The organism is Myroides phaeus (genome assembly GCF_900099675.1).
Classification (GTDB): domain Bacteria; phylum Bacteroidota; class Bacteroidia; order Flavobacteriales; family Flavobacteriaceae; genus Flavobacterium; species Flavobacterium phaeum.
Genome location: NZ_FNDQ01000023.1, coordinates 1 through 43572, shown reverse-complemented (window position 1 = coordinate 43572; position 43572 = coordinate 1). Strand labels below are relative to the sequence as shown.

The 43572-nt window shown below is 32.5% G+C and carries 41 protein-coding genes; 14 read left to right on the top strand and 27 right to left on the bottom strand.

The features are described from left to right. Positions 1 to 128: 128 nt before the first annotated feature. Complete coding sequence (locus BLT46_RS10890; protein ID WP_090410141.1) at positions 129 to 2324, bottom strand: RecQ family ATP-dependent DNA helicase; 2196 nt, start codon at positions 2322 to 2324, stop codon at positions 129 to 131. 89 nt (positions 2325 to 2413) lie between these two features. Between BLT46_RS10890 and BLT46_RS10885 the strand changes: the two genes are divergently transcribed. From BLT46_RS10885 to BLT46_RS10860, 6 genes are all read left to right on the top strand, one after another. Then, entirely contained in the window at positions 2414 to 3379 is a 966-nt protein-coding gene (locus tag BLT46_RS10885) for a KpsF/GutQ family sugar-phosphate isomerase (protein WP_090410139.1), read from the top strand. A gap of 1 nt (position 3380) precedes the next feature. Continuing rightward, entirely contained in the window at positions 3381 to 4229 is an 849-nt protein-coding gene (gene tatC, locus BLT46_RS10880) for a twin-arginine translocase subunit TatC (RefSeq protein WP_176770748.1), read from the top strand. Between the two features lie 5 nt (positions 4230 to 4234). Next, positions 4235 to 4975, top strand: coding sequence for an LPS export ABC transporter ATP-binding protein (gene lptB, locus BLT46_RS10875; protein WP_090410137.1), 741 nt, complete (start codon positions 4235 to 4237; stop codon positions 4973 to 4975). Between the two features lie 237 nt (positions 4976 to 5212). Further along, positions 5213 to 5998 carry a polysaccharide biosynthesis/export family protein gene (locus tag BLT46_RS10870; protein ID WP_090410134.1) on the top strand — a complete coding sequence of 262 codons (786 nt, stop codon included), beginning with the start codon at positions 5213 to 5215 and terminating at the stop codon, positions 5996 to 5998. A 4-nt stretch (positions 5999 to 6002) separates the two neighbouring features. Further along, entirely contained in the window at positions 6003 to 8411 is a 2409-nt protein-coding gene (locus BLT46_RS10865; RefSeq protein ID WP_090410132.1) for a GumC family protein, read from the top strand. A 241-nt stretch (positions 8412 to 8652) separates the two neighbouring features. Beyond that, a complete protein-coding gene (locus BLT46_RS10860; protein ID WP_090410130.1) occupies positions 8653 to 10875 on the top strand; it encodes an NADP-dependent isocitrate dehydrogenase in 2223 nt (740 codons plus the stop codon). 86 nt (positions 10876 to 10961) lie between these two features. On the opposite strand, the gene recN is transcribed toward BLT46_RS10860, so the two are convergent. The 20 genes from recN to BLT46_RS10760 all read right to left on the bottom strand — a co-directional run bounded on the left by recN (position 10962) and on the right by BLT46_RS10760 (position 29104). After that, positions 10962 to 12617: a DNA repair protein RecN gene (recN, locus tag BLT46_RS10855; protein WP_090410128.1), complete on the bottom strand. Its 1656-nt coding sequence runs from the start codon at positions 12615 to 12617 to the stop codon at positions 10962 to 10964. Between the two features lie 21 nt (positions 12618 to 12638). Next, a complete protein-coding gene (gene porD, locus BLT46_RS10850; RefSeq protein ID WP_090410126.1) occupies positions 12639 to 13523 on the bottom strand; it encodes a type IX secretion system protein PorD in 885 nt (294 codons plus the stop codon). Continuing rightward, positions 13516 to 14724 carry a bifunctional phosphopantothenoylcysteine decarboxylase/phosphopantothenate--cysteine ligase CoaBC gene (gene coaBC, locus BLT46_RS10845; protein ID WP_090410124.1) on the bottom strand — a complete coding sequence of 403 codons (1209 nt, stop codon included), beginning with the start codon at positions 14722 to 14724 and terminating at the stop codon, positions 13516 to 13518. The genes porD and coaBC overlap by 8 nt, the downstream gene beginning before the upstream one ends. 14 nt (positions 14725 to 14738) lie before the next feature. Beyond that, positions 14739 to 15056: a DNA-directed RNA polymerase subunit omega gene (locus tag BLT46_RS10840; RefSeq protein WP_090410122.1), complete on the bottom strand. Its 318-nt coding sequence runs from the start codon at positions 15054 to 15056 to the stop codon at positions 14739 to 14741. A 14-nt stretch (positions 15057 to 15070) separates the two neighbouring features. After that, positions 15071 to 15877, bottom strand: a complete 807-nt coding sequence (locus BLT46_RS10835) for an outer membrane protein assembly factor BamD (protein WP_090410120.1) — start codon at positions 15875 to 15877, stop codon at positions 15071 to 15073. 162 nt (positions 15878 to 16039) lie between these two features. Continuing rightward, the gene (locus BLT46_RS10830; RefSeq protein WP_090410118.1) at positions 16040 to 16555 is read right to left on the bottom strand and encodes a ferritin; all 516 of its coding nucleotides are present in this window, start codon (positions 16553 to 16555) and stop codon (positions 16040 to 16042) included. A 6-nt stretch (positions 16556 to 16561) separates the two neighbouring features. Then, on the bottom strand, positions 16562 to 17446 hold the full coding sequence (gene dapA, locus BLT46_RS10825; RefSeq protein ID WP_090410116.1) for a 4-hydroxy-tetrahydrodipicolinate synthase: 885 nt from the start codon (positions 17444 to 17446) through the stop codon (positions 16562 to 16564). A 16-nt stretch (positions 17447 to 17462) separates the two neighbouring features. Continuing rightward, the gene (locus tag BLT46_RS10820) at positions 17463 to 17975 is read right to left on the bottom strand and encodes a DUF6913 domain-containing protein (protein ID WP_090410114.1); all 513 of its coding nucleotides are present in this window, start codon (positions 17973 to 17975) and stop codon (positions 17463 to 17465) included. A gap of 65 nt (positions 17976 to 18040) precedes the next feature. Next, positions 18041 to 20038, bottom strand: coding sequence for an NAD-dependent DNA ligase LigA (gene ligA, locus BLT46_RS10815; protein ID WP_090410112.1), 1998 nt, complete (start codon positions 20036 to 20038; stop codon positions 18041 to 18043). Positions 20039 to 20050: 12 nt separating this feature from the next. Then, positions 20051 to 20524, bottom strand: a complete 474-nt coding sequence (locus BLT46_RS10810; RefSeq protein WP_090410110.1) for a DUF6495 family protein — start codon at positions 20522 to 20524, stop codon at positions 20051 to 20053. A gap of 177 nt (positions 20525 to 20701) precedes the next feature. After that, entirely contained in the window at positions 20702 to 21367 is a 666-nt protein-coding gene (locus BLT46_RS10805; protein WP_090410109.1) for a hypothetical protein, read from the bottom strand. Between the two features lie 86 nt (positions 21368 to 21453). Further along, on the bottom strand, positions 21454 to 21897 hold the full coding sequence (gene rplI / locus BLT46_RS10800; protein ID WP_090410107.1) for a 50S ribosomal protein L9: 444 nt from the start codon (positions 21895 to 21897) through the stop codon (positions 21454 to 21456). A 62-nt stretch (positions 21898 to 21959) separates the two neighbouring features. Next, a complete protein-coding gene (gene rpsR / locus BLT46_RS10795; protein WP_090410105.1) occupies positions 21960 to 22256 on the bottom strand; it encodes a 30S ribosomal protein S18 in 297 nt (98 codons plus the stop codon). Between the two features lie 5 nt (positions 22257 to 22261). Beyond that, positions 22262 to 22603 carry a 30S ribosomal protein S6 gene (gene rpsF / locus BLT46_RS10790; RefSeq protein WP_090410103.1) on the bottom strand — a complete coding sequence of 114 codons (342 nt, stop codon included), beginning with the start codon at positions 22601 to 22603 and terminating at the stop codon, positions 22262 to 22264. Between the two features lie 141 nt (positions 22604 to 22744). Next, on the bottom strand, positions 22745 to 23293 hold the full coding sequence (locus BLT46_RS10785; protein ID WP_090410101.1) for a DMP19 family protein: 549 nt from the start codon (positions 23291 to 23293) through the stop codon (positions 22745 to 22747). A 218-nt stretch (positions 23294 to 23511) separates the two neighbouring features. After that, complete coding sequence (priA, locus tag BLT46_RS10780) at positions 23512 to 25962, bottom strand: replication restart helicase PriA (RefSeq protein WP_090410099.1); 2451 nt, start codon at positions 25960 to 25962, stop codon at positions 23512 to 23514. Positions 25963 to 26138: 176 nt separating this feature from the next. After that, positions 26139 to 26567, bottom strand: a complete 429-nt coding sequence (locus BLT46_RS10775; RefSeq protein WP_090410097.1) for a DUF2147 domain-containing protein — start codon at positions 26565 to 26567, stop codon at positions 26139 to 26141. A gap of 15 nt (positions 26568 to 26582) precedes the next feature. Next, a complete protein-coding gene (locus tag BLT46_RS10770; RefSeq protein ID WP_090410095.1) occupies positions 26583 to 27506 on the bottom strand; it encodes a YihY/virulence factor BrkB family protein in 924 nt (307 codons plus the stop codon). A 73-nt stretch (positions 27507 to 27579) separates the two neighbouring features. Continuing rightward, a complete protein-coding gene (gene nadC, locus BLT46_RS10765) occupies positions 27580 to 28440 on the bottom strand; it encodes a carboxylating nicotinate-nucleotide diphosphorylase (protein ID WP_090410093.1) in 861 nt (286 codons plus the stop codon). Between the two features lie 88 nt (positions 28441 to 28528). Further along, positions 28529 to 29104, bottom strand: a complete 576-nt coding sequence (locus BLT46_RS10760; RefSeq protein WP_090410091.1) for a DJ-1/PfpI family protein — start codon at positions 29102 to 29104, stop codon at positions 28529 to 28531. A 141-nt stretch (positions 29105 to 29245) separates the two neighbouring features. Between BLT46_RS10760 and BLT46_RS10755 the strand changes: the two genes are divergently transcribed. The 4 genes from BLT46_RS10755 to BLT46_RS10740 all read left to right on the top strand — a co-directional run bounded on the left by BLT46_RS10755 (position 29246) and on the right by BLT46_RS10740 (position 32596). Then, positions 29246 to 29749, top strand: a complete 504-nt coding sequence (locus BLT46_RS10755) for a hypothetical protein (protein ID WP_090410087.1) — start codon at positions 29246 to 29248, stop codon at positions 29747 to 29749. A gap of 113 nt (positions 29750 to 29862) precedes the next feature. Next, positions 29863 to 30375, top strand: a complete 513-nt coding sequence (gene azu, locus BLT46_RS10750) for an azurin (protein WP_090410085.1) — start codon at positions 29863 to 29865, stop codon at positions 30373 to 30375. Between the two features lie 357 nt (positions 30376 to 30732). After that, entirely contained in the window at positions 30733 to 31431 is a 699-nt protein-coding gene (locus tag BLT46_RS10745) for a YceI family protein (RefSeq protein WP_090410083.1), read from the top strand. Between the two features lie 181 nt (positions 31432 to 31612). Further along, positions 31613 to 32596, top strand: coding sequence for a YpdA family putative bacillithiol disulfide reductase (locus tag BLT46_RS10740; protein ID WP_090410081.1), 984 nt, complete (start codon positions 31613 to 31615; stop codon positions 32594 to 32596). Here the strand turns inward: BLT46_RS10740 and BLT46_RS10735 are convergent. Beyond that, positions 32593 to 33003 (bottom strand): Fur family transcriptional regulator, encoded by a 411-nt coding sequence (locus BLT46_RS10735; protein ID WP_090410079.1) that lies wholly within the window; start codon positions 33001 to 33003, stop codon positions 32593 to 32595. The two genes, BLT46_RS10740 and BLT46_RS10735, sit on opposite strands and share 4 nt — an antisense overlap. A 199-nt stretch (positions 33004 to 33202) precedes the next feature. On the opposite strand from BLT46_RS10735, the gene BLT46_RS10730 reads away from it, so the two are divergent. The 3 genes from BLT46_RS10730 (at position 33203) to BLT46_RS10720 (ending at position 36442) form a co-directional block, all read left to right on the top strand. After that, positions 33203 to 34408 (top strand): aromatic amino acid transport family protein, encoded by a 1206-nt coding sequence (locus BLT46_RS10730; protein ID WP_090410078.1) that lies wholly within the window; start codon positions 33203 to 33205, stop codon positions 34406 to 34408. 51 nt (positions 34409 to 34459) lie between these two features. Then, entirely contained in the window at positions 34460 to 35659 is a 1200-nt protein-coding gene (locus BLT46_RS10725) for an aromatic amino acid transport family protein (protein WP_090410076.1), read from the top strand. Positions 35660 to 35785: 126 nt separating this feature from the next. After that, entirely contained in the window at positions 35786 to 36442 is a 657-nt protein-coding gene (locus tag BLT46_RS10720; RefSeq protein ID WP_090410073.1) for an NAD(P)-dependent oxidoreductase, read from the top strand. A 41-nt stretch (positions 36443 to 36483) separates the two neighbouring features. Here the strand turns inward: BLT46_RS10720 and BLT46_RS10715 are convergent, their stop codons facing one another. From BLT46_RS10715 to BLT46_RS10705, 3 genes are all read right to left on the bottom strand, one after another. Next, entirely contained in the window at positions 36484 to 37206 is a 723-nt protein-coding gene (locus BLT46_RS10715) for a tRNA threonylcarbamoyladenosine dehydratase (RefSeq protein WP_090410071.1), read from the bottom strand. A 35-nt stretch (positions 37207 to 37241) separates the two neighbouring features. Then, positions 37242 to 37877, bottom strand: a complete 636-nt coding sequence (locus BLT46_RS10710) for a TatD family hydrolase (protein ID WP_090410067.1) — start codon at positions 37875 to 37877, stop codon at positions 37242 to 37244. Between the two features lie 78 nt (positions 37878 to 37955). After that, positions 37956 to 40589, bottom strand: coding sequence for a valine--tRNA ligase (locus BLT46_RS10705; protein ID WP_090410143.1), 2634 nt, complete (start codon positions 40587 to 40589; stop codon positions 37956 to 37958). A 234-nt stretch (positions 40590 to 40823) separates the two neighbouring features. Between BLT46_RS10705 and BLT46_RS10700 the strand changes: the two genes are divergently transcribed. Next, positions 40824 to 41213 carry a DUF1573 domain-containing protein gene (locus tag BLT46_RS10700; protein WP_090410065.1) on the top strand — a complete coding sequence of 130 codons (390 nt, stop codon included), beginning with the start codon at positions 40824 to 40826 and terminating at the stop codon, positions 41211 to 41213. 167 nt (positions 41214 to 41380) lie between these two features. Here BLT46_RS10700 and BLT46_RS10695 read toward each other — a convergent pair whose 3' ends face one another. Continuing rightward, on the bottom strand, positions 41381 to 42118 hold the full coding sequence (locus BLT46_RS10695) for a tyrosine-protein phosphatase (RefSeq protein ID WP_090410063.1): 738 nt from the start codon (positions 42116 to 42118) through the stop codon (positions 41381 to 41383). Between the two features lie 24 nt (positions 42119 to 42142). After that, positions 42143 to 43267, bottom strand: coding sequence for a lipoprotein N-acyltransferase Lnb domain-containing protein (locus BLT46_RS10690; RefSeq protein ID WP_245722980.1), 1125 nt, complete (start codon positions 43265 to 43267; stop codon positions 42143 to 42145). Positions 43268 to 43572 lie beyond the last annotated feature (305 nt).

Genomic DNA, 43572 nt, shown 5'->3' with positions numbered 1-43572 from the left:
TCGCATTAATTTAAATGGAATGAGCCCGGTAGAATACCGAGCTCATTATATTAAAAAGATTGCATAACTTCGTCCAACTTTTTGGGGTCAGTCCACCACCCTTTTTTATTTCTTTGTGCAAATTTGATTTAGTTTGCTTCTTTTGTCATAAACTGAATACGCATTAATCGCAATTCTTCAGTATCATAATCGCCGTCAAACTCAGCCATTGCAGCCTTTATATTGTCAGTTTCAGATTCCATGAAATAATCATATATCTCTTCTTGTTGATCTTCATCTAATACGTCATCTATCCAATAACTGATATTCAATTTAGTTCCAGAATAAACAATCTGCTCCATTTCTTTTAATAAAGCATCCATATCTAATCCCTTAGCACTTGCAATATCATCAAGAGATAACTTTCTATCAACACTTTGAATGATGTACAACTTTAATGCAGAATTTGCACCTGTTGATTTAACTACTAAATCATCTGGTCTAATAATATCGTTTTCCTCTACATATTTTTTAATTACATCAACAAAGTCTTTTCCATATTTCTTTGCTTTTCCTTCACTAACACCGATGATATTAGCCATCTCATCAAGTGTAATAGGGTATTTTAACCCCATTTCTTCTAATGATGGGTCTTGAAAAACAACAAAAGGGGGAACACCAGCTTTCTTAGCTACTTTCTTCCTTAAATCTTTAAGAATTCCAATAAGAACAGCATCTGCAACAGAATTAGATTTAGATACATTTAAATCACCATCGGTTATTTCTCTTGAATATTCGTGATCCTCTGTCATCATAAAAGACTCTGGATTTTGAATAAAATTCAATCCCGATTCTGTCAACTTTAACACACCATAAGCTTCGATATCTTTGCGTAAAAAATCAGCAACTAAGACCTGTCTAACTAAAGCCATCCAATATTTCTCATCGTGTTCTTTACCAATACCGAAGAAATCTTGTGTATCAGTTTTATTTACTTTAAGCAACGCATTCACCTTACCTAATAAAGTAAAAATAACTTCCTTCGTTTTATAGACTTGCTTGGTATCCTTAATAACTTGAAGTAATTTTACTACTTCATCTTTTGCTTCAACTTTTTTCTTAGGATTACGAGTATTGTCGTCCATATCAGCTCCATCTCCATTCACCTCGTCAAACTCTTCTCCAAAATAGTGTAATAAGAATTTTCTTCTTGACATTGAAGTTTCTGCATAAGCTACAACCTCTTGTAACAAAGCATAACCAATCTCTTGTTCAGCAATAGGCTTACCAGCCATAAACTTCTCAAGTTTTTCAATATCCTTATAAGCATAATATGCTAAACAATATCCTTCACCTCCATCACGTCCAGCTCTACCAGTTTCTTGGTAATAACTTTCTAATGACTTCGGAATATCATGGTGAATTACATAACGTACATCTGGCTTGTCAATCCCCATACCAAAAGCAATAGTTGCTACAACTACATCTACATCTTCCATCAAAAACATATCTTGATGTTTTGCACGAGTCTTAGCATCTAATCCAGCATGATAAGGAACTGCACTAATTCCATTAACCTGAAGTACATTTGCAATTTCCTCTACTTTCTTTCTACTTAAACAGTAAATAACTCCTGATTTACCACTATGCTGTTTTATAAAACGTATAATATCTGTTTCAATATTTTTAGTTTTAGGCCTTATTTCATAGTATAGATTAGGTCTATTAAATGAAGCCTTAAAAACATTTGCATCAGGTATTTCTAAATTCTTTAAAATATCTTCTTGAACTTTTGGGGTAGCAGTGGCTGTTAACCCAATGATAGGAATATCTCCTAAATGTCTAATTATATTACGAAGGTTTCTATATTCAGGTCTAAAATCGTGACCCCATTCAGAAATACAGTGTGCTTCGTCTATAGCAACGAAAGACAGTTTCTCACCTTGTAAAAAGCTAACATACTCCTCTTTAGTCAGAGACTCTGGAGCTACATATAACAACTTAGTAACCCCCTTTTTAATATCCTCTTTTACCTGACTAATTTCAGTTTTTGTTAAAGACGAATTCAAAACGTGAGCAACTCCATATTCGGAAGACAAACTACGGATTGCATCAACTTGATTCTTCATTAACGCAATTAATGGAGAAACAACAATAGCTGTACCTTCTAATACTAAAGCCGGTAATTGATAACAAAGAGATTTCCCTCCTCCTGTAGGCATAATCACAAAAGTATTTTGTCCTGAGATAATACTTTTGACCACATCTTCCTGAAGACCTTTGAACTGTGAAAAGCCAAAAAATCTCTTTAACTCCTTGTGCAAGTCAATTTCAGTTGATTTCATTATTTTTGTATGGTATTTTACATAAATTTGCAGTACCTAAAGGTAAGCAATTTCTTTATTTCAAACCTAATATTTAACATTCGCTAATTTTGAACACAGCAATAAACATACTAAATACAGCAAAAAACACTTTACTATCTGAAAGTGAAAGTGTTAAAAACTTAATCAACTATCTAACAGAAGATTTCGAAAAAGCAGTTGAAACAATTTTTAATTGCAAAGGGAGAACAATTGTGACAGGAATAGGCAAAAGTGCACTTATTGGAGCAAAAATAGTAGCTACTTTGAATTCAACAGGAACTCCTTCAATTTATATGCATGCAGCAGAGGCAGTACACGGTGATCTTGGTCTAATTCAACCTGGGGACTGTATAATTTGCATCTCAAACAGTGGAAATAGTCCTGAGATAAAAGTATTAGCACCTCTTTTAAAAAGACACGGGAATAAACTAATTGCTATAACAGCCAATGAGAAATCTTTTTTAGCAAAAACAGCAGATTTCATATTATTATCTAAAGTAGAAAGAGAAGCTGAAATGAATAATTTAGCACCAATGAATAGTACCACTGCTCAATTAGTTTTAGGAGATGCATTAGCTGCTTGTCTAATTGAACTAAGACACTTTAATGCAGAAAATTTTGCAATGTATCACCCAGGTGGTGCGTTGGGTAAAAAATTACTACTTTTGGTGAAAAATATTCTAAAAAGCGAAAACCGCCCAATGGTATCTCCTAACTCATCTATAAAAGATGTTATCGTTGAAATATCTGAGAAACGATTAGGAGTAACAGCTGTAGTTGAAAACGATAAGTTAATTGGGATAATCACAGATGGTGACTTGCGAAGAATGCTACAAAAAAATGATAATTTATCTGGATTTACTGCTCAAGAAATTATGTCTAGTAATCCGAAATCAATTGAAAGCAATGAACACGTATCTAAAGCGTTATCAATGTTAGAAGATAACTCTATAACTCAATTGCTTGTTACAGAAAATGAAAAATACGTAGGAGTAATCCACTTACACGATATCTTAAAAGAGGGAATAGTATAATATGGCTAAATCAAATAACACTAATAAGGAAATGTCTTTCCTTAATCATTTAGAAGAACTAAGATGGTTACTTGTAAGATCAACTGGATTCATTCTTGGAGGTGGTGTGATTGCATTTATTTTTAGCGATTTTATATTTAATAAAGTAATCTTTGCTCCTAAGAGTAAGGATTTTGTTACGTACCAATTCTTTTGTAGAATTGCTCAAAAATTTAACTTAGATCAAAGTTTTTGCAGTCAAGATCTGCCTTTTGAAATACAAAATAGAACAATGGATGGTCAGTTTTCTGTTTTGATTTGGACTTGTATTTCAGCAGGATTTATAATTGCTGTTCCATTTATTCTTTGGGAAATTTGGAAATTTATTAGTCCCGCATTATATCAAAAGGAGAAAAAATACGCTAAAGTTTTTATTGTTATTTCTTCATTATTATTCTTCTTAGGGGTTGTATTCGGTTACTATGTAATTACACCGCTATCAATAAACTTCTTAGCTAATTTAGAAGTAAGTAATATTGTTAAAAATCAAATTGATATAAATTCATATATAGGTCTTGTAAAAACAACTTCCATAGCTTGTGGTTTAGTTTTTGAATTACCTATTATTATCTACTTCTTATCTGTAATGGATCTGGTTTCTCCTCAATTTTTGAGAGAATATAGAAAATATGCTATTGTATTAATCTTAATTGTAGCTGCTATTATTACACCTCCTGATGTAATAAGTCAAATTATAGTTTCTATTCCATTATTGATCTTATATGAAGTTAGTATCTATATCTCTAAATTTGTTCAAAGAGGTAAAAAATTAGATACCAATAAAAATACTAACTTGACTAAAACAGAATAATCAACATGAAATTAAGAGCTGATAATTTAATTAAAATCTACAAAAAAAGAAAAGTAGTAAAAGGGATTTCTGTTGAAGTAAATCAAGGAGAAATAGTTGGTCTACTTGGTCCTAATGGAGCGGGAAAAACAACGTCTTTTTATATGATTGTGGGTCTGGTAAAACCAAATAGTGGAAACATCTACTTAGATAATACTAATATTACAGATTTTCCGATGTATAAAAGAGCACAACATGGTATTGGATATTTAGCACAAGAAGCTTCGGTTTTTAGAAAACTAAGTATTGAAGACAACATTTTAAGTGTTTTACAGCTAACAAAATTATCTAAACAAGAGCAAATTGCTAAAATGGAATCTCTTATTGAAGAGTTCAGCTTAGAACACATTAGAACTAATAGAGGAGATTTACTATCTGGAGGGGAAAGACGTAGAACTGAGATAGCAAGAGCACTCGCAACGGATCCTAAGTTTATATTACTTGACGAACCTTTTGCAGGAGTTGACCCTGTAGCCGTGGAAGATATTCAAAGAATTGTAGCTAAACTTAAAAACAAGAATATCGGTATTTTAATTACTGACCATAATGTTCAAGAAACTTTAGCGATTACAGATAAAACATACTTAATGTTTGAAGGGGGTATTCTAAAAGCAGGAATGCCAGAAGAATTAGCAGAAGATGAAATGGTAAGAAAAGTATATTTAGGACAAAATTTTGAACTTCGTAAAAAGAAACTACATTTTTAAAACTTTTTTTACATTTTTTTCATCTATCTAAAATTGACAACAATTATATACAAGTCTTTAATTTTATATAATTATAATACAAACACAAGAGTATAAAACAGTAATATGTATGGTTTTAAAATAAAAAAAACAGATACAAACATTTTACTTTAACTAAGAAAAAGGAAGTTTTGGCAGATAATCTGCTAAAACACTTTTTTTTGACTATTTAGAAACTTTATATTTGCAAAAAAAAATATGAAAAATAAAATTGCATTGAGATTATCTTTCTTATTAGGAGCTATCTTGTTATTAACATCATGTGCTTCAAGAGAAAAACTTGTTTATTACCAAAACGTAGAAGATGTTTTACTGAAAGAAACAAGTGCTACTCATTTCGAAACTAAATTCAGACCTGACGATTTATTAATGATCATTGTTTCTGCTGAGGACGTCGAAGCAGCTGCTCCATTTAACTTAGTTAATACAATGACCACCAACCCTAATAATCCAGCTGGCTCAGGTCAAATGCAACAACAACTTTATTTAATAGATAGTAATGGTAATATTGAATTTCCTGTTTTAGGTACACTAAAAATAGCAGGAAAAACAAAGGCAGAAGCTATTGATTTATTAACAAAAGAAATCAGTCAATACATAAATAATCCTATTATTAACTTGAGAATAATGAACTATAAAGTAACAGTTCAAGGAGAAGTTAATAAACCTGGGGTTCACAATATTACAAGTGAAAGACTAACTCTTGCAGAAGCAATTGCACTTTCTGGTGATATGACTGTTTATGGAAAAAGAGATAATGTTCTTGTAATTAGAGAGATAGATGGAAAAAGAATTCCTATTCGCGTAGACATGACAAAAGCTGACTTTATGAGTTCTCCTTATTACTATCTTAACCAAAATGATATTGTTTACGTAGAACCTAATAAAACAAGAATAAACTCTTCAGTTGTTGGTCCTAACTTAAGTCTAGGTTTATCAGCTTTATCTTTATTAGTAACCATTATCGCTTTATCAATTAAATAACAGTATGGAAAACAAATTTGACAATCAAGAAAATACTAACATCAATATCAGAGAGGAGATAGATAAATTCTTAATTCACTGGAGATGGTTTGTTGTTAGCGTTTTTATTACTCTTTGTATTGCTTTCGTTTATTTGCGTTATAGCGAAAAGATTTATAAAATAAACACGACTATTATTGTAAAAGATGATAAAAGAGGTGGTGGCATTGCTTCAGAAATGGCTGCTTTTGCTGACTTGGGAATGTTTTCTGGTGGAAAAAGTAATGTTGAAAATGAAGTACAAATTTTACAATCACGTAGTTTAGCAGAAAAAACTGTTAGACGATTAGCATTAAACATAGCCTACTTAAATGAAGGAACAGTTGTTACAAGTGAAATGTATGACAATAGTCCTATTCATTTTGATTTTGTAGAACGAGTATTTGACTTCGACAATATTACTTATACTTTCTTTGTGAAAAATATCACAAATGAATCTTTTACTTTACTTGATAAAGAAAAAAACGAAATTGGTAATTATAAATATGGAGAAGTTGTACATACTATTTTAGGTAAACTGATTGTTACTAAAAATGCTCCTAAACAAACACCTACATTAAAACTATCATCTGAAGAGAATAAAGATGAAGACGATGTAAAAGATATTGTAGTACAAATTACTCCAGTTCAAAAAGTAGTTGATTACTATACAAAGCAAGTACAAATTGCACCTACAGATAAATTTTCAACTGTTTTAGACTTATCTATTTTAAACCCTACACCTGCAAAAGCAATTGATTATTTAAATAATTTAATTACTATTTATAATGATAATGCTATTGCTGACAAGCGTTTTATTTCAGAAAAAACATCTGAATTTATAGACTCACGTTTAGTTCTTATCACTGAAGAATTAGGTGATGTTGAAAAAAGTGTTGAAGGGTATAAAGCAAAAAATAGTATTACTGATATACCTACTGAATTAAAGATATACTTAGAGAATGCTAATATTTATGAAAAACAAATTATTGAAAATGAAACAGAACTAAAAGTTGTTTCTTCTTTAATTGATTTCTTAAAAAACAGCAAACCAAATGAGTTATTACCTGGAAATATCGTATCATCTGATCCAAGTTCAAATAGCTTAATCAACCAATACAATCAGCTTGTTTTAGAAAGAAATAAACTTAGTACAAGTTCTACTAAAATAAACCCTGCTTTAGTAAAATTAGAGGATCAAATTAACTCTATGAAGGCTTCTGTACACGAAAGCTTATTACGTTTACAAAGCTCATTAAAAATCACGCATAAAGAGTTAACAAGTAAAGAAAATGAACTAAGATCAAAACTTTCTCAAGTTCCAAAACAAGAAAGAGAGTTTAGAATTATTGACAGACAACAAAAAGTAAAAGAGGCTATTTATTTATATTTATTCCAAAAAAGAGAAGAAACAGCAATTGCTTTAGCGGCAACAGACTTAAACGCTAAGATCATTGATCAAGCTAAAAGCTCAGATAAGCCCGTTTCTCCTAAAAAAGCAATAATTTTATTAGCAGCTTTAATTTTAGGTGGACTAATTCCTTTTGCAATAATTTATTTACGCAATTTACTTGACACAAAAGTTAAAAATAGATTAGATATAGAAGAGAACACAATTGTTCCTTTCTTAGGTGATATACCTCACTCTGATGACAATTCAAAAATTGTTGATATAGCAAGTAGAACAAGTACAGCTGAAGCCTTACGTATCATAAGAACAAACCTTGAGTTTATGTTAAGTGGTGTAAAAGAAGGTGATGCAAAAATGATATTCTTAACATCTACTTTCCCTAAAGAAGGAAAAACTTTTACATCTGTTAATACTGCTGCAACAATTGCTTTATCAGGTAAAAGAACATTATTGATAGGTCTAGATTTACGTAATCCACGTTTAGATGATTACATAATGTTACCTACTAAAGGTGTTTCTGATTACTTGCTTAAAAAAGAAGAAAATATCAATCAGTACGTTGTAAAAATTGATGGATATGAAAATCTGTATGCTCTACCTGCGGGTACAATTCCTCCAAACCCTGCAGAATTATTAATGGGGAACAAAATAGGAGAAATGTTTGCTGAATTAAAGAAACAATATGACTATATTATTGTAGATACAGCACCAGTAAGTCTTGTAACAGATACATTATTAGTAGCAAAATATGCAGATACTTTTATTTACGTTGCTAGAGCAAATTACTTAGATAAGAGAATGCTGAAATTGCCAAATGACCTTCATAAAGAAGGTAAACTTCCTAACATGTCTATAATCTTAAATGATACAATGACAACAAAAGGTTACGGTGGTTATGGTTATGGATACGGTTATGGTTACGGTTATGGTCACGATGTTGAAACAACTCCTACACCTTGGTGGAAAAAATTATTTAAAAAGTAATATAAGAAAAGGTCACTCTAAAAAAGAGTGACCTTTTTCATTAATATGTCAAAATATTATAGCAAATACTACCAAAATAAAAATATAAAAACCTCTGATTATCAAATTGACAATTCTATTGTAATAACGATAGAAACATCAAGGATTATCGTACCTATTTAGTATATTTGCTTAAGAATTTACAAGTTTTCGACCGAAAATATTTAACGATAAAATTGTTTTCATTTAAATACTAAAAAAAATGACACAAAAATCTAAAATCCTTTATACGTTTACTGATGAAGCTCCAATGTTAGCTACGTATTCGTTCTTACCAATTGTTCAAGCTTTTGCAAAAACTGCAAATATAGATGTTGAAACACGTGACATCTCTTTAGCTGGACGTATTTTAGCAACTTTTCCTGAATTTCTAAAAGAAGACCAAAGAATTGGTGATGCTTTAGCTGAATTAGGAGAATTAGCAAAAACACCTGAAGCTAATATTATTAAACTTCCTAATATCTCTGCTTCAATTCCACAGTTAAATGCTGCAATTAAAGAATTACAAGCAAACGGATATGCTGTACCAAACTATACAGCTGAGCCTAAATCTGAAGAAGAAAAAGCTATCAAAGCAAGATTTGCAAAAATATTAGGTTCTGCAGTTAACCCAGTATTACGTGAAGGTAACTCTGATCGTAGAGCTCCAAAAGCTGTTAAAAACTACGCTAAAAAACATCCACATTCAATGGGTGCTTGGTCTGCAGACTCAAAAACAAGAGTAGCTTCTATGCCAGAAGGTGATTTTTACGGTAGTGAAAAATCAGTTACAGTAGCAAATGACTGTAAATACAAGATTGAATTCATCGCTAAAGATGGTTCTGTAAAATTATTAAAAGACTACGCTCCTTTATTAGCTGGAGAAGTTATTGATTCATCAGCTTTAAACGTAAATAAATTAAAAGCATTTGTTTCTGAAATTAAAGAAGAAGCAAAAGCAAAAGGTGTATTATTCTCTACTCACTTGAAAGCAACAATGATGAAGGTTTCTGACCCAATCATTTTTGGTGCTATTGTTGAAGTATTCTTCAAAGAGGTTTACACTAAATTCGCTGAGTTATTCGCTGAGTTGGGAATTATCCCTAATAATGGTTTAGGGGACTTATATGCTAAAATTGCAGGTAATGCACAAGAAGCTGAAGTAAAAGCTGCTATTGATGCTGCTATTGCTAACGGACCAGCTATTGCAATGGTTAATTCTGACAAAGGAATTACTAACTTACACGTACCTTCTGATGTTATTGTTGATGCTTCTATGCCTGCTATGATCCGTACTTCTGGTCAAATGTGGAACAAAGAAGGTAAGCAACAAGATACAATTGCTCTTATCCCAGACCGTTGTTATGCTGGAGTGTACGAAACTGTAATTGAAGACTGTAAAGCTAACGGAGCTTACAACCCTCAAACTATGGGGTCTGTACCAAACGTTGGTTTAATGGCTCAAAAAGCAGAAGAATACGGTTCTCATGATAAGACTTTCCAAGCTGAAGCAAACGGAATTATCAGAGTTTCTGACGAACATGGAAATATCTTCTTCGAACAAAATGTTGAAGCTGGAGATATCTTCAGAATGTGTCAAACTAAAGACGCTCCTATCCAAGACTGGGTTAAATTAGCAGTAAACCGTGCTCGTTTATCTGAAACACCAGCTATTTTCTGGTTAGACGAAAATAGAGCTCATGATAGAGAAATAATCAAAAAAGTAAATACTTACTTAAAAGATCATGACACAACAGGGTTAGATATTCAAATCTTATCTCCAATTGAAGCTACTAAAGTTTCTGTTGAAAGAATCCGTAAAGGTTTAGATACTATTTCTGTAACAGGAAACGTATTACGTGATTACTTAACTGACTTATTCCCTATTTTAGAAGTTGGTACTTCTGCTAAAATGTTATCTATCGTTCCTTTAATGAATGGTGGTGGTTTATTTGAAACTGGTGCAGGTGGTTCAGCTCCTAAACATATTGAGCAATTCATTGAAGAAGGATACTTACGTTGGGATTCATTAGGTGAGTTCTTAGCATTAGGTGCTTCTTTTGAACACTTAAGCCAAACATTAAACAATCCTAAAGCAATGGTTTTAGCTGAAACATTAGACGAAGCTACTGCTAAGTTTTTAGATAATGATAAATCTCCAGCACGTAGAGTAGGGTCTATTGACAATAGAGGTTCTCATTTCTACTTAGCTATGTATTGGGCTGAAGCTTTAGCTAATCAAGATAAAGATGCAGAATTAAAAGCTAAATTTACTCCTATTGCTAAAGCAATGGCTGAAAATGAAGCTAAAATTAATGAAGAGTTAATTGCTGCACAAGGAAAAGCACAACCTATTGGTGGTTACTACCAACCTCAAGTTGAAGCTACTTCTAAAGCAATGCGTCCAAGTAATACCTTAAACACTATCGTTGATAGTATTGCTTAATTAGCATTTGCAACATACATAAAAAGGCGACTAATAAATATTAGTCGCCTTTTCTATTTTATTAAAACACCTACTAAAAGTGCTTTCTATTTATTTAAAAGTTCTACAGCGTGATTTAATGCTGATTCTGTAATATCCTTTCCTGACAACATCTGAGCTATTTCTTTAACTCTCTCTTCATAATTAAGCAATACTAATTGAGAAGTAGTCGTGTCATTATTAGATGTCTTAAATACTTTAAAATGCTGTTTACCTTTAGCAGCAATTTGAGGTAAATGGGTTATTGCTAAAACTTGCATACTATTTCCCATTCTCTTCATAATTTCGCCCATCTTATCTGCTACCTCTCCTGACACTCCCGTATCAATCTCATCAAATATAATGGTAGGCAAATTAGAGTAACTTGCTAAAATCGCTTTAATAGCTAACATAATACGAGACAATTCTCCACCTGAAGCAACTTTTTTCAACAAGCCAAAATCCATTCCCTTATTAGCCGAAAACAATAATTGAATTTCATCTTTACCATTGTGATAATAATGGGAAGTCTCCTTAATATCAAATTTAAAATTCGCATTAGGCATTCCTACCAAATTCAATATCTCCAAAATCTGCTTTTGTAATACAGGTACAGCTTTTAATCTAGCAGTTGATAATTGTGATCCTAAATCATTTAAAACACTCTCGTATTTTAAAATACTCTTTTCTGTTTCTACAATTTTATCATCTATCCCTGTTGCTAAAAAGGCCTTATCACTTAATTCCTTTTCTATCTCTAACAATTCAGCAACAGTATTTACTTGATGCTTTTTCTGTAAAGAATACAACAATTGTAACCTTTCATTAATCAAGTTCAATTGTTCAGGATCAGCTAAAACATTTTCTAATTGACTTTCTATTTCACTTGCAATATCAGCAACCTCAATTTCCACACTCGAAACTCTATTATACAGTTCTTCAAAATCCCTTGAAAAAGAAGCTGTTTTTTGCAACAGATTACGAACATCTTTTAAACCTGAAATAATCCCTACTTGATCATCTGTTAAATGACTAATTGACTGACCAAAATTTTCACGTACAAATTCAACATTGTTTAACTTCTCATATTCTTCTTCAAGTTCCTCTTGATTGATATGGGCTAAATTAGCAGCTTCCAATTCCTCTAATAAAAAAGTATTATAATCATGCTCTTTTATCAAATCAGCTTGCTGTTTAAGTAGCTGTTTTAAACTTGATTGTAAACCTTTGTAAATTTTCAAATTACTTTGATACTTATCAAGAAGTTTAAAATTTCCTGCTACTGCATCTAAGATTTGTATTTGATAAGTTTCATCAGACAATTCATGTGTTTGATGTTGTGAATGTATATCAATTAAATAACCACTTAATTCTTGTAGAGTACCTAAGTTTACAGGAGTGTCATTAACAAAAGCTCGAGACTTTCCAGAAGGAGAGATCTCTCTTCGTATAATTGTCATTCCCTCATAATCAAGCTCCAATTGCTCAAATAATTCATGTAACTTGTAAGGCTCTACAGAGAAATACCCTTCTATAATACACTTTTCTTCCTTATCTTTTAAAGATAATAAGTCTGCTCTTTTTCCTTGTAATAAACCTAACGCCCCTAATAAAATAGACTTTCCTGCACCGGTTTCTCCAGTAATTATAGAGAACCCTTCTGAAAAATCAATATTAAGCGATTCTATTAAAGCAAAATTCTTTATGGTTAATGATGTAAGCATATATTATATAACGCTTTAAAACTATAAACTATTCCATTTAGAAGAACTCAACGGAGCTATTCTATTAAGTAATTCAACTACTCTCTTTTTATTTTTATCCGTAACACCAGAATAAATATTTACTAACTCATCACTTTTTGCATCTAAAAAAACACGTACTAAAAATGAATTTGGCTTAGACTTATGTATTTTTTCTAATTCTAACAAGGCATTAAAAATTCCTTCACGACCTTGTTCTACATTACTTGCCATAATATCCATTCCTAAACGATGATACATATACAATGCCTCCCTAAAAGGCAAGCCAGTTCCTGCAACAATATCGTTTACCAAGTAATACCTATTATTCGTTCCATCTGCTTGTTTCCACCCTCTATAACCTGATTGTTGTGCAATTGAATTTATAGACAAAGCAGTTTGGAAATAATTACTTCCACTTCCTTTTGAAAAAGTTTCACTATCTAATCCTAAAATCATATTAACATAGTATGCAATTAATGACGTTAAGTTAGAATCAAATGAATTCGTATTATAGTATAACGGTTCAAACTCAATATAATTGAATGTAATATCCTTGTCGTTAAAACTAAAAACTGTTGATGAATAAGTTGAATTATAAATAGGACGAGAAGATTGCACCTGCAGTGAACCAGAAACTGTATTATTACCGTATGTATTTACCGTTAGGAAAAAAGAACAATCTATTCTCTCTGAAGGTGCAAACTTTTTAGAAGTCCAACTCGTATTATTTATAAACTCTTTTAGAGATTTTTCTAATGTTTTGAAGTAAGCTTGATTACTATTCCCTACTTGACTGTGATTAACTGTTACATTCGCATTTAACTCTTGTCCATAGTTAATGCAAACTGTAAAAAACAAACCAACAAACCAAATAAGTTTATGCATAATGATCAATTATTTTTTGTACAATATCTATTGCTACTTCTTCTTTCAATTTTAACTCCATAGGTTCTAAGTTAAAATCCTTATCGATAAAGGTAACTTTATTTGTTGGTTTACCAAAACCTGCTCCCTTATCATTTAAAGAATTTAGTACAATTAAATCTAAATTCTTTTTTACTATTTTTTGCTTAGCATGTTCCACCTCATTCTGTGTCTCCAAAGCAAAACCAATCAAGAATTGTTTCTTTTTTATTGCCCCTAAAGAAGCAAGAATATCTGGATTCTTATCCATTTCGATAACAAACTCTTCGCTATTCTTTTTGATTTTTTGATCTGCTACATGTTTAGGTCGATAATCAGCAACTGCAGCAGCTGCAACTACAGCATCAACGGATTCAAAATAGTCATGACAAACCGTATACATCTCCTTAGCTGAAAGAATACTAATTACTTTTACTAACGGATGACAAATCTTTTGATTCGTTGGCCCAGACACTAAAACAACCTCTGCTCCTCTTTTTGCAGCTTCCATTGCAATATCAAACCCCATTTTTCCAGAAGAATGATTTCCAATAAAACGCACAGGGTCTATCGGTTCGTATGTTGGTCCTGCAGTAATTAAAATTTTCTTACCCTTTAAAGGCAACGAAGTATTAAAATAATCATCAATAAAATCAAGAATATGTTCTGGTTCAGCCATTCTTCCCTTTCCTACTAATCCACTTGCAAGTTCTCCCTCTTCTGCAGGTATAATAATATTACCATAAGACGTTAATAGATTTATATTTCTATCCGTAGATGGATGAACATACATATCTAAGTCCATCGCAGGAGCAACAAATACAGGGCATTTAGCAGATAAATAAATAGCCATTAATAGATTATCACAAATACCATTAGCCATTTTAGCTAATGTATTGGCGGTAGCAGGAGCTATGATTATAAAATCAGCCCAAAGCGCTAAATCTACGTGGTTATTCCATGTTCCTCCTTCATCACCAGCGTTGAAGAACTTAGTATATACTGGCTTTTTTGATAAAGTAGATAAAGTAAAAGGAGTCACAAATTGATGAGAAGCAGGTGTCATGATAACTTGTATCTCTGCACCTGCTTTTATAAGTAAACGTACTAAAGCTGCCGTCTTATAAGCGGCAATTCCACCAGTAATACCCAGTAATATTTTCTTTCCGCTTAACACTGACATTCGCTAAGTATTTATTATTTTACAACTTCTTTGTAAGAAACTCTGTCTTCTAACCATTCTTCAACAGCTAAAGCGTGAGCTTTAGGTAACTTTTCGTAAAACTTAGAAACCTCAATTTGTTCTTTATTTTCAAAAACTTCATCTAAACTATCATTAGTTGTAGCGAACTCCTCCAACTTGTGAACCAATTCATTCTTGATTTCCGTATTGATTTGGTTTGCTCTCTTTGCAATAATAGTAATAGCCTCATAAATATTTCCTGTAGGCTGCTCAATCTTATTTTTGTTATAAGTAATTGTGTTAACCGGAGCACTTGTTTTCTTTAAATCCATCTCTTTCGCTTAAGTTATTTTGAAAATTTTGCTAATTCTTTATTTACATTTTTAATCATGTCATCTGCTTTTTCCTTATACTTTGTCTCACCATTAAAACGTATAAGTGTTTCGTACATTGATTTTGCTGTATTTAAACGATCTTGCTCTTTTGAAGCTACACTGTTCATTGCTAATTTGTACGCAGAATCAAATTTATAGTACAAAGCATCTTCTTTAAACTTTGTACCTGGGTAATCATATATAAAATTATCTAATGCTATAATTGCTGCACCATAATTTCTTGTCCATTCTCCAATTGTATTCAACTGCTTTGCATTTTCAAAAGCCTTTTGCTCTAACTTTTGATTCATCTCGGACATAATACTGTTTGCTTCGAATACAAAGTTTGATGCAGGATACTGATCTATAAAAGACTGTAACTTCTCTATTGTTGCATAAGTAACGTGTTGATCCAATGAATAAACAGGAGATAACTGAACCCCTGATTTAATCTCTTTCAACAAAGCCTCTTCTCTTTTTTCACTTCTTGGATACACAGCAGCAAAACTTTTAAATCTTTGTCCTGCTAAAATGTAATCTTTAGTTTGATAAGTCGCTTCTGCAAAGTTGTAATACATCTCCTCTGCTTTTGGATTTGCACGATACACATTTTCCAATTGTTCATACAAACGAATAGCGCTTCTATATTTTTTCTTCTCAAAAAATTGATTAGCTACTTCTTTTTTATATTCATAATCTTCTGATTTTAATGCCTTTTGCATAGGCCCACAGCTCGCAAAAGAAAGTATTAAAATAGATACACCAATATATTTTTTCATATATGTTTTTCGTTGTTTTAAACAATAGCATTTCCAAGATAGTCCTGTCAAAGCAAATGCAAATTTAAATTAATAATTGCATTATACAAAAACCTTTTTATACTAAAAAGAAAAGATGTCAAAAAAGACATCTTTTCTCTTAATTCATTATAAATTAAACGCTTAATTTACTGGATTAGTATTTGCTTCTTGGTTAAAATTCTTGATATCATTATCAAATAAATATAACCCTCCTTTGTCATCTCCAATAAGATTAATCTTATCTAAGATTGTACGCGCTGTTGCTTCTTCTTCAATCTGCTCTGCTACATACCATTGTAAAAAATTATGTGTAGCATAATCGCGATCTTCTAAAGCAATATGCACTAATTCGTTAATACTTTTAGATACAAATACCTCGTGATCAAATAGCTGTTTAAACAATCCTTTAATAGAAGTATGGTCTAAAGTTGGTTTTGTTATAGCAGGGATAACTGCTTCTCCACCTCTTTGGTTTACATACTTAACTAATTTAAGCATATGTTGGCGTTCTTCATCTGACTGAGCAAACATAAAAGCTGCAATACCTTCAAAACCTTGAATTTCAGCCCAAGAAGCCATATCTAAATAAATTTGAGAAGAATCTCCTTCTAACTTTATCTGCTCATTTAAAGCATTTTGCAATTTTTCTGATAACATACTTTTTTATTTTACTATTTTACTATACTCTTTTTCTATTCTTGAAGCCAAATCATTATCTACATTAACCAAAGGTAGTCTTAAACAACGATCTGCAACATTAGCTAACTTCAAGATCTCTTTGATACCTCCTGGATTTCCTTGTTCAAAAATCATATCAATAATTGGCATCAATTGGTATTGAAGAGTGAAAGCTTTTTGCACTTCCCCTTTCAATCCTAAACGTATCATATCTGTAAATTGTTGTGGTAATCCTTGTCCAATTACAGAAATAACTCCAGCCCCACCAGCTAATACTAATGGTAAAGCTATTGCATCATCACCAGAAATCACTAAGAAATCTTTACGTGTTGATTGTCTAATTAATTCCATTCCTTGTACCATACTGCCTGCAGCTTCTTTAATTCCGATTATATTTTCGAAATCATTTGCTAAGCGAATTACTGTACTTGGATTCATATTACTTCCTGTTCTACCAGGTACATTATATAATATAATAGGCAATGGACTATTTAAAGCAATTTGTTTAAAGTGCTGATAAATTCCCTCTTGCGTTGGTTTATTATAATATGGAGACACTGATAATATAGCATCAAAACCCTCTAAGTTTTCCTCCGTTAATTCTTCCAATACTCCTTGAGTGCAGTTACCTCCTACACCTAACACTAAAGGCAATCTCTTGTTATTAACTTGTTTTATGGTACGCTTGACTAATTGTTTCTCTTCCTTACTCAATGTTGCTGATTCTCCTGTAGTTCCTAATACCACAAGATATTCAACTCCTCCTGAAATTGTGTATTCTACCAATCTCTGTAATGCTTCTACGTCTACAGAGAAATCGCTTTTGAATGGCGTTACTAATGCCACTCCCGTACCAATAAGTGATTGCATAGTTTTAATGTATTAATTATTTTTTAAAAACTTTAATGTATTTGAATAAGTTATCGATATAGCCCTTAACATTCAAATCAGAAACCTCTAAACAAAAATGGTTCCCCTTTGTGTTAACTGAAGAAATACCAACCTTAAATTTTGCAAGAGACTTTGCAGTCACCCACAGCAATGGCGCACTATCACTTGTGTAATAACTAATCAAAAGATCATAATCTGTTCTTATAAAATCTACCACTTCTTTTTTATCTGTACTTCCAGACATAGTGAAGTCTTTTATTTTAAAGTAATTTTCTTCTCCTTTGGATTCTTTGTTATCATTTGAATAAACAAGAAACTGTACTTGACTTTGCTTAACACCTTTCGTGTTCAAAGCCTCCAGCAATTCCGAAAGCATTGTCGAATCTGCCTTTTCAACTACAACACCTACCTTTTTAAATTCGTATTTAAAATCCGTAGGTACAGGCGTTAATTTAGCACTCTCAACACTTTTTCGTATTGCTCTTTTCTTCAAAGTGTTAAACCACATATAAGTTACAATTTTTGTAAAGTTAATCAAATCAACAATTAAGATTGCCTATTTTTAACAAGGTTTTATTGAATCAGAGCTAAAAAGTCGTCTTCTGATAAGATTACAACCCCTAATTTATTAGCTTTTTCTAATTTTGAAGGCCCCATTTTATCACCAGCTACAACATAACTTGTCTTTGATGTAATTGAACTTCCATTTTTTCCTCCGTGATCTTCGATAGCTTGTTTGATTTCATCTCGAGACATCTTAGAAAACACACCAGAAACTACCAATGTTTTCCCTTCTAACACATTAGAAACAACCGTAGACTCTTTTTCTTCTAAGACAAATTGTACTCCATAGTTCTTCAATCTACTAATAATCTCTTTATTAATTGAACTACTGAAAAAGTCGATTACACTTTGAGCAATACGCTCTCCAATCTCATCAACCATAATCAACTCCATCAAAGGAGCTTCGGCTAAAGCATCAATATTCTTATAGTGATTTGCTAATTTCTTAGCAACTGTTTCTCCAACATAACGAATTCCTAATCCATATAAAACTCGTTCAAAAGGAATTGCTTTAGAAGCTTCAATTCCCTTCAACAAATTATCAGCAGATTTCTCTGCCATTCTGTCTAAAGGTAAAATATCTTCTTTCTTTAATTCATACAAATCAGCATAATTCTCAATCAAACCACTCTTATACAATAACATTACTGTTTCTTCTCCTAAGCCATCAATATCCATTGCTTTTCGAGAAATATAGTGTTGTACTCTTCCTGCAATTTGAGGAGGACAACCATATACATTTGAACAATAATGCTGCGCTTCTCCTTCGTTTCGCTTCAGTTTTGTTCCACATTCAGGACATTCCTTGATATAAATAGTACGTTCAGAATCAGCAGGACGAGCCTCTAAATTCACACCTACTATCTTAGGAATAATCTCCCCACCTTTTTCAACATAAACTGAATCATTTACGCGAATATCAAGTTTAGCAATCTGATCTGCATTGTGTAATGACGCACGTTTAACTATTGTTCCTGCCAATTGTACAGGTTCTAAATTAGCTACTGGAGTAATTGCTCCTGTACGTCCAACTTGATACGAAATAGAGTTTAAAACAGTCTCTACTTGTTCTGCTTTAAACTTATAAGCAATTGCCCAACGAGGTGCCTTTGCTGTATAACCCAATTCTTCTTGATAATGAATTGAATTCACTTTTATAACAACCCCATCTGTCTCATATGGCAAAGTATGGCGGTGTTCATCCCAATATGAAATAAACTCCAATACTTCTTCCATATTTTTGGCTAACTTAGAAATAGTCGGAACCTTGAACCCCCAATCGCGAGCCTTATCTAAACTCTCATATTGTGTTTCTATTCCCAAATCACTTCCTATTACATAGTATAACAAACATTCTAAAGGACGTTTTGCTACTTCAGCACTATCTTGTAATTTTAAACTACCAGATGCTGTATTTCGAGGATTAGAATAAGGTGCTTCCCCTATTTCAATCAACTCTTGATTCATCTTCTCAAAGCCTGCTAAAGGCAAAACAATCTCTCCTCTTATATCAAATAATTCAGGATAATCTCCTTTTAAACGAATAGGAACCGACTTAATCGTACGAATATTACTTGTTACATCATCTCCTTGAATTCCATCTCCACGAGTAACAGCTCTTTTTAGCACACCATTTTCGTAGGTAATACTAATTGATGCACCATCATATTTTAACTCACAAGTATATTGAATTGGCACATCACCTAACATTTTCTGAACACGTTGTTCCCATTCCATCAAATCTTCTTTTGAATAAGAATTATCCAAAGAATACATACGATGACTGTGAACTACTGTTTCAAAATTTTTAGTTACAGCCCCTCCTACTCGTTGTGTTGGCGAATCAATATCAAAAAACTCTGGATGAGCCGCTTCCAACTTACCTAATTCCGCTAATTTTTGATCAAACTCAAAATCAGAAATTGTTGGATTGTCCAACACATAATAATTATAATTATGTTGATTTAGCTCTTTTCTTAAAGCTTCTATTTGCGTTTTTACTTCCATACAGTAAACAACTTATAACTTCAACATATCCTTGAATTGTGTATATAATACACCTTCACTCAAAATAGCTCCTTGCTGAATAATAGAAAACAACTCCGCATTTCTATCTTCTCCAAATTTCTTTCCTCCGTGACGAATCTCAACTGCCTCCGTAAAAACCGCATCAGACAACCATTGTAATCCTTCTTTTGTCAAGAAATCAATATCAGATTGTAAAGCTTTAATTACAATGGTATTAATCTCAGTATCGTCAAAACCAAATAAGAAAATATGACTTGGAGAATAATGCTCTAAATATTTAGCATTTGACAAAACTCCCTCCCAAATCAAATCAGAAAACACATCTAACTCTTGTTCAGCCACTTCTGGCTTCTCTGCTTTTATCTTATCCCATTCATTTTTATCTATTTGCTGTGAAGCTAAAAAATTAGTAAACTCTGGGTGTAATTCTTCAAATTGTTCTTTCGTAAGACGGCTATACTTCATTGTAATATATTTTAAAAATCAAAAATACTAAATTCTAAACGTAATTAATATCAAAATACTTATCTTATCTTTTATATCCACTAATCCTGTTGAATAACAAGCACCTGAATAATTCACATAAAAAATCTCTTTAAAGCAATTAAGCTTTAAAGAGATTTTTTTATTTATATCCACTGTTTATTTTAAAAACTGTTTTCCTTTTTCTAACAAACTTTTATCATATTTCAACTCCTGAATCTCTTCATAGATTGGGTCGTAGTATAGTTTCTTTGTCTTTATATCAAAAAACAAATGTTTAGCTCCTGCTATTCTATCAGGGTAGTCTTCATAAATAGTGATACCATAATAATTACCAAAAGCTTTACTTGCATCATTGCTAACTTGAGGAGAAACATCTAACATCATACCAACTCCCTTTCCATCATTTTTAATAACTTCTTCCTTGAACTCATCACTTAAATAATACCCCATCTCACTTGACTTGACTATATTATAAACAAAGTCATAACTGTCAAAATCCTTGCTGTAAAACAACTTATCTTCTTGCTTAGATTCTTTTAATAATTTTTCAGGCTTAACCTTAAGTGACTTAGCTGTCAATTCTAAAATATAAGGAACATCTTCATATAAATTCTTTCTCTCAACTGAAGTCGGGTCTTTCAAAAACTTACCTTCAATAGAGTTTTCATCAACTACTTCCTCTATTTTTTCAACATCTTCTCCTGGTTGTGCTACTTGCTCAATATCATCTTGAGGTTTCTCTACTTCAGTCTCTTTTTTACATTGTACTAACAATAAACACAAAGTTGAAACACAACACACTTTTAAAATACTTCGAATCATAATATATAGCAAATTGGTAAAACCTAAAGATACAAAAAAAGGCCTTCCAATGGAAGGCCTTCTATATATATATAATCAAAAAATGACTATTCTTGCTCAGCGATTACTTCGTAATCAACTTCAACGATTACATCACGGTGTAAACGAACGTTAGCAGTATATTTACCTAAACGTTTGATAACTCCTGAAGTGATGAATTTTCTGTCAATTTCTTGACCTTCTTTAGCGAATGCTTCAGCAATATTAGCGTTAGTAACAGATCCGAATAATTTTTCTCCACCTGCTTTAACAGCGATTTTAATATCTAAAGCTTTTAATGCCTCAGCAATAACTTTTGCATCTGCAATTAATTTAGCTTCTTTGTGCGCTCTTTGTTTTAAGTTCTCAGCTAATACTTTCTTTGCAGAAGGTGTAGCTAAAACTGCCATTCCTTGAGGAATTAAGTAGTTACGTCCGTATCCTGGTTTAACAGTTACTACGTCGTCTTTGAAACCTAATTTTTGAACGTCTTGTTTTAAGATAATTTCCATGTTGATGTCCTTTTTAAAGAAGTTAGGTTTCACGGTGTGAAAACCAACAACTTAATTTGTTATTATTTTAATAAATCAGCTACGTATGGCATTAAAGCTAAGTGACGAGCTCTTTTTACCGCTACAGATACTTTTCTTTGGAATTTCAAAGAAGTTCCTGTTAAACGACGAGGAAGAATTTTCCCTTGTTCGTTAACGAATTTCAATAAGAAATCAGCATCTTTATAGTCAATATATTGGATTCCAGATTTTTTGAAACGACAGTACTTTTTAGCTTTGTTTGTTTCAATGTTTAAAGGCGTTAGATATCTGATATCTCCGTCTTTTTTACCTTTTGCAGATTGTTCTATACTTGACATAACAATTAAGCTTTTTTAGATTTTAATTTCTCTCTTCTTCTTTCAGCCCAAGAAATAGCGTGTTTGTCTAAAGTTACAGTTAAGAAACGCATAACTCTTTCATCACGTCTGAATTCAGTTTCTAAGCTAAGGATAACTTCTCCTGGAGCTTTGAATTCGAATAAGTGATAAAATCCACTTTTCTTGTGTTGGATTTCATAAGCTAATTTTTTTAAGCCCCAATCCTCTTTAGATACCATCTCTCCACCGCGAGAAGTAATAAATTCTTCGAATTTAATTACTGTTTCCTTTACCTGAGTTTCAGATAAAACGGGATTCAAGATGAAAACAGTTTCATAATGATTCATAAATACAAAATTTTATTTGTTACAAAATTGGGTGCAAAAATACAACTTGTTACCTTACAATCCAAATTGATATTTAATTTATTTCAATTTAAATATAAGTCGCAAAGTGCCTCTTTTATACCTCAACTATATTTTTAAGTTCTATTCTTCTTCTCTCTGAATTTTTTTACCTAAAAGATTTTCTACATATACGTAGATATCTTCAATAGATAAAGCCGCTAAATCAACGTGACCTTTTAACCAATTAGCATTTAACTCAACAACATCTTCTTCTATATCAAAAAATTCGTCATTGTTTAACGCAATGCTTGTTTGATGTGTTGCAGAATAATCAGCTTCTACAAATCCTTCAAGCACTTCATAATCTAAGCTTTTCAAAAGAGTAACTTGTTTTTTCAAAAATGCTTGGTGCTGTTTAGCTCCCATTTTCCCAAGTCCTTCTTCAACAATATCGAAAAATTCATAATCAGCTCCTGAATTCCATACTATCTGAGAGAAGTTTCCTGTTTCATATTGATCTAAGTAATAGTCTACGTAATAACTAAGTAAAGCATCGTGATGAATATCCTCGTCAATAGAACCACCTTCATCGCGGATTAAGTTGATAACAGATATATTCGAATAAACAATATCATAATGCTCTTCACTCTTTAACGCTTCGTCAAAAACTACTATTTTTAAATTTTTCATATGTTCTTTTTTTATTTACACTCCATAGTGTAGTAAACAAAAGTACATTTTAAGTTAGTATCACAAAAGATATTCTTATTAAACTTATGTAAATTATATACTACTATTTCACTACGAACAAGTCCTTAGTAGCAATTCCTACCATAGTCTTTTTACTTTTTATATATCTTACTTAAAATTGCTGTTCAATAAAAACACAAATTCAATAACTTACAAAACTAATAAAAATCAACATTTGGTGTAACCCTCACTGAACGATAAGCGCCAATTGCTTCAAAACTCTTTAGGATACGCTTCACATTCTCCTTTGTTTTAACAAGAGGAACATTCTGCGGTATTTTAATTAGGATTACGCGTATATATTGATTGCGAATTCTATTAATAGCGGGTTCTTCAGGACCTAAAACTGGTATTCCTAATTGCTCTTTTAAATTGTTATACAACCAAAAAGAAGCCTCACGTAACTTCTCGAAATCTCGATGTTTTAAAGTCAAACGTACTAACCTATAGAATGGTGGGTATTTAAAATTATAGCGCTCATACATTTGTTCTTTATACATTCCCACATAATCATTATTCGTCACTTGTTGAATAATGTTGTGATAAGGATTAAAAGTTTGTATCACTACCTTCCCCTTTTTATCTTGTCTTCCTGCACGCCCTGCTACTTGAACCATCATTTGATAAGCGCGTTCGTGTGCTCTAAAATCGGGGTGATATAAACTATTGTCAGCATTCATAATACCGACTAAATTCACATTGCCAAAGTCAAATCCCTTGGCCAACATTTGTGTCCCCACCAATATATCTATCTGCCTATTTTCAAAGGCTTCTACAATCTTTTCATAACCGTGTTTCCCTCTTGTCGTATCTTGATCCATACGGCCAATTCGCTTATTGGGAAACAACTCTCTTAACTCCTCTTCTACTTGCTCTGTTCCAAATCCTTTAGTGTTCAAATCTACGCTGTGACAACGATAACATTGCTTTGGCATTGGAAGTGTATAACCGCAATAATGGCATCGCAATTCATTTTTAAACTTGTGATACGTTAAACTCACATCACAATGAGGACATTCAGGCACAGAACCACACGTCATACATTCTACTACTGGCGAAAAACCTCTTCTATTTTGAAACAAAATCACTTGTTCCTCCAAAGACAAAGCCATATTCATCGCTTCAATCAGATAATCAGAAAAGTGTCCTGTCATCTGTTTTCGCTTGTATTTATCTTTTACATCAACCAAAACAATTTCTGGCAGCACCACATTGGAATAACGTTTTGTCAATTGCACCAAACCATACTTGCCTTGTGTAGCATTGTAATAAGTCTCTAAACTCGGCGTTGCCGTACCTAAAATCACTTTCGCTTGATGCTGCTTAGCTAATACAATAGCAGAATCCCGTCCGTGATAACGCGGAGCAGGATCGTGTTGCTTGTAATTTCCTTCTTGCTCTTCATCTACAATAATCAACTGCAAATCTTGAAACGGCAAGAAAATAGACAAACGCGTACCAATAACAATCTTAGCTTTTTCTGATTGGTTCAACACTTGATCCCAAACCTCTAAACGTTCGTTGTGTGAATACTTCGAATTATACACCGCTACTTGGTTTCCAAAATAGTTTACTAAACGCGAAACTAACTGCGTTGTCAATCCTATTTCAGGTACTAAAAACAATATTTGCCCTTCTTGGGCTAAATATTTTTCAAGTAGTTTAATATAAACCTCTGTTTTTCCAGAAGCTGTAACCCCGTGAAGTAATACCACATCTTTCTGCTCAAAATGCTGTCCTATCTCCCAAAGTGCTTTACTCTGTTCATCACTTAACTCAATAATATCTTGTTTAGCGTCACCAAAAATAACCCGATCTTGATTCAAATAATACTCTTCAAAAACTCCCTTATCAATCAAAGCCTTGACAACAGCAGAAGAAGATTCTGACTCCTCTACCAATTGCTTAACTGTAATTGGTTTCTTAGCAACAGCATTCAACTGAAAAAACTTCAACACCATTTCGCGTTGCTTTTCTGCTCGAGATACTAATTGCATTAAATCTGATAACCCATTCTCAGCTACATAAGGTTCAGCGATTTTTACATAGCGAATTTGTTTAGGTTTATACTTTTCAACTAATTCTTCTTGTAAGAAAATCATTCCTTTTTCCAGCAGAGAATTAATCACTGGGAATACTTTTTTACGGTTTAGAATCGCAATAATTTCTTCTACTTTTAATATCGCTTGTTGTTGTAAAGCCTCAAATAACAAATATTCTGAATCATCTAAATCGTCTGGCGATACAGTGTGTTTAGGATTATACTGTATTAATGTCTCACTTTCTAAAAGTAATCTTGAAGGCATAGCACTCCTATATACCTCACCTATTGTACACAAATAGTAAGAAGCAATCCACTTCCATAAATCTATTTGCTTCTGTGTTACAACTGGAGTAATATCTATGATCTCATTTATCTCCTTGGCTACATATAATTCGGGTACTCTATTGTGCTTTTCAATCACTATAGCTGTATAAACTTTAGACTTACCAAATGGCACAGCAACTCGCATCCCTATTTGGATGAAATCATATTCGGCTTCACTGATTTGATAAGTAAAAGTTGGTTCAACTGCAACAGGAACAATAACCTCAACAAAGTAGTACATCTTCAATTTTCTTTTTAATAAAAACAAAGATAAATAGTTTTAACTCGCTTTCCTCATCAGCACACAGACTTCCTGCGATATATATTAGCAAAATTTACACTATACAAACACTCACTCCTTTTATTAAAGAAAAAAAGGCCATCTTTCGATGACCTTCTTATAATTTATTTAAAATCTTATTCTGCTTTAACCCAAGTTTGCGTTCTACCTATTAATGATAGTCCAACATAACCTCTTACGTCAAGCTTATCTTTTCCATTTAATTTTACAGTGCATTTATACTGTTTTCCAGATTCTGGATCAGTGATCTTTCCTCCTGTATATTCATCACCTTTTTTCGTTAATCCTTTAATGATTACTAACCCTTCAATTGGTTTACCTTTCTCATCTCCCTCACATTTATCACAAGTTGGATTTGGTTTAGAAGGATTCAACAGTTTTTTTACTTGTCCGTAATACTTACCGTCTTTTTCGTAAATATTGATTATCGACTTCTCTTTACCTGTATTGTCATCAATAGTCTTCCACTTTCCTACAATACTTTGTGCGTTCATTGATAAAGATACACCCAATACCATTATCAAGCAGGTTAAAAAATTCTTCATATTTCTTTGGATAGTTTAATGGTTATGTTTCAAATATACCTTTTTTTTTGACTTAAGTTTACTTATCGCTAAATTTAATTCAAAACCTAATAATAGGATCATACAGTTAATCCACAAATAAAACATAACCACCAATAAAGTACCTATTGACCCATATAATTCGTTATAACGGGCAAAACGTAAAACATATACACTAAACAAATAAGAAGTAAGTATATAGAGAACTGTTGTAAATACAGAACCTATCGAAATAAACGAAACCCGTTTTGTTTCTTTAGCACCAAATTTATACAGAATTGAAGTAGTCATTAAAACAACGAGTAATAAAAAAATACTTCTTGACCATTGTATCAATGTTGAATTTACGTCAAACTTATACATCGCTACTTCTAATACAACGTAAAAAGCTACTGAGAAAATAAGTAAAACTGCTAAGAAGACTGACAATACTAATGCAACTAAATACTGCCTAATAATATTGCGCGATATTGTAATATGGTAAGACGATTCAAACCCTCCAATTATTGCAAAGACTCCATTAGTCATTAAAAAGATAGACAGCAAGAATCCGGAAGATAATAATGAGCGATAACTATTATTCATAATGTCGTGAATAATAGACTCAATGGCTTCAAATGTATTAGGAGGAACTGAATTTTCAATAAACTGCATAAAGTCTAATTGAAAATTATCTAAGGGTATATAAGGTATAAGGTTTAATATAAATAAAGCAAAAGGAAATAAAGCCATAAAGAAACTGAAAGCAATTGAACCTGCCCGATACGAAAAGGCTCCCTTGACAATTCCTACTAAATACAATTCAATAAGATCGTATAAAGAGTAACCTTCTAAAAAAGAAAAGCGTATCTTTTTTAAAAAGCCAACCACTTTATTTAATACAGGTATTTTTTCTATTTTACTTTCAATCTCTCTCGACATCTTTTCGCTTTGCTATAAAAATACAGAATTATACTTTATCAAGAGCAATCTAACTCTCCTTTTTAACCTTGTTTTACAACACCGCTTTTAAACTTAAATCCATATTATATACTGAATGCGTTAGAGCTCCTGAAGAAACATAGTTTACTCCACATAAAGCATATTCTCTAACGGTAGTTTCGTCTATATTACCTGAAGACTCCGTCTGACACTGGTTGCCAATTAATTGTACCGCCTCTCTTGTCATATCATAATCAAAATTATCTAATAAGATACGGTGTACATTGTCACAAGCTAAGATTTGTTTTACCTCATCAATACTTCTTGCTTCAACTATAATTTTAAGGTCTTTCTTATTGTCTTTTAGATATTGATTAGTCTTCTCAATTGCTTGTTTTATTCCCCCTGCAAAGTCTATATGATTATCTTTCAACATAATCATATCGTATAACGCAAAACGGTGGTTCTCTCCTCCTGCAATTTTTACAGCCCATTTTTCAATTGCTCTAATTCCTGGTGTTGTTTTACGAGTATCTAATATCTTCGTTCCTGTACCTTCAAGTAAGTCAACAAAAACACGCGTTTTAGTTGCAATGGCACTCATACGTTGCATTGCATTTAAAACCAAGCGCTCTGCTTTTAAGATCGATTGTGATGATCCCGAAACATATAAGACAATATCTCCCACTTTTACAGAAGTACCGTCTTTCACACATTCTTCTACAATTAATAAAGGGTCAACGTAATTGAATACCATTTTAGCAAAATCAACTCCAGCAATTATACCGTCTTCTTTAACTAACAACTTTGCTTTTCCTGTTGCAGAAGCAGGAATACACGCTAATGAACTGTGATCTCCATCACCTACATCTTCTCTAATTGCATTGCGAATAATAATATCTAACTCTGCTTTAAATTGTTCTACTGAAATCATATCAAAAAAATTTGCGATGCTAAAATAAGAAATGTTTAATGAACTCTCCCTTATCTAACATCGCAAAAAATGAATAATGTTTTTTTACTTATCCGATATGTACGCCAATCATCTTGTAAAATTCTCTAAGAATAGCCGGATGTCCAGGCCAAGCTGGAGAGGTAACTAAGTTTCCGTCTACTACCGCTTTATCAGCATCTATTTCTTTGTAAACACCTCCTGCAACTGTAATATCTGGTCCAACTGCTGGGTAAGCTGTTAAGGTTCTCCCTTTTAAAACATTTGCTGGTGTCAATACTTGAATACCGTGACAAATAGCTGCTACTGGTAAGTTCTTTTCAAAAAAGTATTGCACAAACTCAATTACGCTATGGTTTAATCTGATGTATTCTGACGATCTTCCACCGCAGATATATAATCCTGCATACTCTTCAATCTTCACTTCATCAAAAGACTTGTTAATTACAAAATTATGACCTCTTGATTCAGCATACGTCTGAAAACCTACAAAGTCGTGAATAGCTGTTGCTATAACTTCGTTTTTCTTTTTCCCTGGACATACTACATCTACATTTACTCCTACTGAAAGTAGTGCTTGATAAGGTACCATTACTTCATAATCCTCTACGAAGTCTCCTGCTAACATTAAAACTGTTTTTGCCATAATTATAATTTTTAATATTATTTCTTCTAAGATAAGTCATTATTTAAAACTCCAATGTTATTAAATTGTAAAAAAAAGTAGAAGTTTACCTCATCCATTTTTACTAACTTTATTACTTTAAACACAAAACAAACATTTACTATGAAAACTAAATTCTTAGCTTTTGCCATTTGCTTATTTACGCTTGTTAGCTGTAATCAAAAAGTAACTCCTCCACAAACGGAAACAGTGGACAATTTATATTCAATCGAAGTTCCAGGTACATTAGCTGTTATGGAAGATTTATATCCGGAAGCAGATTTACAATATGGAAATACGTTTAAACAAGTATTTGTGGTTACTGCTCACGAGGCTAAAGATAAAACTGCTTCTTTTGAAGAGTTTACTCAAAAAGCATTGGCTAACTACAATAAAAGACCAAACTACGAAGTAATCAAAGAGGAAGAGGTGCGTATAAATGGTATTGCAGGTAAAATGTACGAGTTAAAAATGGCTCAAGGAACGGATCTGATGTTTATGTTGCAAGTTGTTTTAAATGGTAAAAAAGCAAATTATCAGTTCATTGGTTGGACACAAGCTAATAATCAAGCGGTAGAAACAACGAATTTCATCAATACATTGTCTACTTTTAAAGAGATTGAATAATTCTTTAAATTAAACTGTAATTAATTGACCATGCCCACTAATTGTCGTACCTTTATTGTACTCTTTTAAACAAGAGTAATTATCATTTACACAAATTATTTAATAAAGTTATCATGAAAAGATTAAACACTATTTTGGCATTAGCAATTACAAGTACAATGTTATTTTCTTGTGGAGAAAAAAAAGCTGATAACACTACAACTGCTCCTGAAACTACTACTGAGGCACCAGCTGAAGCAGAAGAAGTTCAAGGTGTACAAATTACAATTACAGCTGATGATGCTATGAAATTCAGCCAAAATGAAATCCGTGTTCCTGTTGGAGAAAAAGTTACCTTAACTTTAAAACACATTGGAAAAATGGACAAAGCTATTATGGGACACAACTGGGTACTATTAAAACCAGGTACTGAATTAGCAGCATTTGCTGAAGAAGCTGCTAAAGCTACTGAAACAGATTATATCCCTGCTGAAGGAAAAGAAAACATTGTTGCTCACACTAAAACATTAGGTGGTGGACAATCTGATACAATTGAATTCACAATTACTGAAGCTGGTACTTATGATTTCTTATGTTCATTCCCTGCTCACTTCGCTTTGATGCAAGGAAAATTAATTGCTGAATAGTCAATCTCTATACAAAGCATATATGAAACAGGTTACTTCGGTAACCTGTTTTTTTTTGTTTTATTACGTCAAAAAGTACTATTTCATATAACAATCTCTATTCTCTACTACTTGTCATTAGTCTAAATAAGCTTTTTACACATCGCTAATTTATGGTCAAGAACACTAAGCATATCACATTTAAATAAGCCAAAAAACATCAAAATCTCACTTATCTACTTTTTTCATAATCAATCTCATTTAACCATCTTTATTAATATAAATGGAAACACTTCATTTTAAGAAGCTTATTTTTCTGATACATTGTTTCTTATCTGTAAGAATTGTACATTTGAACTAATTAAAATAAGCATTAAAATGAAAAAAATCGTATTATCATTAGCTGTTATAGCTACAATGACTCTTGCGTCTTGTGGTAACAAAAACGCAGATAAAGTAACAACTACTACTGAACAAGAAGTTGCAACTGAAAAAGGAGAAAAATTCAACGTAAACCTTACTGATAGTTATGTAACTTGGAAAGTTGGACACAAAGGTGGATTAGACCCAAGATTTGGTAAAATCTCTCTTCAATCTGGAGATATTGCTGTTGATGCTTCTGGTTTAAACGCTGGTAACTACGTAATGGATATGAATACAATTGCTGTAGATAGAGAATCTGTAAGCAAAGATGAAGATGTTGCTAAATTAGAAGGACACTTAAAAAATGCTGACTTCTTTGACGTAGAAAAATACCCTACTGTTGCATTTGCAATCACTAAAGTAGAAGATTTTGATGCTTCTAAAAATGAAAGCAAAATTGAAGGAGCTAACAAATTAGTAAGCGGAAACTTAACTATTTTAGACAACACTGTAAACATTACTTTCCCTGCTAAAGTAACTATCGCTGATGGTAAAACTACTGTTGAAGCTAACTTCGTAGCACAACGTACTGATTGGGGTATCAAATTCGGTACTACTGATAAAACTGGTGCTGCTATTAGTCCTGCTGAATGGGGAATTAGCCAAGATATGGAAATTGGAATTCACTTAGTAGCTGATAAAGTGACTGAATAATTTTTCAATTATACAATTTTTAGATAGAGCCACTCACATCGAGTGGCTTTTTCTTTTGCTATTCTCTCATAGAATACTGACCTTGTTTTAAAAGAAATAAGTAACTTTGTAGTTATTACATAAAAGGATTAAACAATTTTATAGTTTTTTCAATAAAACTAAAAGCAATAGAAATAAGATTATGAAACATTTTGATATAGTGATAGTAGGTGGAGGTCCAATAGGGATAGCTTGCGGACTAGAAGCAAAAAAACAAGGGTTATCACACCTGATTGTTGAAAAAGGCTGTTTAGTTAATTCACTATATAATTATCCTGCTAATATGCAGTTCTTCTCTTCTTCTGAATTATTAGAATTAGATAACATTCCTTTTATTAGTATTGAAAAGAAGCCTCGTCGTAATGAAGCTTTAGAATACTACAGAAGAGTTGCTTCTTCTAATGAATTAAACCTTCACTTATTTGAACAAGTGTTAAGTGCTGACAAAAATAGCGAAGGTCAATTTGAGGTAAAAACATCAAAAGATACTTACTTAGCTTCAAACGTTATTGTAGCTACAGGTTTCTACGACTTACCTAACAAATTGAATATTCCAGGTGAAGACTTACCTAAGCTTACACATTACTATAAGGACCCTCACTTCTACGCGAATATGAATGTCGTTGTTGTTGGGGCAAGTAACTCGTCTGTTGATGCTGCATTAGAATGCTATAGAAAAGGCGCTAAGGTTACAATGGTAATTAGAGATAAAGAGATAAGTTCTCACGTAAAATACTGGGTTAAACCAGATATTGAAAATAGAATTGCAGAAGGAAGTATCAAAGCTTTATTTGAAAGCAACTTAACTTCTATTCAACCTAACTCGGTAACAGTTCAAACTCCTGAAGGAGAAGTTGAACTTGACAACGACTTCGTTTTAGCATTAACGGGGTACCGTCCGAATTTTGACTTTTTAAATCAATTGGGAGTAGAAATTGCAGATACGCAAGATAAAACTCCTATATACAATACAGAAACTATGGAAACGAATGTACCTAATTTATATTTGGCAGGTGTAGTATGTGGTGGACTAAACACGCACACTTGGTTTATAGAAAATTCTCGAATTCACGCTGTTTCTATTCTTACACACATCATCTCGAAATATCGATATCGTCGATATTAGGACTTGCATTCCTTACAAATCCCTTTGGCTACAACTTCTATATCATCTAACTGAAAATCTTGTGGTATCTCAATTTTAGGTATAGAAACTTGTGTTAGACAAATTGTCTTTTTGCATTTATTACAAACAAAATGTAAATGAGTATCGTGGTGTTTATCTTCATCACATCCCTGAGAACATAATGCATATTGAGTAACGTTATTTGTAGTAATACTGTGGAGTAATCCTTTGCTTTCAAACGTTTTTACTGTACGATAAATAGTTACTCGATCAGATTGGTCGAAACTTGCTTCGATATCTGCCAATGACACTGCTCCGTCTTGTTGTTTTAAATATTTTAAAACTAATAACCGCATTGCAGTAGGCTTTATCTTTTTTTCCACCAATATGTTTTCTAATGTATTCATACCTCACATTTTTATATAAGCAAATATAAACAATGTTTATCCGAGAATAAACCTCATCATCTTTAGGTGTAAAAACACCTATTCTTAGCCAATTCCCCCAACATTAATTAAAGAAAATAAACAACTATTAGTATTATTATAAAAAATAAAAACATATATTTATTTTTTCACAATACTATAAACTAAAACATAACAAAAAGTGAATAGTAAAATTATTGGAAGTATCCTAATCATTGCTGGTACGGCAATTGGAGGTGGAATGTTAGCAATGCCAATTATCTCGTCGGGAGTTGGCTTTCCTGGTATAACGTTAATTATGGTTTTAATATGGTTGGCTATGTGCTATACCGCAATTTTATTAGTTGAAACTTACCGATATAATAATCCTGATGACGGATTGAGCACAATGACTTACAAATATTTAGGTAAGGCAGGTTCTATTGTTACAGGTATAAGTATGCTTACGTTAATGTTTGCTTTGGTTAGTGCGTATATAGCTGGCGGTAGCGATATTTTACGACTTAACCTTAGCAAATGGTTAGATATTGAGCTAACTCCACAAGTAACAGCTTTAATCTTCACTGTCCTTTTTGGGGGTATTGTTGCCTTAGGTGCTCGTGTGGTTGATTTTGCTACGAAATGGTTATTCTTAATCAAATTAGGGTTTCTATTGATCATTGTACTAATTATGTTTGGGTATATCCAAATTGAAAACTTATTGCAATTACCAATGGAAAGAGCCTTAGTATTCTCTTCTATTCCTGTTATATTCACTTCTTTTGGTTTTCACATCGTAGTGCCAAGTTTAGTGAAATACTTAGATGGAAATCTAAAGGACTTAAAGAAAGCTTTTGTTTATGGTAGTTTATTGCCTTTGATTGTTTACATCATCTGGCAGTCGTCAATCTTAGGAAGTATAAATCCACAAGTATTCTTTGACATCATACAAGAAAACAAAGGTTTAGAAGGAATGATTAAAGCTGTTAGTACAGTTTCTCAATCAAACTGGCTACAAATACCAATTAACGTATTTACTGCAGCAGCTATATTAACCTCTTTTTTAGGTGTTGCCCTTGCCTTATTTGACTATATTAAAGATTTAGCAAAGAAAAAATCATTTTCTAAGCGCCCTTTTATAATTTATCTAATTACTTTTATTCCCCCTCTACTTTTTGCATTATACTACCCAAAAGGATTTGTTGTTGCTTTAAGTTATGCTGCAATATCAGTAGTAATTACATCGCTTTTTATACCAATTTTAATGTATATCAAAGTAAAACAAGAAAGAAAAGAGAAAATCTCTTTCTTTCAAAAGATAGCTTTCACATTAATAATGGCATTTGGAGTAGCTATTTTAATTATTCAAACATTAATGACAATGGGAAAACTCCCAATATTAGACTAATGAAAATAAAACACACAGTTCAACTCAATTTAATTTAAAAAAGAAAAAATAATGCAAAGAATTATCGGAAGTATCCTTATTGTAGCAGGGACTACAATTGGAGCAGGAATGTTAGCAATGCCAATTATATCAGCAAATGTAGGTTTTAGCTTTATGGCTTTAATCTTATTCTGTATCTGGTTTGCTATGTTTTATACTTCTATACTTCTTGTTGACGTATATAAATATAATTCGCCTAATGACGGATTAAATACTCTTACTATAAAGTATCTTGGTAAACCAGGTGCTATTGTTACAGCAATTAGTATGCTAACCTTAATGTATGCTCTAGTGAGTGCATATATCACTGGAGGGGGAGAAATACTTAGAACAAACTTAGAACTGTGGTTAGAAAGAGAAATATCTCCTCAAATTACAGCTGTATTGTTTGCTGTTATGTTTGGTGGTATTATCGCGTTTGGAACAAGAATAGTTGATATAAGTACAAAGATTGTATTTAGTATTAAACTACTTTTTTTATGTGTTGTAATCGGTTTATTACTGCCTAAAATTGAGGCAGCTCACTTAGCGTTTACACCTACAACTGCTTTGCCTGTATTAGCAACAATACCTGTTGTATTTACCAGTTTTGGTTTTTATGTTGTTATTCCGAGTTTAGTAAAATACTTAGATGGTAACTTAAAACAATTAAAATGGGTGTTCTTTATCGGAAGTATTATTCCATTGGTGTTGTACTTAATTTGGGAACTTACAATTTTAGGAAATATCGAAAGCAGTGCTTTTAATGTTATTTTACAAGAGAACTCTGGACTTGAGGGATTACTAAAAGCAATTCGAAAAATACAAGACTCAAGTGTGATTAAAGTTGCTTTCAACATATTTGCAGCTGCAGCTATTCTAACCTCTTTCTGGGGAGTAGCACTTTCTTTAAGTGATTACATCAAAGATTTAGGAAAAAATAGACCAATGGTAAACCATAGTGTATCGGCAACTTTATTGACTTTTATACCGCCTTTAATGTTTGCACTTTTCTACCCTGACGGATTTATTATTGCTTTAGGATATGCTTCGGTTTCTTTAGTAATCTTAGCCTTAGTGATGCCAATGTTAATGCTTAAAAAAGCACAGCAACAAGCAGGCGAACAACAACCAGTTTTACAAAAGATTGCTTTTGTCTTCTTATGGGGGTTATCTGCTTTGATTATTGTGCTTCAAGGATTAATGGTAGCTAAAATATTACCCGCGTATTAGTAAAATATATACACTGTGATGAACCGACTTAATCTACATTAAGAAATTTGTAGTTTAAGTCGGTTTTTTATTTATAAACCACACGATACCAATACCTTTACTATTATTAATTAAAAACAGTACAGTATGAAAAGTATCATTTTAATAGGAGCAACGGGATATGTGGGACAAGCTTTGTTAGCTGAATTCAAAGAGAGAGGTTTTCAAGTCAATGCAATTGCTCGAAATACGCAAAACATTCCGAGTACTCGATTAATTACGCCAATCGAAATGGATGTAACTAAAGATCATCAATTAGAAAATATCCTAAAAGAGGGAGATATTGTAGTTAGTGCTTTCAACGCTGGATGGACAAATCCAAACTTATATGCCGATTTTACAAAAGGTGTGAATGCTATTCACCAAGCTGTAAAAAATTCAAATGCAGAGCGATTAATCGTAATTGGAGGGGCTGGTACTTTATATGTAAAACCAAATTTACAATTAGTAGATACTCCTGAATTCCCTGCAGCTATCAAACCAGGCGCTACAGCAGTACGTGATTATTTCCAAAATACCTTATCCAAAGAAACAGCATTCAAATGGACGTACTTTAGCCCTGCTATTGAAATGAACCCAGGAAATCCCGGAGAGAGAACTGGTCATTATAGATTAGGGGTAAACAGTCCTGTATTTGATTGTGAAAGCAGAAGTAGAATCTCCGTTGAAGATGTAGCGGTAGCTATTGCAGACGAAATAACAACGCCTCAATTTATAAACAGACAATTTACGATTGGATACTAAAACAGAAAAGGAGCTCAATGAGCTCCTTTTATTTTCTATAACTATACCTCTTTTGAAATAATATAACGCACTACGTGCTCTGCTGAATGCAATCCAAATAAGGCAGGCATCCAACTATTTGTACCAAAAAACGACTTTTTAAAGTTCTTTCCGTCTGTCATTTTTAAGCTACTCTCATCTGGTTTCTCTGTTGAAAAAACTGCTTTTACGCCTGATGAAATGCCTTCTTTTTTCAAACGCTTGCGGATTTGTTTTGCTAACGGACAAACATCTGTTTTAGCTATATCTTTAATCACAATTTTATTCGCTTGCATTTTACCACCTGCTCCCATATTGCTGATTACTTTTACTTTCTTACGCTTAGCTGCTAAAATCAAATTTACTTTTGGCGTTACACTGTCAATACAATCCAACACATAGTCAAAATCTTCTGTTACGATTTCGTGTGCTCTTTCTGGAGAGATAAACTCTTCTATACGTGTTAAGTTCAATGCAGGATTAATATCCATCAATCTATCTCCTACTACTTGTACTTTTGGCATTCCTACTGTAGAGTGCAATGCTGGCAACTGTCTATTTATATTAGTAATATCAACAGTATCTCCATCTACAATTGTCATTGTTCCTACTCCTGCTCTTGCTAAAAACTCAGCAGCAAATGAACCAACTCCTCCTAATCCTACAACTAACACTTTTGCATTTTGTAGTTTTTGTAATCCTTCTTCCTTAAACAGTAATTCTGCTCTTTCTTGCCAAACCGCCATCTATTATTAACGTTTTAATCAGCTTAACGCTGTAATTATATACTAAATATCTCTCTAAAATTTGCTTCTATTTGTGCTTCAATACCTGGCGCTACTTCCATTGCTTTATGATAAACAGCTTCTATACTTACGTCTTTTACATCATCGGTTTCTAAAAACACCTTGTCTTTAGGCATTGCTTGAAATACCTCAACTAATGCAGGTTTGCTTAATAAGGCTTTGCCAAATGATAGATAAAAACCATTCTTGATTAAGCTATCTGCTACTTGTTTGTTCTTATTAAACCCGTGAACAATCATTGGTACAGAAATATGCAACTCTTTTTTTAAAGCAATAACTTCTTGATAGGCTGAAACAAGGTGCAAAATTACTGCTTTTTTGTACTTTTCTGCAAGTAGTAATTGCGCAGAAAACACTTTTATTTGCAATTCTAACGGAATTGCTATCTTTTTATCTAAACCACACTCTCCTATTGCTAAGCAGTTTGCTTGTAATAATTGTTCTTCTAAAACAGTTAATTCCTTCTGCCAACTCATTTCTTCTATGTACCACGGATGTATTCCTACAGAGTAATGAGGAACTGCAGTATTTACTTGCATAGGGTATTGATTTACTATTTCAATTCCTTCAAATAAATTAGTGGTATGATGTGTATGTAAGTTGATTTTCATTAATGCGAATATAAAAAAATGCCTCTAAAAAGAAATACTCTTTAGAGGCATAAGTTTTAAAACAACAAGTTGTTTCTATTATTTCAATCCAGCTAAGCTGTGTTCAATAGTGGCAATCTTAGCTAAAGCATCTGCTTCTTTCTTTTTCTCGTTATCAACAACTTGAGCAGGAGCACCACTAACGAATTTCTCATTAGATAATTTTCCTTGTACTGATTTCAAGAAACCTTTTAAGTATTTCAACTCTTCTTCCAATTTAGCTACTTCTTCTTCTAAATTCACACTTCCTGTAACTGGAATAAAGTACTCATTAGAATTAACACGGTAAGACAATGCACCACTTACTTGCTCTGTTACATATTCAATAACCTCAACGTTTCCTAATTTAGAAATGATAGTATCAAAATAAGTTGAAGCCTTTTCGTTGTTTATTACTTTTAAGTCGATAGTCTCTTTAAAAGAAATATTCTTGTCTTTACGAATTGTTCTAATACCAGCGATAACCTCAGTAGCAAACTCAAACTCTTTAATCAAGTTTTCGTCAAACTCTTTAATTGCAGGCCAAGCAGATACTACTAATGCATCTTCTGCTGTACGCTCGCTGATGTGTTGCCAAATTTCTTCTGATAAGAAAGGCATAAATGGATGTAACAACTTCAAGTTAGCTTCTAACAATTCAATTGTTTTATTGAATGTTTTAGCATCAATTGGTTGTTGGTATCCTGGTTTAATCATTTCTAAGAACCAAGAACAGAAATCATCCCATACCAATTTATAGATAGCCATTAAAGCATCTGAAATTCTGTATTTTTCAAAGTGGTCTTCAATCTCCACTAATGTTTTTTGCAATTTAGCTTCGTACCACGCTAAAGAAACTTTAGCTGATTCTGGTTGCTCTAATGTTTCAGAAACTTCCCATCCTTTTACTAAACGGAATGCGTTCCATACTTTGTTTGTAAATGCTTTACCTTGGTTACAAAGTTCTTCGTCAAACAAGATATCATTTCCTGCAGCAGCAGATAACAATAATCCTACACGAACACCATCAGCACCAAACTTCTCAATTAATCCTAATGCATCTGGAGAGTTTCCTAATGATTTAGACATCTTACGACGTTGAGCATCTCTTACAATACCTGTGAAGTACACATTAGTAAATGGTTTTTTACCAGTATATTCATATCCAGCCATAATCATACGAGCAACCCAGAAGAAGATAATATCCGGTCCTGTTACTAAATCATTTGTAGGATAATAGTAATTGAACTCATCATTCTCTGGTTTAGAAACTCCATTGAATACTGCCATTGGCCATAACCAAGAAGAGAACCAAGTATCTAAAGCATCGTCATCTTGTTTTAAATCAGCAACAGTTAATGCAGCATTACCTGATTTAGTTTTTGCTAATTCAACTGCTTGTTCAATTGTTTCAGCCACAACGAAATCTTCTTTTCCAGCTCCGTAATAGAAAGCAGGAATTTGGTGTCCCCACCACAACTGACGAGAGATATTCCAATCGCGGATGTTCTCTAACCAGCTTCTGTATGTATTGTTATAACGACTTGGGTATAACTTTACGTCTTCTGTTTCCATAACAGCAGCTAAAGCAGGTTTAGCTAATTCTTCCATTTTCAAGAACCATTGGTCTGAAAGTCTTGGTTCGATAACTGCTTTTGTACGCTCAGATGTACCAACGTTATTGATATAATTTTCTACTTTGTCTAACGCACCAATAGAAGCTAATTCGTCTTCAATCTCTTTACGTACAACAAAACGGTCTTTCCCTTTATAATGTAAACCTAAATCGTTTAAAGTAGCATCTTCATTAAAGATATCAATGATCTCTAAATTGTGTCTTTCTCCTAAATCTTTATCGTTTACATCGTGTGCAGGAGTTACTTTTAAACATCCTGTTCCGAATTCCATATCAACGTATTCGTCAAAAATAATTGGAATAACACGGTTACAAATTGGAACGATAGCTTTCTTTCCTTTTAAATGAGTATAACGCTCATCATTTGGGTTAATACAGATAGCCGAATCCCCTAAGATTGTTTCAGGACGAGTAGTTGCAATAACTAAATAATCCTCAGAACCTTCAATTTGGTATTTTAAGTGGTACAATTTACCTTGGCGTTCTTCATAGATAACCTCTTCATCAGAAAGCGTAGTTTTAGCTTCTGGATCCCAGTTAACCATTCTGTACCCTCTATAAATCAACCCTTTGTTATATAAATCAACAAAAGACTTAATCACTTGTTCTGACATCTCAGGATCCATTGTAAACTTCGTACGGTCCCAATCACAAGAACAACCTAATTTTTTTAGTTGCTCTAAAATTACTCCACCATACTCTTCAGTCCAATCCCAAGCGTGTACTAAAAACTCTTCGCGTGTTAAATCGTTCTTATTGATTCCCTGCTCTTTCAATTTAGCGACGACTTTAGCTTCAGTAGCGATAGAAGCGTGATCCGTTCCTGGTACCCAACAAGCGTTAAGCCCTTTTAAACGTGCACGACGAATTAATACATCTTGAATTGTATTGTTTAACATATGCCCCATATGTAATACTCCAGTCACGTTTGGTGGCGGAATTACAATTGTGTAAGGCTCTCTATGATCAGGTGTTGAATGAAAATACTTATTTTCCATCCAGTACTGATACCACTTTTGCTCTACTTGCTTAGCGTCGAATTGTGCAGGTATTGTCATTATACTATTAATTTTACTTGTTTTTAACTTTTTTTTAATGCTAAAGCAATATAAATCATATATTGCATTGCATTTAAATAAAAGATACATATTTTTTTTTACGTATCTTTGTAGTATGCAAAAATAGTGGATTACAAATCAATTACAAAAAATTACTTTCTTAGATTGAAAGTATAATTAACTTGTTTGTTTTCCGAAAATTTATAAATTTACATAACACGAAAATAATAGACAATGAAAAAAATGTTAGCATTATTAGTTTTGGTATTGACAAGTGCAATTACATTCGCACAAAACGGACCAAAAATCGAGTTTAAAGCAGAGAATAACACAATTGACTACGGAACTGTTGTAAAAGGTAAAGACAGCGGTGTTAGAACTTTTGAGTTCACTAACATTGGAGACGAGCCTCTTATCATTACGGCTGTACGCTCTACTTGTGGATGTACTGTGCCTTCTAAACCAGAAGAACCAGTATTACCAGGACAAAAAGGAAAAATTGATATTAAATACAATATGGCTCCTGGAAAAATTAGTAGAACAATCACTGTTGAATCTAATGCAACGAACTACATTAATGGTGTAGTAGCTTTAAGAATTAAAGGTGAGGTTGTAACAAACTAAGCACAGAGTAAACAAGTATAAAAAGAGGACTTATCGCAATGATAAGTCCTCTTTCTTTTTTAACCGCTTTGAACAGATAGTACTTCTACTATAAAGTTTAAGTACAACAAAAAAGGGACTACCTCATCTATTGAAGTAGTCCCTTTATAGTTTATGTCGTATTCTTTTTATTGTTTAAAGAAAATATTATTTGCAATTGCCTTTTCTAAATTCTTAACTTCCTTAACCTGAACTTTAGATTCAAATCCACGTATATGCTTTGTATGGTGAATATCAGAACCAACAAAATCGATCATATCGTTGTTCAACAAATAATTGGCAGCCTCTAACACGTGTCCTCCATAATATCCTGTTGTCGATAATAAGTTCATCTGAAACTGACAACCAGACTTTTTCAACTTCTTATACATCTCTAAGTTTCCGTGATAAAAGTTGTAACGCTCAGGGTGAGCCAAAACAATATTATATCCGTTTGACTTTAAATGAAATAAAATATCCATTAACTGAATAGGTGGATTTACATAAGACATTTCAACAAGAACATAATTATCTTTTAATGTAAGCAGTTTTTCTGTTTCAATTCGCTTCAAAAAACTCTCATCCATCATATATTCAGATGCCACTCTTAGCTTTAGAGACTCTGCCTCACTTGCTAAAACTGTTTTAACCTCATCATACTTAGCTAATATTCCTTCTTTGGTGTTATCCCAAACTAATGGTGTTGTATGCGGTGTAGTAATTGCCTGATCAAATCCTAAAGATTTCATCGCACTAATTATAGTTTTTGTGTCCTCCTGTGTCTGTGCCCCATCGTCAATACCAAACATCAAATGCGAGTGAATATCAACAAAGTTATTTGGAATAAGGTCTTTTAAAACAGGTTTTGATTTAAAAAATGAAAACATAGCTCTTTTCTTTTATTTACAATTTTATTTAGCCATTACCCAACTTCTACTGCTTCTCATATCGATAGCTAAACTAACAACGGTTAAGAAGAAAAGTGGTAAGGTAACTATTAGTTTCTCACTTGATAAGTTTAAAACTACATACAAAAATAAGGAAACAAATAGTAACATTTGTACAATCTTCAAAATGATATACTTTCTTCTAACAAATGGAAGCACCAAAAATAATGGACTACATAGTAAAATGGTATTATTACTTAAAAGCTCTGAATGCAAAGAGTAAAAGCCTACTGCGAAGAAGAAAATACCTAATATCCCCATTAGAATGAAATAAGCATTCCTAACCATTTGAAACGTATTCAAATATGTTAGCAGTAAAACAATTGCACTAAATAGCCAAATTGTATTCCACCACACACCATTATTCTTTGCGTTATTGTTGTCCTCTAAAACTGTAAAAGTTTCCTTTACCAATGGTTTGCCATCAATTGTAGTTTCTGCAATCCCCTTCATCAACTTATCTGGTAAAAACAATAAACTTGACTTTTGGTCTACCTTTGAGCCAAAAATAAGGTTGATACCTAATAACTCAAAATATCTACTCTTTAAGTAAGTATTCAAAATAGTTCGATATTCTTCGCGATTTCCCTCAATATCTGTATTCAACGGCTTAGAAAGATTATGGTTTAAAATATCTCCTACTTTAGTTGTACAGTTTTGGTCAATAAACTTATATACGTAATATTTATTCTCCTCTTTCAAAGAATTGTTTAACTCTTCCCAGATAGCTTGTTTTTGTTCTTGTGATAAATTAAGCACTTGTTCATAAACAGCGCGATTATCATAGTAATACCCTACTAAAAAATTCTTGTACGTAGAATAATCAGCAAAGTAAAGTAAATCCCCTTTTACAAACTTTCCGTAGAAGTTGGGTGTTGAAAAATCAAACATTCCGTAGTTATACACCCTGTCAATTCCTTCCATCGGGTCATTTACTCTAATAGCAGTATGCCCAAACAAAGAATACAGTTCATCACCTACTCCACAAGTTAGCACCGTTATCTCTGCTCTATCAGAAAGTACTCGCTCATTTGCAAAAACAACTTGTCCTATCCAAAAAAACAAAAACAAGTACAGTATATTTTTCATTATTAATCTAATTTATTGTGTAAAAATAGTGTTTATCTATCGTTTTTAATCGACTTTACGAATCTACAAATAAGAAAAAACAAACAAATCCTTTTTTACAAAAAAACAACACTATCAAAAGAACGAATACTTTCTATTTAAGTATTCGTTCATACAGCATACCTCCTCTTTAATTATATCGCTTAAATAAATTCATAAGTATATGCTAACTGTTTTGACCCCTATAAACCTAGAGTATTTTTAATTTTTTAAAGTGTAATGTTTTAGGCTGCTTTTTTTCTGTTTAAAATCAAGTGTTTGTCCTT

What these genes read in the sequence shown, in the direction of transcription:
- porD (WP_090410126.1), bottom strand. Translation starts at nt 13,523, where the DNA reads ATGCATAAACTTATTTGGTTTGTTGGTTTGTTTTTTACAGTTTGCATT.
- BLT46_RS10710 (WP_090410067.1), bottom strand. Translation starts at nt 37,877, where the DNA reads ATGAAAATCAACTTACATACACATCATACCACTAATTTATTTGAAGGA.
- BLT46_RS10725 (WP_090410076.1), top strand. Translation starts at nt 34,460, where the DNA reads ATGCAAAGAATTATCGGAAGTATCCTTATTGTAGCAGGGACTACAATT.
- rpsR (WP_090410105.1), bottom strand. Translation starts at nt 22,256, where the DNA reads ATGTCAAGTATAGAACAATCTGCAAAAGGTAAAAAAGACGGAGATATC.
- BLT46_RS10745 (WP_090410083.1), top strand. Translation starts at nt 30,733, where the DNA reads ATGAAAAAAATCGTATTATCATTAGCTGTTATAGCTACAATGACTCTT.
- rpsF (WP_090410103.1), bottom strand. Translation starts at nt 22,603, where the DNA reads ATGAATCATTATGAAACTGTTTTCATCTTGAATCCCGTTTTATCTGAA.
- BLT46_RS10840 (WP_090410122.1), bottom strand. Translation starts at nt 15,056, where the DNA reads ATGGATTTAAAGAAAACAAGTGCTCCGGTTAACACAATTACTTATAAC.
- lptB (WP_090410137.1), top strand. Translation starts at nt 4,235, where the DNA reads ATGAAATTAAGAGCTGATAATTTAATTAAAATCTACAAAAAAAGAAAA.
- BLT46_RS10860 (WP_090410130.1), top strand. Translation starts at nt 8,653, where the DNA reads ATGACACAAAAATCTAAAATCCTTTATACGTTTACTGATGAAGCTCCA.
- BLT46_RS10720 (WP_090410073.1), top strand. Translation starts at nt 35,786, where the DNA reads ATGAAAAGTATCATTTTAATAGGAGCAACGGGATATGTGGGACAAGCT.
- BLT46_RS10705 (WP_090410143.1), bottom strand. Translation starts at nt 40,589, where the DNA reads ATGACAATACCTGCACAATTCGACGCTAAGCAAGTAGAGCAAAAGTGG.
- BLT46_RS10810 (WP_090410110.1), bottom strand. Translation starts at nt 20,524, where the DNA reads ATGAAGTATAGCCGTCTTACGAAAGAACAATTTGAAGAATTACACCCA.
- coaBC (WP_090410124.1), bottom strand. Translation starts at nt 14,724, where the DNA reads ATGTCAGTGTTAAGCGGAAAGAAAATATTACTGGGTATTACTGGTGGA.
- BLT46_RS10835 (WP_090410120.1), bottom strand. Translation starts at nt 15,877, where the DNA reads ATGAAAAAATATATTGGTGTATCTATTTTAATACTTTCTTTTGCGAGC.
- BLT46_RS10820 (WP_090410114.1), bottom strand. Translation starts at nt 17,975, where the DNA reads ATGTGGTTTAACACTTTGAAGAAAAGAGCAATACGAAAAAGTGTTGAG.
- tatC (WP_176770748.1), top strand. Translation starts at nt 3,381, where the DNA reads ATGGCTAAATCAAATAACACTAATAAGGAAATGTCTTTCCTTAATCAT.
- BLT46_RS10695 (WP_090410063.1), bottom strand. Translation starts at nt 42,118, where the DNA reads ATGTTTTCATTTTTTAAATCAAAACCTGTTTTAAAAGACCTTATTCCA.
- azu (WP_090410085.1), top strand. Translation starts at nt 29,863, where the DNA reads ATGAAAAGATTAAACACTATTTTGGCATTAGCAATTACAAGTACAATG.
- BLT46_RS10755 (WP_090410087.1), top strand. Translation starts at nt 29,246, where the DNA reads ATGAAAACTAAATTCTTAGCTTTTGCCATTTGCTTATTTACGCTTGTT.
- nadC (WP_090410093.1), bottom strand. Translation starts at nt 28,440, where the DNA reads ATGATTTCAGTAGAACAATTTAAAGCAGAGTTAGATATTATTATTCGC.
- BLT46_RS10890 (WP_090410141.1), bottom strand. Translation starts at nt 2,324, where the DNA reads ATGAAATCAACTGAAATTGACTTGCACAAGGAGTTAAAGAGATTTTTT.
- ligA (WP_090410112.1), bottom strand. Translation starts at nt 20,038, where the DNA reads ATGGAAGTAAAAACGCAAATAGAAGCTTTAAGAAAAGAGCTAAATCAA.
- BLT46_RS10805 (WP_090410109.1), bottom strand. Translation starts at nt 21,367, where the DNA reads ATGATTCGAAGTATTTTAAAAGTGTGTTGTGTTTCAACTTTGTGTTTA.
- BLT46_RS10740 (WP_090410081.1), top strand. Translation starts at nt 31,613, where the DNA reads ATGAAACATTTTGATATAGTGATAGTAGGTGGAGGTCCAATAGGGATA.
- recN (WP_090410128.1), bottom strand. Translation starts at nt 12,617, where the DNA reads ATGCTTACATCATTAACCATAAAGAATTTTGCTTTAATAGAATCGCTT.
- dapA (WP_090410116.1), bottom strand. Translation starts at nt 17,446, where the DNA reads ATGCAATCACTTATTGGTACGGGAGTGGCATTAGTAACGCCATTCAAA.
- BLT46_RS10770 (WP_090410095.1), bottom strand. Translation starts at nt 27,506, where the DNA reads ATGTCGAGAGAGATTGAAAGTAAAATAGAAAAAATACCTGTATTAAAT.
- rplI (WP_090410107.1), bottom strand. Translation starts at nt 21,897, where the DNA reads ATGGAAATTATCTTAAAACAAGACGTTCAAAAATTAGGTTTCAAAGAC.
- BLT46_RS10830 (WP_090410118.1), bottom strand. Translation starts at nt 16,555, where the DNA reads ATGTTATCAGAAAAATTGCAAAATGCTTTAAATGAGCAGATAAAGTTA.
- BLT46_RS10775 (WP_090410097.1), bottom strand. Translation starts at nt 26,567, where the DNA reads ATGAAGAATTTTTTAACCTGCTTGATAATGGTATTGGGTGTATCTTTA.
- BLT46_RS10690 (WP_245722980.1), bottom strand. Translation starts at nt 43,267, where the DNA reads ATGAAAAATATACTGTACTTGTTTTTGTTTTTTTGGATAGGACAAGTT.
- BLT46_RS10865 (WP_090410132.1), top strand. Translation starts at nt 6,003, where the DNA reads ATGGAAAACAAATTTGACAATCAAGAAAATACTAACATCAATATCAGA.
- BLT46_RS10870 (WP_090410134.1), top strand. Translation starts at nt 5,213, where the DNA reads ATGAAAAATAAAATTGCATTGAGATTATCTTTCTTATTAGGAGCTATC.
- BLT46_RS10715 (WP_090410071.1), bottom strand. Translation starts at nt 37,206, where the DNA reads ATGGCGGTTTGGCAAGAAAGAGCAGAATTACTGTTTAAGGAAGAAGGA.
- BLT46_RS10735 (WP_090410079.1), bottom strand. Translation starts at nt 33,003, where the DNA reads ATGAATACATTAGAAAACATATTGGTGGAAAAAAAGATAAAGCCTACT.
- BLT46_RS10760 (WP_090410091.1), bottom strand. Translation starts at nt 29,104, where the DNA reads ATGGCAAAAACAGTTTTAATGTTAGCAGGAGACTTCGTAGAGGATTAT.
- BLT46_RS10700 (WP_090410065.1), top strand. Translation starts at nt 40,824, where the DNA reads ATGAAAAAAATGTTAGCATTATTAGTTTTGGTATTGACAAGTGCAATT.
- BLT46_RS10785 (WP_090410101.1), bottom strand. Translation starts at nt 23,293, where the DNA reads ATGAAAAATTTAAAAATAGTAGTTTTTGACGAAGCGTTAAAGAGTGAA.
- priA (WP_090410099.1), bottom strand. Translation starts at nt 25,962, where the DNA reads ATGTACTACTTTGTTGAGGTTATTGTTCCTGTTGCAGTTGAACCAACT.